Consider the following 56,582-nt stretch of genomic DNA (forward strand, 5'->3'; position numbering starts at 1 on the left):
AGGTATTGTGAGTAACTGGGCAAGCATACGTCAGATTCTTTCTACCCAGTGCAGAATGACAATTTCAATGAAGTGTAAGAACGGTAGTACAGTGCACGTGAGAAAAAGTAGCCGCCCGGATGCATCCCAACAGGAAATTTTGTCAGCTCTTGGAGTGCAAAATCTACCAGGTAAGCAGGTGAAGACAACAATATGAATAAAAAGTAACTGCTCACAGAATAAGAAAAAAAGTAGTGCCATAACGGCACATGCTGAACCGGTAAATATCTGTATTTACGATAAATTGTGATCCAGCGTCACGAACTTGGGCTAAGATCAACCCTCAACTTATACGTTTCAACACTCATTTTGGGAGGTAAACGACCAGAGCAAACACTAATTACACACGCAATACTAGACGGTTAGCAAAGTTGCACACCTTTATTTTTGCCCAAGCGGCTTCCCCATCCGAGTTTGGACCTGCAGATTTCGTAATAGGAATAATCCTCCAAATGCAATAGTCTAAATTTACGTGATATTTTTTTAATTTCCAATTCATCTCCCTGCAGCATTTCCAGGCAGGACTGGGAATCGTAGCTCACCTGAAGGACCATTTCGTTATCATTTCCTGCACGTATACAGATTCTGGAATCTCCATCAATTACCAGTGGACGGCTAGTCAGGGTATGTGGAAACATTGGCACCAAAACCATTGCATTCAGTCCGGGATGAATAAGAGGTCCGCCGGCAGAAAGTGCATAGGCGGTTGAGCCTGTAGGGGTAGAAACGATGAGGCCATCTGATCGTTGGTTATAAACAAACTCACCGTCTATACTCAGCTCAAACTCCATCATGTGTAAAGACAAACCTGAACGTAAGACAATATCGTTTATGGCAACGGCATGTTGCAACCACTTTCCTTTCCTTTTTATTCTTCCTTTCAAGAGGCAACGTTGTTCTTCAATGCATTTTCCAGCCAAGATATTCAACAATACTGATTTTGTTTTTTCCGGTGCCACGTCTGTCAGGAAACCAAGGCGACCGCTGTTGACACCCAAAAGGGGAATGTCAAATTGTAACATGTCTCTCGCGACGCCTAGGAGCGTTCCGTCTCCACCTATAACAATGACCAAATCTGCGAATTCACCTATTACCCTGCGTGGTGCAAATGTCGCACATTTATTGGTGCAATAATTGCGAAAAGTATCTTCAATCATAAAGGCAATATGGGCCTCTTCTAAACAAGTTGCTACCCTGTTAAGAATAGGGAACACGCCTTTTCGTTCTACACAACCAAGGATACCTATATGAGAAAAAGCCAGCATACATTCACCGTATAATATTTCCAGGGCACATTATTGATCTATCTGAAATTATTTAAAAAAGTAGGGTCGCGGAAAATAATAAATATCCGAAAATTGCGTAGGATATCGGTTTGGTAACGTCGTCGCGTCAATGGTTTCATACTGGCCGTATTAAACCATTGACGCGACGACGTTACCGAGTTGAGAGACAAGCAAGATTGGATAATGTATTTTTTCCGTGACCCTTAGTCACGCTCATCGGTTAATATGCGAAGGAATAGGATAGCAATGTCCTCCCATATCAACCGATAAATAAAAAAGCTGCTTTGGCAAGTCTTGAGTGTAAGGCGAAACGTCACAGGTAACTCATCACAGGATCTGTATCTTCTGGGTTTCATTCACCTCTGAACTGTAACTGATCACAGGCGCTTCATATTTGGACAAGTGATTTTTTGCAGGTAAGAGCAGACTCCTTAGCCTATCTATGCGTGAAATCGCGATCGTTCAAAGAGATAAGCGACCTACGGGGACGTCGTGGAGTGTCTGTGATCAGTTACAAGCACAGGAATCTCTGTTTCACCTACATGCCCATGGTTTCACCTATCAGGAATTTATGAATGGCATTGGCCGCAATCTTTGCCTGCCCCATAGCACTGATAACCGTAGCCGCTCCTGAAACAATATCTCCGGCGGCAAAGACCCCAGGTTTGGATGTCAGCATGGTGGTTTCATCCGTCAAGATAGTTCCCCATTTGCTCGTTTGAATATCAGGGGTTGTCTGTGGAATCAGTGGGTTTGGCTTGTTACCAATTGCTATAATTACCGTATCAGCAGGTATGGTGAACTCACTTCCCTGAACTGGAACCGGCCGTCTCCTTCCAGATGTATCCGGTTCCCCGAGCTCCATGCGAAGGCATTCAACCCCGGTAACCTGATGACGCTCATTGGTCACAATGCGGATGGGATTGGTAAGGAGATGAAAGACAATTCCTTCCTCGGAGGCGTGATGTATTTCTTCATCACGGGCAGGCATTTCCTCACGACTTCTACGATAAATAATGGTGGAGTCAGCTCCCAGGCGAAGCGCTGTTCTTGCTGCATCCATGGCAACATTACCTCCACCCACTGTCACTGCCCGGTGCGGTATTACGGGGGATGTTGCAAAGCGTGGAAATTCAACGGCACGCATAAGATTTGCCCGCGTAAGGAATTCATTGGCGGAAAAAACACCTATTGCGTTTTCTCCTTCAATGCCGAGAAAAGAGGGAAGCCCTGCCCCTGTTCCAATAAATACTGCATCGAATCCCTGTTTCATCAGTTGATCGACAGTTTCACTCTTACCTATTACATAATCGGTATGAATGCTCACCCCCTGATTCTTCAACATATTGATTTCATATTGAACTATTTCTTTCGGAAGACGAAATTGGGGTATACCGTACATCAGTACACCACCTGCCAAATGCAATGCCTCATACATTACTACTTCATGGCCACGGTTACTCAGTTCTCCGGCCACAGTGATTCCTGCCGGACCTGCACCAACAACTGCAATCCGTTTACCTGTATGGGAACACGAGGGCTGCTTCTGTATATTATTGTGTTTTCGCGCATAATCGGCAGCAAAACGTTCCAGCCTGCCAATGGCCACAGGTTCCCCTTTCTTCCCAAGAATACAACGCGATTCGCATTGAATTTCCTGTGGACATACTCGCCCGCAAACTGCAGGAAGTGCAGTGTATTTTTTCAGCGTATTCTGGGCATCAAGAAATTTTCCTGCTGCAATTTCTCTGATAAATTCCGGAATCTGTATGTTCACCGGACAGCCTTCAACACAACCTGGTTTTTTACATTGAATACAACGTGAAGCCTCGAGTATGGCAACCTCCTCGCTATATCCTTTGGGAACCTCTTCGAAATTGGCCCGCCGCCTTCGAGGATCCTGCTCCGGCATAGGTTGCCGTGGAATTTTAATTCTTTGTTTTCCTGTACGCTTTTTTTCAAGTATGGGTTTCGTTTTGCTTTGCATAGTTATTTCCTCTCAATCTCCCATTTTAAGGGTAGATGTGGGCAAGCATGAAGTGAGATGTATTCCCTGGGGCAATGCTTGAATTTCTTGGGGCGCATAAGCGTTCCTGCGTAAGGTTAGTTCCTCCCAGTCAACCTTGTGCCCGTCAAAAAAAGGACCATCAACACAGGCGAACTGTGTTTGGTTGGCTATGGAAACCCTACACGCCCCACACATACCTGTGCCATCAACCATAATGGGATTTAAAGCCACTAGAGTAGGAATATCAAAGGTCTTGGTCAAATCAGAAACCTGCTGCATCATAAATGTACAGCCGATGATAATACATTGATTAATGTGCTCTTTTTCCGTCACACTGGAAACACCTTCCTGGATGCCACCGTGCATCCCCCCACTGCCGTCTTTTGTGGCAATGAGTAATTCATCACAGACCTCGGCCAGTTCCTGTTGCCAATAGAGCAGGTGGGATGATGCTGCCTCAATCATACATATTACCCTGTTTCCCGCCTCATGAAGGATTCTGGCCAGGGGAAAGATGGCTCCAATGCCATAACATCCTCCGCCAAGAAAGATGGTTCCTTTTTCCTGAATGGATAATGGTAGCCCAAGAGGACCGCTGACATGTGCAAGTTGGTCTCCTGCAGTCAGCGAAGTTAACTCTCTGCTGGAACGCCCTACTTCTTCAATGATCAACGAAATGGTTCCGGCATTGGCATCCCAATCCGCTAAGGTAAAAGGAGAACGTTCTGATGTTTCTTTGGCCATGAGAATTACAAATTGACCTGGGAGAGCAAAACGTGCCACCTGAGGTGCTTCAATGATTAACAAGTGCATGTTGGGGGCGATTTCTTTTTTCTCCAGAAGCGCAAAGCCGTTGCAGATTTCATCTTCTGCTTCATCTACAAGTGTTGTTGGAAGTTCAAAGGCTTTAAGCCCTGGAACAAAATCTGCGACAAGGTGACCTCTGAAGCGTATAGGGATATCTCTGCAGTTATTACGTGGCTCTCTCTCGAATTTTTCCGGAGCAGGGTCATCTTGAATCAGAGAGGTAATGGTTTCCGCACGGTCAAAATCAAACCCGTTCAACCCCAGGACTTTAGCTATAAGACAAATAATCATCCATTCTGGCCGTGCTCCTCCCGGCAATATGCTTGACTTGGAAAGAGTGCGAATTTTTCCCGACGAAGTTTTGAATGTACCGTCAACTTCACTGAGTATAGCAGATGGAAGGACTATGGTCGCCAATTGAGAGGCCATCGATTCAAGACAGTCGATGACCAGTGAAAATTCGACATTTTTAAGGATTTGCGGGCTTACCAGTGGTCCATTGGTAATGAGAGCTTGAACCTTGCCCTGCTGCACTGAATCGGACAATTCTTTGATTTTAGGTGTCTCACAGTCAGCTTCAAAAGGTAAAACAATCAAATGCCCCTGCAGGGCTGTTGCAAGCCGGTCGTATATAAAACGCTCTTCCCTAGTGGTGGTAGCGCTGATAACAACAACCACCGTGCCCCGTCTCGCTATCAAGCCTTTGCCAACAGACTGCAGCGCATCATCCCAACTCATGGGGATTTGATCACCGTCCTCCCTTACTAAAGGTCTAGTCAGACGTTTCGTGGAGTTGACGATCTGTGCCGCACCAAAACGTCCCAGGGCGCACAGGCGATCCTCTGCTTCGAAGCCGGGCATGGTATAGGCTAGAAGTTTTCCTCCTTTATTTTCAGCCTTAACAGAACATCCATTCGGGCAGAGTATGCAGGCAGAAACACTTTCATGTTCTGGTTTTCCTTGCCATCGGGCATACCTGTCCATAAGTGTCCCTGTTGGGCAAATGTCGATACAAGCCCCACAGAAGTTACACCCCGATTCAAGGTGGCTTTTATCAAAAGCTGTACTTATTTTTGACCATTTCCCGCGATTGATGATGCTGATAGCGGGTTCTCCATGGATCTTTTCACATATACGCCAACACCGACCACAGAGGACACAGAGATTGTAATCTCGGTCCATAAAGGGATCATCTCTCTCCAGTTTATAGGCAGAATACATGACAGGGAGTTTCAATTCCTGCCTTTCGGAGGTCAGCACCATTTCCCGCAGGTCGCATTCTTCCCTGTTTGCACAGAAGCCACAGCGGGTTGATCTGCCAGCTTTTGTTGCTTGTGGTCGATGTGTTTCACAGGGCTCGCGATGGGGACAGGCAAAACAACTGTTCGGATGCCCTGAAAACAGCAATTCCAAAGTGCAGTTTCGCAGGTCCGTTAAACGTTTGGTGCGAGTGGACACCTGCATCCCCTGAGTGGCCGGGGTCGTACAGGATGTGGGAAAACCTCGAACCCCTTCTATTTCGACAACGCACATTCTGCATGCCCCGTAGGGAGAAAGATCTTTGTGGTCGCAGATAGTCGGGATGGAAATACCTGCTTCACGGGCAGCCTGAAAAACTGTTGCCCCTTGTTCAACCTCAACTTCCTGCCCGTCTATGCTCAATTTGATAGTACTCATGTAATCTCCTTGATAAATTGCTGGTAACGTCACTTATATGACCAGTACCGCCTCAAATTTGCATGCCTGCCGACAGGAACCACATCGGATACACATCTGTTTATCAATATAGTGCGACTCTTTTCTGGCTCCGTGTATAGCATTCACCGGACATGCGAGCACGCAGGCTCCACAACCCGTGCATTGATCCACATCAATGGTGAAGTCGATCAAGTCCCTGCAAACTCCCGCAGGACATTTTTTATCCGTAATGTGCGCCAGATATTCCTCTTCATAGTATTTGAGCGTCGTTAATACCGGATTGGCTGCTGTCTGCCCTAAGCCACAAAGCGATCCATTACGCATGGTAGCTCCAATTTGGCGTAATTTCTCGAGATCGCTAGGCTCGCCACGCCCTTCTGTAATATCGGTAAGAATTTTCAGCAGATGTTGCGTTCCCATACGACAGGGGGCACATTTTCCGCATGACTCGTTTTCTGTGAATGTAAGAAAGTAGCGTGCCATATCGACCATGCATGACTCTTCATCAATAACAATCATGCCTCCGGACCCCATAATCGAACCCACTTCAGCCAGGTGTTCATAATCCACGGGGGATTCGATAAACGAATCTGGGATACAACCTCCTGAAGGCCCTCCAGTCTGTACGGCCTTGAGTTTCTTTCCTTCAGGAACACCACCGCCAATTTCTTCAATGATAGTGCGCAACGACGTACCGAGAGGAACTTCTATCAATCCGGTTCGGTTGATTTTCCCGGCAAGGGCAAATGTCTTTGTTCCACGGCTTTTTTCCGTACCGTATCCCGCATACCATGCTGCTCCTCTTTCCATAATCGCAGATACTGCCGCTAACGTTTCCACGTTATTTATGTTTGTGGGCTTTCCAAAAAGTCCTGAGACGGCTGGAAATGGAGGTTTAGGTTTTGGCATTGCCCGTTTGCCTTCGATGGATTGCATGAGGGATGTTTCTTCACCACAGACAAAGGCACCCGCGCCCTTCTTGATATGTATTTCAAAAGAGAAACCGGAACCCATGATGTTTTGCCCCAATAGACCGTGTTCGTGCATCTGGGCGATGGCACCTGTTAATCGATTGACGGCTAGAGGATATTCAGCCCTGCAATATACATAGCCGGTGTTTGCACCAATGGCATACCCTGCAATCACCAACCCTTCAAGCACGGCATGGGGATCGCCTTCCAGTACGGAACGGTCCATAAAAGCGCCGGGATCCCCCTCATCAGCATTGCATATGACATATTTTTTTTCGTCTGCTACATTGCGAGCAAAAGCCCATTTAATTCCTGTCGGAAATCCTGCTCCTCCTCTGCCACGAAGCCCGGATTCTTTGATTTCTTCAATGACCTGATCTTGTGTAAGGGTTACCGCTCGGGCCAAACCGTTATACCCTCCGCGGGCTATATAATGATTGACGTTGGTCGGGTCTATTATTCCGCAGTTACGCAAAACAATACGCACCTGCGGCTTGCTGAAGGGCAATTCTGAAAACTCAGGTAATTCCCCGTTAAATTCAGACGTTACAACTGCCAGGGCCAATGGTTTATGTATTTGGTTATTTATCAGATGGGATTCAACCAGATGGGAAACGTCTTTTGGGGTTACGCCCTGATACAATACTCTTTGTCCGTCTGTACCTCTCAGTTCGACAAGTACCTCGGCGTAACATAGGCCCATACAGCCGACTTCGTATAAATCTGTTTGATTTAGTAGATTATTCGTTATCAATTCTTTTTTAAACGCCCGCAATACCTCCTGGGATCCTGCAGCCCTGCCGCAGGTAGCGGAGCCTACCAAAACACGGCGCCGATCATATTGTTCAAATTGTCGCCATTCCTCTTTTGCCGTTTGTTGAATCGATGCAAAACTCATTCTTTTCCCTCGATGAGTTTACGAGTTGCAGTGCCGGTCATTCGACCAAACACTTTATCGTCAACAACCATTACCGGTGCCAGAGCACACGATCCGAAACATGCTACCCGTTCCACGCTGAACGACCCGTCTTCACTTGTCTGGCCGGGTTGTACACCTGTACTTTTTTCCACCGCTTCCAGAATACGGTCACTCCCGCGGACATGACAGGCTGTACCGTCACATACCCGGATATGATGTCTACCCGGCGGAATGAAACGAATTTGCGAATAGAAGGTCGCGACTCCATACACATCATTTTCCGAAAGATGCAGATGGTCGGCCACTGCTTTAACTGTTTCTGGAGAAAGACAATGAAAACTTTCTTGCATTTTCTGTAACAGGGGAATGAGATTTTCCCTTTCCCTGTCATAAGCAGCAAGCAGGGATGGGAGTAGAGACATTGGGAGGATCTCAGACATATGGTACTCCTTTGGATTGTATGAGTAATATATATGTATTCATGCTTAAGTCGTGTAATGGAACCCTCGTAGAACCTATAAAGCTCTTTTGCCTGGGATGACGCAGACTCTAGGAGTCTGCGTCAGAAGCAGAGAGGACATCAAGCAAGAGGGGTCTGGGAGAGTGTCCGATGCAATACTAATGTGCAACGAACAAACAGGTTGTCAGTACAGACCGAATTTATCTTCACTCAAGCTCATGAAGATATTTTTCATCTGGGTATAATGGTCTAGTATGACTTTGTGGGTTTCACGACCGATGCCGGATTTTTTGTATCCGCCGAAAGGTGCATGCGCAGGAAGAAGATTATAACTGTTTATCCACATCCTTCCAGTTTCAACGCCATTGGCGACTCGAAATGCGCGGTTGATGTCCTTCGTCCAAACAGCACCGCCAAGACCAAATTCGCTGTCATTTGCCATGTCGATGACTTCCTGTTCGTCTTTGAATTTTATAGCTACTGCAACAGGGCCAAAAATCTCTTCCTGGGCCACGCGCATCTTGTTATTGACATCAACTAAAAGGGTGGGTTGCATAAAATACCCTTTTTCAAGTCCGTTCGAGGAGATACGTTCACCACCGCAGGCCACCTTGGCGCCCTCTCCCTCACCGATCTTCACATAAGAAAGAACTTGTTCTATTTGTGTCTTGTCGACCAGTGCACCCATTACCGTGTCTTCCTGCCAAGGCATTCCAACTTTGACTTCATTAAAGGCTTTGCATGTTGCAGTGATAAATTTATCGTAGATATCCTCGTGAACAAACACGCGTGACCCCGCACAGCAGACCTGTCCCTGATTGAACAAAATGCCCATTTGTACGCCCTCGATGGCTTTTTCCCATGGAGCATCTGGGAAAAAGATATTTGCTGATTTACCACCGAGTTCCAGAGTGGCTGGTATAAGTTTTCCTGCGGCAGCATCTGCAATTTGATACCCAATATCGGTGGAACCTGTGAAAGCGAGTTTGCTGAAACCGTTATGTTCAAGCATGAATTGACCTGACTGTGAACCACGGCCGGTAACTACATTAACCACACCTGGAGGCAGAACCTGATTGAGTAGTTTCGCAAGCTCAAGCAGGCTTAAAGATGTCGTACTGGAAGGCTTGATGACCGTGCAGCAACCTGCCGCGAGAACAGGCGCTATTTTCCATGCCGCCATGGTAAAAGGAAAGTTCCAGGGAATGATTTGACCTACTACTCCGATAGGTTCGCGGAGAATTATGCTTAATGTCTGGTCATCTAGCATTACAGCTTTCCCTTCTTCGGTTCGTATTGCCGAGGCAAAGTAACGAAAATGATCTGAACTCAAAGGGATATCGACATTTTTCGTTTCCCGGATAGGTTTACCGTTATCCAGGGATTCGATCATAGCTAATCTGTCAAGATTGGCATCGATAAGATCGGCAATTTTCAACAGCATGGCTGAACGTTCTTGAGGGCTGACTTTTTTCCAGGAGTCAAACGCTTTCCAGGCAGCTTTAACTGCAAAATCAACGTCTTGTTCGGTAGCATCCGGGAATTCGGCTAAAACTTCACCGTTTCCGGGACAATAGGCCTTGCAGGTATTTCCATTTCCAGCGTCTATCCATTCACCACCTATCAGCATTTTATAACTGGAATCCATAGGTCTTGGCATGTTCATTGTCTTTTCCTCAATTTGGTTTACGTGAAACTACTTGGGTCTATTAAAAAAACAAACGGATTAGCCTCCGATTACCGTCTATTAACAAAGTACATGCCATTGCCTTCAAATAACTCAACGCATGAAAATACAAACAATATTTCAAGCAGTTATAGAGTGTTGTTTTTTCTTCTTGCCTTGGACGACGTTATATTTATATAAATATAACGATTGGACTGTTTCAGGAGTGTCCGGAACTGTCCCAACTCTTAGAGCATACCTGTAACATGTGTAGGACATTACCGGCCATAAGGTTGCGGGATGAAATTTTTTACTGTTGAGCGGAGACGTCTATATGACAGAACAAACAGAAAGGCATTCCCAATGTACTTATTCTGCGTGGGAAACATTTTTGATGAACGGAGAGATCGAAGGCCTCAATGTCAGAAAAGAAATACTTGAATCCTGGAAGCGATGTAGAGAACTTAAGGTCGATCCCTATTGTGGCAGGAGTACCAAAATGCTTGCTACCAGTAAATTTGAAGCACTGCGGGAGAAAAGGAAAATACTGATTGATGTGGCACGACCATTTATGGATAAATTGTACCAGTTTGTCTCCTGTTCGGGCTTTGTCGTTCTCTTAAGTAATGAAGAAGGATATCTTTTGGCCACCATTGGCGCTAATCAGATCCTTCGCAAGGACTATGACCTGAACCTCAGGCCGGGAGCTTTGTGGATGGAAAGAGAAGTGGGGACGAACAGTATCGGTACTGTATTAATATTGAAAAGACCGTTCCAGATTTCAGGTACTGAGCACTATTGTTGTAAACATCACTCTCTTACCTGTTCCGGTGCCCCGATCCGAGATGATCGCGGAAAAATAATTGGTATTCTCGAAATGTCAGGCCCTGTGCAAAGAACACATTTACATACGTTGGGTATGGTGGTGGCAGCGGTTGAAGCCATTGAACAGCAACTGCGGGTGGGGCAAAAAAACAGGAAACTCAGTCTGCTTAACAACAGTCTTAATAATATCTTCATGACGGTTTCAGACGGTGTTATTGTGGTTGATATTAAAGGACAAATACAACAGATTAATCCGGTTGCAGAAAAAATGTTTACCGCCAAAGTTCAGTCCCTTAAAAATAACAATATAGCTCTCTATCTTGATTGTTGGGAAAAGATCTACCAAAAAATGGTAAACGAAAAGGAGTGTAGCAATATCGATGCACTTGTATCTACAAACAATGGGGTAATGGCGTGTGTCGTCACCGCAAAACCGATTTATGATAACAACGATGATCTGACCGGAGGAGTTCTTTTTCTTAATCCTCTTCATACCATTAAAAAACTGGTTAACCAATATAGTGGTTCACATGCGACTTTTACCTTTGAAAATATTATTGGAAAGGGAGACGTTATTCAAAAGGCCGTTAAAATGAGCCGCCTGGTAGCCAGAAATGAAAGTAATGTTTTATTGTGTGGAGAAAGTGGGACAGGAAAAGAGATGTTTGCCCAAGCTATTCACAATAAAAGTCTTCGCCGTAATGGTCCGTTTATAGCAATTAATTGTGGAGCTATACCAAGAGAACTTATAGGGAGTGAATTGTTTGGCTATGTTGAAGGAGCTTTTACCGGAGCACGGAAGAAAGGGCGTCCTGGAAAATTTGAACTGGCCTCGGGCGGGACTATTTTTCTTGATGAAATCGGTGACATGCCGCTTGAACAGCAAGTAGCATTACTCAGAGTACTGCAGGAAAAAAGTATCACCCGCATAGGGAGCGACAAGGTCGTAGTTGTGGATGCCAGAATAATCTGTGCGACTAATAAAGATCTCAAATTAGAGGTCAGCAAAGGAAATTTTCGTCAAGATTTATACTATAGGCTTAACGTGATCTCCATCGTTTTACCTCCGTTGAGGATGCATAGGGAGGATATACCGTTAATGTTGGATGTGTTTTTGGCTAAGACATGTAGGGAAATCGGTAGTAAAACGACTGGGGTATCCCCATTGGTTGTAGAGCACCTCCTACAGTACGATTGGCCTGGAAATGTCAGGGAGTTTCAAAATGTTGTGGAACGAATGGTTAATATATCTGCGGGAGAGAAGATCGGGCTGGACCATTTACCAGAAGAAATATTCGACCAACGATTCCCTTCTATTGAACAGGACCATGGGCAGCAGGTTCCTGATATTTTGAGTGAAAGAAAAAAAATCAAAGAGTTGCTGGCAGTGAAAGAACGGGATGAAATTCTTCGAAGAATACATGAAAATCAAGGCAATATCAGCAAAGTGGCAAGAGACATGGGGATTTCAAGAAGTTCTGTCTATCGTAAAATTAAGAAGGTTATCGAGTAAGGATACTGTGTGAGTGAGGAACGAACCACGATCTTATCCGTGGTTGGACAAACTCCTCTCCTTAAGGCCATATATATTATTCAGGTATGTTTAGATTGCGCTGCCAGGGCAAAATGAGGTGGGCAGGTGATAGTGGACACTTTCTTTAGACAGCCTCTTTGCGTTGTATATATTTTTCAGAAGCAGCAAGGTAACTGATCACAGGCACTCCACGAAGTTTCCCTCTAGGCGCCACCTCTTTGAACGATCGCAATTTCAAACATATATAGACTAACTTATTCTGCGCTTACCTGCATAAAGTCTCGTTTGTCCAAAGATGCCCCCTGTGGTCAGTTGCAAATACATTGGAATTTCCCCCCTAGATTAAGAGCTGCTTCACAGTAGAGTAGCCAAGATCGGTGACGAGCTTTACGGCCTCTCCATTACATTCTTTGTGGAGTTACGTCTTCTGCGTTTGCTCACAGGTTACCTCCTCAAGAATTCATATTTCACTCTTAAGAAAGTGTACATCATTGTCCAACCACATGGGGGTCACGGAAATAATAAATTATCCAATCTTGCTTGTCTCTCAACCAGGTAACGTCGTCGCTTCAATGGCTCAATACGGCCGGTATGGAACCATTGACGTGACGACGTTACCAAACCGATATCCTACGCAATTTTTGGATATTTATTCTTTTCTGCGCCCCTTAAACCGAGTAATTCTTACAGATCGCATACTTCTTTGACCCAATCTTCAAATAGAGAACGTTCTTTGGTTTTCATCTGTTCCCGTGAGAAAGGTGAAAAAATCACAACAATTTCTGGAGCTTTTTCTTTCTCTTGCCAACGAATGACTTCCAGTTCATGCTTCCACCGACCTTCTGGCCAGTTATGTTCGGAAGAATAGGTATAATCCAGCAGCAGATCTTCTACTTCAGCGCCGGATATCCGAAAACAAAAGAAATCAGCAGGCTTTCCGTTTATTACTAATTGCTTCTTCTGGTCAAGTGGGATCATCTCCAGACTATAGCTTTGAGTAGACTCTGTACGTTGGGACTGGCTGAGTGAGGTCGCATTGAGGCTTCTCATTTCCCGGCCATCGGCGCTAATCGCACCGGTTATTTCGGCCTTGGTCCAATAACTGGCATTGCTCAGTTCTCCAGGGTCATTAACAATACGCTTATTACCATCAAAGGTGCCATTCATATGGAGCATAAGAAATTTTGTTCCATTCCATTTCAGCGGCACATCTTCAAGCAGAATACGAGGGGCGATTTCTTTTTTTATCGTTTTCTCATTGGAAAAACCAAGCGGACCTTTTTCCAGTTTAACGATTGGCAGGCGCAGGAAAACCCAAGCCCTGGTGGTTGCGGCCAGTGCCTGGTTTTCAAGAGGGGTTACAGTTGCAGCAATTTCTTCTATTGCCTTATTGGTTCCCTTGCTCATCAAATGCTTGGAGACCGAGTTCAGGTCGGTTGCCACCTTTGAGGCATCGTATCCACTCAAGGCCTTGATTGCCCGTCCGGCATAGGCTGGGTTGGTGGCATAGGATTGAAATGCCTGGTTCAGGGCACTGAAATAGCCCGATACAGATTTTGTATTGTTTACCGCAGGAATAAGCTGCGTCTTCAACACTGTAGCGGCCTGGCTCATGGACAAAAGAGAACGTGATTTGTAAGAATTTACCTGAGGTTGAGGAGCTGAAGATGTCGCTGGATCAGCGGAGAGCCCTACTTTTTTCAGCAGCCAACCATAGCCGAACCGATGTTGATAGCCAGAGGATTCCTTTTTACCCATAGTGCCTGTTCCAGCCGTTGTCTTGAATATGCTTTGGTTGCTGCGTGGTACCGCACCGACATTAACGGCCTGGTTAACCTGGTTCATGAAACGGGGATCCTGGGCGGAAAGTGATTGCATTACCGCTTCGTTGGTTATCTTTGTTGTGACAAGTTCCTGGCGCAGCGCGTTTGCTTCGGAATGATTGCCGGAAGCCTCTGCCATCCTGATTTTCTGCATTCGCTCGGCATTAAGCATGCCCGATGCTTTTGAACCTTCCTGCATGGCACCAGCCATATAGTGACGGGACTGGCGCAGAAAAGAATTGCCTTCTTTTTGTTTCGTTGCTTCCGGGTTGCCAAAGGTAAATATACCAGCTTCCTCAGGTGTTTTGTGCCGCCGCACTGCCCTTGCTTTTTCCTGAAAAACTGGATCATTAAAAAGAGGGCTATTTTTTGAAGCACCGTTGTCACTGGCAATGGAGAATGATTTATCAACACTTTTTCCGATAATGTGATAATCGGGCTTGCTAGTATTGCCGCCAATACCTGCTTCTGTTGCTTTTTTCAAATTATCAATAACAGCGCCAGCCGGATCTTTGATCCCGTATTTCCCCTCTGTGGTGTAATGTAGCCCACCTTTTGTAGAAAATTTGTCGCTACCCCGTTCAGCTCCATAGCTGGCGGCCGCTGACTGTGAAGAACTGCCGATAATATCCGCTTTCGATGCGGGTTTCCAGATAACGGTATCTGCTTTGGGTATAACCCAGCGGTCAGGATATTCATGTACCTTATAGCCACGATTTTTCAAGGCATTGATGAATTGTTTTCCCGAGCCCAGATCACTGAAGGTACGGTCAATATCACTCATGATGCTTTCAGGTTTGCCGCCTGATTTGATGACAGCCTTTTTGATGCCCAGTTCGTTAATAATATCGTCTTGTTCCTGCCAGCGCTGCTCATATCCCTTATTGTGTTTGCTGCGGATGTCAGCCATTTCGCCTTCCCACTGCTCTTTTACACGCTGATATTCAGGATGTTTGGTATTAACGGTACCATCCGCATTTCTCGCTGTATCAGGGATACGGGCTTCATGTTGTCTGGTGCAATTTTCAAGTGCATTTTTGAGGTCTTCACGCTTGGCAATGACGCCGTATTCTCCTGCCAGCTCGCCCTGCTTTTTATTGTATTTTTTTCGAAGAGATGGGTAATCACGATGGTTCGTGTTGATGGAACCGTCTGGATTGCGCGGCACTTCCGCCAGATAGGCTTCGTTAAGCTTGTTTTTCTTATAACGAAAGGCATCAGTGTTATCGGTAAAAGCATCAAAATGTGGCTCTCCTTTGGGCTTGCCGACTTTTGTCCCGGGAATATCAGCGCCCTTGGTTCTTCCCTGCATGCGCTGACCAACTTTTTCAAAGAGCTTATTCATTACATAGGTGTAAGCAGCATTTTCCAGTCCACCCTGCCAGCCGCGATAGCGTATTTTACCGGTTTGCTGGTCTTTTTCCAGGGAGTAATAGCCATCATAAAAGGCCCAGACCACGTCTACCGGATTAAGTGCAGCCCTGATGCCGTTCTCAAAGGCTTTTACCGTGCCGCCTTCAATGTAGCCAGTACCAACACCGTGGGTCATGGCCACATAGGCCCCTCCAGGCACAAACAGCGCTCCAAACATAAGCGAGACGTTGCAGGCAGTCTGAACTTTCTCGGCATACCACAGGCGCTCTTCTGCAGTGACCAGCTTTTGCCGAGCCGCCTGTTGCTCTTTTACTGTTTCCAGGTAGGCGGCATCGCGCAGGTCTGCAAGCCGTTTGACACGCTCTTCAAGGGGAAGATCAGATTGGTAGACCGCGTCAATATCATTGAACATTTTTTGGGTTGCCCCATACGAGCCCTTCTCACGGTTAGCAGCCAGACGTGGAAGGCGTTTAAGCATCCTGGATTCCTTTGAAAAGAGATCCACTTCCTCCTCAATCTTTGCAATGAAGCGCTGTTGCTCCCTTTCTTCCCAGATAGTTCTATGTCGAACGATTTTGCCGGTTCGCAGAGAGGCAATGAGATCCTGCTCAATTTGTAGGTTGGTCATCTGCATCACCAGTTCATCGTCAAGACTCGCACGGATAGCTGGATCAGTTGCCAGGGTAAGCTCCTTTTTAATCCGCTCCATGTTGTGCTTGATGATATCGATAACCGACTGATGCTGCAAAACTGCAGATTTAATTTCCTCAGGCGTCATGACTGGCGGATCGTCACCTTCCTCTCCTTCTTCGTTCTCTGGCTCCTTTGACTGACGGCCAACGCTCTGTAACTCCTGCCTGTCCAAATCAGCATCAGACGGATCAATGGGCCTGGCTTCGCAACCGGAACTCCAGGTATAGATGTAATCCCTTTTGCCTAACCAGGCGGCATGTGCCGGAAGAAACGGAAGCTGGTTAGAGGTATTAACGCCAGCAAAAAGCTTGAGTGCAACCCGCATCTGTCTCTCCTCGGTATTTGGTTCAGCCAGGACTTCACCTTCAACCGCAAAACTGTAATTATCCTCGTTGGGATAGGCGATATTATGAAGCCTGGAAAAGCCTGGCTTGATGGAACCAGCCGGCTTGAGTTGACGGGGAACAGTCAAAGAGCAGGTGAACGGGAACTCGTCAATCGAAGTGCGGATTGACTTACCCTGTATGACGATAGTATCGCCAGGATGCATTACTGCCTTGGGATGCTCCCAATGCATTTTATAGTTGTATTCTCCGTATGTTAGGGCAATCCTGTCCGGTGGCCGCTCATAGATCAGAGAGGTGGCAGCCGGAATAAACACTCCATGTTCGACGATACCATCGACTTTATTAAGGCTGTTTTCGTTTGCTACAATGAACCCTTCTTCAGCTGTACGTTTTTTGAAGTTGTCAGCAAATTCAACATGAGATAAAACCCAGCAGCCTTCGTTTCGAGTGGCATTCAGGGCATCCATTGCCTTCTGGTGACGTTTACGGGCATTGCACTGAGCTTTCAGGGGATTCGGTGGATCACCCAGTTCCCTTATGCCGGTAATACAGTGCAGGGCATCTGTTTTCAAATTCTGAAGCCGCTTTGTGATGATATAGCCGCTGTCAAGCAGGGAGCGGGTACTGAGTTCATCCTGATAGATGGCCGATGCTGCAGCCATCTGCAAGGTCTCCCGTACCCCTTCAAGATCAGACTCGATCTGTCCGAGCATGGTAAAATAACGGTCTAAAAGCAGATTAAGCCGGGTGAAATACATATGGGCTTCTGTTGAGGGTTGCTCCTGAAATGGCGCCCATAACCGTTGAAAGCTCTGTGTTTTTTCTCCTTTGTCAGGAATGCCGCAGATAAGGCGCATGGCTTCAATCGTGTGCAGCAGTGTTTCCTGGTAGTCCTTGATAGACTCTGCTGTCGGCTCAGTAGGAATCTGTTTTATCGGATCACTCTCTGGTAACTGCTCCCCAATCACCCCCGTATAATGAGACGTTGTCCATAGGACAACCGGTAGAGTCCATTGCTGAGGATTGCAAGGGTCGTTGGCCGGAAAACCTGGGAAGGCCTTAACCATTGGAGCAGCATTGAGCTTTGGCAGGGTTCCGCCAAGTGCGGCGATCTCATCCAACATACCACTTTGGATCGCATACTCGGATATGATGTCAAATTTACCGGCCACAGCACTGTCTGGCTGCCAGATTGAAGCTGTTTTAGTTTGTGTAGTTTGGGAAACATCTTCAAGTGAGCTCTGTGTTGATGATCTAGCGGGTTCATGATCCTGAGCCATCATTGGATTCCCTGAAAATGTAATGTCCTGCCGCGGTTCAAGCACCAATTGTGGCATTGCTTTTGCCTGGGGTAGAGCCATTTCCAGTTGTCTTGCTCTGCTGGCATAATAGATTTGCAAGTCACGTTGATGCAAATTTTCTGTCACCAGGAGCATGTTATAGATGGCACGAGTGCATTGCGCATCGTGTTCAAGCACCTCTTTCAAATCTGCAACAGCAGGACTCCACTTCTTTAATTGTATCCTGGTGGCAGCTCTATTCAGCAGGGCACTCAAATCATTCTGGCCGGTCTTGACAGCGTGATCAAAAGCCAGTTCTGCCTGTTGAAATTCTTTTTGCTGGTACCAGATAATCCCCATGTTGAACCAGGCATTATGGAGCGAGGCATCTTTGGTGGTTGCCCTTTGGTAATAGGCAAGAGCGTCTGCCGGATTTGTCTTCTGCACTTTCAGAGCATGACTGAAGGCACGGGCAGCATCCACGGGTATTGAATCCGCATCCCCTGGAGTGCTAAAGCAAAAAAGTGTTGATATCAGTACCACCAGGATCAAAGGAATACCCTTTAGCAAACCAGCCATGGCAAAATCTCTCTGTATACAACTACTTTTTATAAACGAAATGCTTCAAAATTATATAGTCTGTCACTGCTATGCATGACTCTCCACGCTGGCGGCAATAACGATCGCGTAAAGATACTGTACCTTCGCAACAGTACACTATCATTTACAACTACCCAACCTTGACAATACTTCAATCTGGTTGAAACACAGTTACAATACATTAATGCCTGTCGCTATACATAGACCGAAGTTCATTGAACGTATCCCTGCGCAGGATAAGATTTGGTATACTGACGCCGACGGATAAGGCCATGAGTATAAAGACTGCGTTTAAGCCGCTGCTTATTGTTTGCATGGCGGTTGCACTGAAATCAGCTGCACCCGTTCCATGCAATTCGAGAATTCCCAGCATCATGCTGTAGATATACTTTCCTGGCACCATAGGGATAACCGATGGAATAGACAGTATCGGCGCAGGAACATGTTTGTCATATGATGCCAAAAGACTGACAATACCAATGACAGTGGAGCCGGCCAAGGTACCGACGATTATTCCTCCACCCATTGTTATCCAGCATAGTTTGGCGCCAATACCAAGGGCTCCAAATACAAAAATATAAGCCAGAGCTCGTTGGGGAACGTTAAAAAGTACACCGAATCCCATTGCCGCAACACCACCGTAAAGACACCTGATCACAATATGAGAAGTATCCATATCTACTAAAACTTGAAAATGAATAATGAAAGCAGAAATCCCAGTGCGATCATAAAGGATATAAGTAACCCGTTGACCGCACGCAGGCAACCATTGAGAATATTCCCCTCCAACAGATCCGTAAAGGCGTTAAACAGTGGGACACCCGGAATCAAAAACAGCACAGAGGTAATAAAAGCCACCTCAAATCCCATATCTGGAAAGAGTTTGTTTGGCAGGCCAGAGATCAATGTTGCTCCGAGCGCGGCAAAGAAGGTGCAAAAATAGGGATTGATCTTTCTTTGGGTAAATTGATGACGAATACACTGCCCCGCAACTGTTGACATACAAGCTACAAGCATTGCTGATGGTCTTCCACCTGACAGGCCGCAAAATCCTGCTCCGGAAAGCCCGACCATACACGTCACTGTCCAAGCGGCAAAACGTGGCAATGTTTCCAGGCGATCCAACTCGCCTTGTATTTCTTGCAGAGACCACTTTGTTGTATTGATTTTCCAACTCATACGACTGATGCCGGAGACAACCCTGAAATTGACCCCGGGATGCTTGTTGCGCTTCACGGCACTGAACACATGTGCCTCATTTGCATCGGTAAGGGTAATAAAAATGGCTTGATGTGTAATAAAAAGTTCGGCACTCACACGAAATTGATGGGCAATTCGATCGATCGAATTGCGGATACGGCTCGTATTTGAGCCACCTGCCTGCATCATGGATGCACATCGCAAAAGCAACATGCCGAGCTTTTTGATTTCTTGATTTGTTGAAGGAAGGAGTTCCATCTTATAGGATACACTTTGAAATTATTCAAATAAACATTTTCCAGCCTGGTATCCAATGAATCTCGGACACGCAAGGCCCAATGCATCTACACCGGGATTAACAGCAACGGTTGTCCTTTCTGATAACCGGAGAGAAAGGCACAAGATTGACGAGATGAAAAGGGTCACGGAAAAAATACATTATCCAATCTTGCTTGTCTCTCAACTCGGTAACGTTGTCGCGTCAATGGCTCAATACCGCCAGTATGGAACCATTGACGCGACAACGTTACCAAACCGATATCCTACGCAATTTTTGGATATTTATTATTTTCCACGACCCTAAAATGAAGTGCACGGGTATAAACGCAAAGAGCACAAGTCCTCTATGACGAGCGTCTTTTCATGCACAACAGAAACATATTTTGGTGGCAGCGCTAAACTGCATCGGGAGTAAGGCAAGAGCCACGTAATAGTAGTGATTCAATCTTGTCAGAGAGTATTGAATCACACATTCACATTTTCAATCTTAACCTTTTAGACGAGGAGGTGTTAGAAAAATGATTTCTTTTTCTTCGTAAGCGAGGGGCATGGGAGGGACGATTACCTATAATCGCCTCTCTCCCCTCACCAACGTTTTTCCGCTTTCAGCCTTTCAGATTATCCCAGTTGTGGATTTTCAGTTGATCGGCCAACAGCACGAACCGGTGCGATACAGTCCTGTTGACCTTGCTCTAAAGGATCAGGAATCTGTTTCCACTCGTGCCCAATAATCCCATAATCTTCTTTACAAAATTCAAAAGCCGCTTCAAGACTTCCAAATGTATATTTATTTATATATGAACCATCATCTATGATATCGTATTCGAAAAGAAATACTCCATTTTTACAATCATTTATCATTAACTTTTTTATGTTCGAATCAATTATCTTTACTTTAGCAATAAATCTCATATTAATAGCATACTAACGTACTGTACCGGTGAGGTACGAAATTGGTTGATTGGGTGGCTACCTCTAAAACCATTTCCCATGCAAATCTAAAACCCATTAACACAAGAAATTTGTTTCGCTTTTGGCGAGAATGGTTTCACGGATTCTATTCAATGTTTCACGATGTGGTTCCATGAGTACGAATTCATTATTCCGTAGTATTTTTCCGTTTTACAGTACACATCGCAGATTACCATTCCATTGAAAATTGGTATTTTTTCTGTTATTTTTTGCTCAGACATCGATGCCTTCACAGTTATGGCAAAGACCTACATAGTGGTTCCCCCCATTGAACGTATCTTTACTTGCAGTTTGAATAAGAGGAGCATTTTCCAAGGTTTTTCCTTGAAAACGCTATGCGCTTTCCACGGGAATCGAGTACATTGATTATTCTTACACCTATTTTAGGGTCGTGGAAAAGAATGGAGATAACAATTATTATCCGCGTCCTTATTGATTAAATTCACTGTATGGAGGAATCATGGGGCCCGATGAAATGCGCGAAAAAGCAATTGATCTGTTTTTAAAACGTTTGCATTGCAGCCAGGTGTTGGCCATGGTCGGCCAGGAGAAACTGGGAGTACACGAACCTTCCGTCATTAAAGCTCTTGGTTCCTTTGGGGGTGGCATTGGTGGAACCGGCCATATATGCGGAGCTCTTGTTGGCGCGTCCTGCGTTATCGGCACATTGTACAGCCGCTCAAGCCTGGAGGAAAAGGAAAATCCCCGAATGTGGGCCGCAACCAAAAAAGTGATGAAATCATTCGAGGAACTCACCGAGGAGTATGGTGGTATAAACTGTGGCCAGATTGCCCGTGTCGACTGGATGAATCGGGATGAAGTCAAAAACTTTTACGGCAACCCGGAAAGTCGGAGACAACACTGTTTAAAGGTGGTCGGGGAAACGGCCCGGCTGCTTGGTGAGTTGCTGGAAAAGGAAGCAGAAGTCATGGCCGCCAAGGAAGCAGAAAAAAAAGCAAAATAAATTGCATCCCGTGGCGCAAGAAGTACCCGGATATCATACAAGGGTAGCTTTTGCTGCCCTTTCGCCAGAGTGAAGCCAAGCTAATGCTCCACGGGAAAATCGTGTCAACCTTTCCATCCTGTGCCGATTAATAATCATACTGCGCCCAACTGATCTCCACCTACGACATGGAGCCCTATACTTCAAGAGAGTGAATGGGAGAATAGAACGAGGTGGGTTCTTACTGCCTATTACGTTTATAGAAATAAATGACAACCAGTAATTTAGCCTTGGTATCTCCCAGGCTGAAACCTGAGTGTGGGATTCTGGAGTCGAAATAAACATGGTCTCCAGCTTCCATTGTATATTTGGTCTCGCCATAGTGAAACTCCAACCGTCCCTCCAGGACATAAAAAAACTCTTCCCCTTCATGCTCATACATTTTCTGTAAAGAAAACGGGGCATAGATGAGAAATGGCTCCATATTCCTGCCTGGTTTTCCGGCACCCAAAACAGTATAGTCATAACCGGCCAGATCACTGGACTCTCGAACAAGCTTATCGTCCTTTTTACGCCCAAATACAATGGTACCATCATGCACTGGGCCCGCTGTAGAATTAAACAGCGTGGTGACCTCAACGCTGAGCGCACCTGCAATTTTGTTGAGAGTCGAATATGGTGGTGCTTTATCCGAACGTTCCACCTTGGAAAGATACCCTTTGGTCAGGCCTGTGCGATCAGCCAGGTCCTGCAGGGTCATCTTTTTAGAAGTACGTATCTTTTTAATATTACCTGATATCAATCGTTCATCGATACTGTCATCGGAAAATCGCTTACCTGACACCACTACTCCCCCTCATCTCCTTTTGCGGCTGTCCCTTTTGCCAGGTAATAAAGCATCTCCACCGGGTGTGCAACTTGAAGCATATCTTCACGCCCCAATTGTCCATGGAGATTAATATGACAAACCGGACAATCGGTCAGCCAGAAGCTGGCGCCTGTTTTCCTGGCATTTTCGGTCTTCACCTTGGACATCCTCGCCGAAATTTCAGGGTATTCATAAAAAAAGGTTCCTCCCCCACCGCAACAATTCAGGGCATCGCCACTCGGTCGATAGTCAAGCTGAGCAATATGCCGAATCAACTGCTCGGATGGTTGAAAGACGTTCTTTAGATGGCAGGGTGCGTGATAGGTAACTGGAATAGGCTTGCTGACTGGTTGCAGCTCAAGGATATCCAGATGTTCCTGAACAAAAGACATGATATCAACGACCTTTTCAGCCAGCTGATTCACGGCCTGTGGATCAAGCCCATATCTTTCAGCCAGCATCGGGTACTCCTTTTTCAATGCCGCCCCGCAAGTCGGGCAGTCAACAATAACACTGGTAGCTTCTTCTACCAGTAAACAATTCATATTTTGCCTGATGTTATCTCCGGCCTGATCAACTGCTCCATGGTACAACATAGGGATAGAGCAGCAAGTCTGTTCTTTTGGGATGATGACTCTGTAACCCATTTGGCTTAACAAACCTACAGTAGCCTTCCCCACCGACTCAAAAATATAGTTGGTCGCACAGCCGGTAAAATACACCACTGTACCCCGACACTCCCCTTTCGGTTCAATTGTCTCACCCATTGAAGAACGAAATGGTTTTATATTCAAATTCGGTAACCGATCTGCAGAAATAGAACCGAACGAGCATTTCTTCAAAAGGCTTTCCGGAATCATACCCTGCCCTTTTTGCGCCAGATTTGCAGCAAATTTTATGCGCTGTTCCCGAGCCAGCAAATACACCAGTGAACGGATTTCAATACGATCTCCATGCGCCTTCGCCATTTCAGCCCGCATATGCATGAACTTGGAATAGTGATCCACACCGGAAGGACAGTTTGCGGCACAGCTACCGCACATAAGGCATTTGTTTATCAGCTCTTTAAGCAGTTTGGATGAAGGTAATCGCCCGGACTCATACGCCTTGATCAGTTGAATTCTGGCGCGCGGAGAGGCCTGCTCTTCCATGAGTACCTTGTAAACAGGACACACTGCCAGACACACACCGCACTTCCCACATCGGGCTGAGTTACCGCAGCTCATACAAATTTCCCCGGATTAAACATATTGCCAGGATCAACAGCCTTCTTGATTACCTGCATGAACTCCCTGGAGTCCTCATCCATAACTAAGGGGAGAAATTCTGATTTGGCCAGCCCTATCCCATGCTCACCGGAAAGGGTGCCACCCATTTCAGCAGCTGCCGCAAACATGTCATGCACAGCCTGCCACACCCTGGTCCACTCATCCTTATCTTGCCTGTTGCCGGCAATCAGAGGATGCATGTTCCCATCACCGGCATGGGCAAGGATGCCTGCAGTAAGGTTATAGTGTGCACATATTTCCTGTATCTTGCGAATCATTGCCGGAACCTTACTGACCGGCACGGTTACATCTTCTGAGACAATGTCCGGCGCGAGTTTGGCAAATACCCCATAGGAAGATCTTCTGGCTGCCCAGATACGTTCTTTCTCTTCCTCTGTAGCTGCTTCCTCTATGGTAACAGCCCCATGCTGCTTCACTTTTTCTATTATCTGCCTGATCTCGCGCTCACATGTCTCCTCAGAACCGTCGACTTCAATCAAAAGTGAGCCGTCGGCTTCCCGCGGCAACCCGAGATGAACGGCATCCTCTATGGCATTGACTGTCATTTTATCCATGAGTTCCATGGCAGCAGGCAAGATACCGGAACCAATAATGTCTGCTACAGACTCGGCAGTATCATCCAGATCCTTGAAAGTAACCATCAACGTTTTGGTCGTAACCGGGGCAGGAACAACTTTTACAATGATTTCCGTAATCAGCCCCAACGTGCCTTCTGAACCGCAGAACAAGGCGGAAAGCCGATATCCGGTGACATCCTTGATATTTCTACTGCCAAGACGTACAACCTTGCCAGAGGCAAGAACGACTTCCAACCCAAGGACATAATCCACAGTTACCCCATATTTCAGGCAGCGGGGGCCACCTGCATTTTGGGCAACGTTCCCTCCCATGGTGGACATATTCATTGAACCAGGGTCTGGCGGAAAGAAAAAACCATAAGGCGCAAGGGCTTTCTGCAGATCACCGTTAATTACCCCTGGCTGAACAATGGCATAGCGGTCACGGGTATTGACCTCCAAAATCCTGTTCATATGGGTAAAGCAGAGCACGATACCATGCTGTACAGGAACAGGAGCCCCGCAGACACTGGTCCCGGCTCCACGGGCTGTCACAGGAATGCCATGTCTGGATGCAATCTGCACAATATGACTGACTTCATCGGTGCTGACCGGAAAAAGTACTGCATCGGGTATGGCCTCTTCCAGAAAAGAATCATAACTATAACAGGTCAACTCCTCAAGTTGATCCAGGAAACGATCACGACCTACAATATCCACCAGCTCTTTGCTGACAGCAGGATTGAGCATAACAGCCTCTCAATGGAGAAAAAATTGGGGTAAAACCAGGGAAATCCAGGGAATGTATGTAACCAGAAACAAACAAAACAACATAATGCCAAGAAACGGGAGAACTCCCCTGCCGATCATGACCAACGGCTGTTTGGTAATCCCTGCAGCCACAAACAGATTAATACCGAACGGCGGTGTTAACATGCCTATCTGAATATTAAGCACCATCACAATACCAAAATGGACCAGATCAATATTATAACGCCCCAGTGTTTCCAGAAAAAGTGGTGACAGAATCAACATGGCGCTGACATCATCCATAAAACAGCCAAGGATAAGAAAGAGAATGTTGACGCTGAACAAAAACAGCCAGGGACTGTCGATATGGGAGATAATGATATCAGCAAGCTGTTGAGGAATCTGCTCAGCTGTAAGCAGCCAGATAAAAGTCATGGCGCAGGAGAGAATAAACAACAGAGAAGCTGATAACACAGCCGCCTCCTGGCATACCGAAGTGATATCTGTAACCCTGAACTCCCGATAAATACACAACTCAACAAGCAGAGCATATACCACACTGACGGCGGCAGCTTCTGTGGGGGTGAACAAGCCGCTATAGATACCACCCAAAACAATCAATGGCAACATCAGCGCCCAGACTCCTCTTCGTGTAGCGGTAACCAATTGCGACAGGGAGGCCCTGGCTTCCACTCGCCAGCCATGTTTCATAGCCACCATCCAGGTGTAGACCATGAGGCTTACACCTATAAGTAATCCGGGAAACACTCCTGCCATAAACATATCAGACACAGATACATTCATGACCAGGCAATAGAGAATCATGGGGATGGATGGCGGGATCATAATTCCCAGGGAACCGGATACCGTTATCAGCCCGTATGAAAAGCTTTCACCATACCCTGCCTTGAGCAAGGCGGGAATCATGATAGAACCAATTGCTACAACAGTTGCAGGAGAAGACCCTGAGATGGCAGCAAAAAAGATACATGCAAGCACTCCTGCCATGGCCAGACCACCAGGGAACCAACCTACCAGGGCATTAACAAAATCAATCAACCTGCGGGCAATGCCGCCCCTGGTCATAATGGCGCCAGCCAAAATAAAAAAAGGAACGGCAAGGAGGACAAATTTATCCAGGGCATTGAACAACTGCTGAGCAATGATTTGTAACGGCGTATTGGTAAACAGGACCAGGGAAACGGTGGTTGTCACGCCCAGAATTATCGCGATGGGTACGCCGGCAAAAAGCAGTATAAAGAAACAGAGGCATATTACCGCAATCATGAATGGACCTCATTTCCGGCAGATGACTTTGGGGCCAATATATCGGCCAGTTCCTTCATGCCGAGACAGAAAAAGCGAAACGCCATAACCAGACTGAAAAACGGAATAGGAAGATAAACCAAATACATGGGAATACCCATTGTCGGCGAGGTAGTTTCATATCCATATAAACGCCGTACCACTTGAATGGAAAACCAGACAACCAGTCCGAAAAAAACACTGCTCAAGGTATTGGTGGCAAAACGGAGCACCTGTCGCCAAGGTCTGGCCAGTGATGTGACGATCAAATCCATGGTAAAATGACTGCCGGTTTTCACCCCTATACTTGCGCCAAGAAAGGCTATGAACACACCTATATATCTCCCGAACTCTTCAAACCAGGTAAAACTGTAATTAAAGAGATAGCGTGTAAAAACCTGGACAAAACCAATGCCCGCAAGCCCCAGAATAGTCCAGACGAGCACTGTTTTTTCGGTACGATCAATAATACGGACAACTGTTTGTATACTCACCTTATTACTCACTGCGTTAACCGCCAAACTGCCCCAGGGTTAGCCGGAATCATCATCTGCTCTCAATGTCTGTTTTCTGCTCGCTACTCCCGGGGAGATAAACAAGAGAATCATTTCAAGGATCTCCTGAATACATTCAACGCTTCAAAGCGCCCGAAATATATTCCTCAAACAACCTCCAGGGAGTACAGCAGAAACAAGTACTATTTATATTCGTCAATCTTGGACAACACATAATCAAACAGTTCATCTCCTATTTTTGTGCGATACTTATTCCATACAGGCGTCATAGCCTCACGGAATTGCGCACGCTCCTCTGAAGTGAGTTCAACAATCTCAACAGCATTCTTTTCAGCAAACTGCTCAATGGAGATACCACTTTTGGGAAGTTTATGATGCAATTCCACATTGACGTTCCGATTCACCTCGGTTGCGACTTTCGCAGCTTCCCTGAAAATCATCTGATCGTCGGCAGACAGACTTTCCCAGTAATCCCTTGCCACGATGATAATGCACTCTGTCACACAATGCTGTGTCTTGGTGATATACTTGTTCACCTCGGTAAAATTCATCAATACTGTGGTCAGGATAGGATTTTCCTGAGCATCTATGACACCTGTCTGCAGTGCATTGTAAATCTCTGGAAAAGGAATACCCACAGGGGATGCTCCCAACTGCTTGAAGGTATCAATATACACCGGGGAGTTCATCACCCTGATTTTCAACCCCTTCACATCATCAGGCGTATGTACAGGTCGCTTGTTGTTAGACAGGTCACGGATTTCATTTTCCGTCCAGCCAATGGCCATAAAACCTTTTTTGGGGAAATAGGAGAAGATCTTATTCTGTACATCCTTATCATCGAGTACCTTGTACAGAGTTTTCCGATCAGGAAACATGAATGGCATATCCATAATAGCAGCCTGAGGAACGAAATTCTGTAAAACAGCGGTGCTTATAGTGGCCATCTGCAGAGTACCGGACTGTACCTGCTCTGCCAGGGAACGTTCTCCACCCAATTGCCCACCGGGAAAGGTTGCAATATCAATTCGACCTTCCGTCTTCTCTTTCACGTAGGCGGCAAAAGCATCAACCCCTTTGGTCTGTCCATGGAAGGTAGGTCCAACATGACCAAACTTTACAGTTGCTTCAGCTGCCAGGCTTCCAGCCGATCCTAGTCCAATCAAAGCCAAAGCCAGACAACAGAGCTGCAAACATTTTTTCACACTTCTCCTCTTTTCCATCAGTACCTCTCTCCACAGGTTTCAAAATAACATGATTGCGGATTCTGCTGTCAGGCCAGAGATTCCTATCTGTTCAGTCAACGCGCCAAATGCTCTCTACCATATGTAGGATGAATAACATCACTCTGCCAGGATGTTATTTTTCAAACCAATATATTGTGTAACTACGTATAGGGTAAGCGCCATGGCTTGACAACTCCGCTGTATTTATAACTGGTTACAGGGTGCCTGAGTTTTTCGCAAGTAGGCTGACACAGTATATTGGGTCATACTCAAACCAAGCTGATTGCGGAAAGATCTGGTGCGCTGTGGGCAGTTACTCTATTGTTTTGGTTCTTTCAGGCAGCTCCTACAGCTTGGCATCGGTTACGGCATGAATACATTCAAGCAAAAAACAGAGCCGATCATAGAATGAAAGTTTCTTGTTTGTCAACTTTTATTCATTAGTATTCAAGCGCGTTTGCCATCATATAAGATAAAGGTATTGATGAAGCACGGACACCTGTAGCGGCAGGCCAATACGAGTATGCGTACAGATGAAACGGCAATGAAAGTGCAGATATCAGAGGTAAAGACACAGCGAGGCTCGGCTCCATGACAACCATGAACAGACGTAGAGGGCATGGAATCAATGGCTCAGACAAGGAGCTGGTTATCCTTTCTGATCAGCCTGATACGTTTTCCAGGCAATGCATATTTTCAGGCAGTGGTATCGTCGGTGCTGGAAAAACTGCTGGAAAAATTACTTGGGGACGGATATCTGCAGGAGACAAATAGCGTTATCTTCCATGGAAACCAAGCCGGATACAAACTTTCTTCGATTGTTTCCTACAATGAACAGGAGCTTTACCGGAGTGTTCTGGAAGGAGGCCAGACGCCCCGGATATCTCGTGGGTATATCACATATCAGATCTCAAGTACGCGGTATGGGCGATATACCGGACTGATGCAAACAACATAAATGATAGATATTACACAGTCTTGAATCAGCAAGACCTACCTGTCGGTGCACGCGCTGACAGGCCATGAGATATCCGGAATTATTAGTATTTTGATAAAAACCTGGACTGATTTACTGGCAGAGCTCCATACCTTTATAAGTGATAAGGGAATATTCACAGTCCATACTGCTTTCTACTGTACCCATGGCGTGCATGGAACGAAGCAACTGCTTGGTTTCCTGGACCGACATATTTAATTCACCTGCAATAAACATTGAATCCACGAAATCCGGTCTGGTATTAGACCGCACATTATGAGCAAGAAGTTCTAAAATTTTATGCATCTGCACTGTCTGACACATGGGTGGTATCCTCCAAGCAAGAGTGGCAAGAGAATTGGTATAATTAACGCTAAAAATACAGATCCTTTATCATGTACAAGCAGCTGCCCTGACTTTTTCCAGGTACACCTGACAACAGCATTACAAATCGGGTACAAGGGAAACTGCAACTCCCCGAAAAAGCTGACGCCAGCATGCGGCCTCCCCCAAAGGGATGGCTCTTTGGAATGCGTGTAAACACCCTTTCAATGTCACTTGAGGCAGAGGGAGACATGGAGGCAATCAGGTGTTTTTTTCCAAAAAGTCCCGAAAAATTCAGGCCAGGTACAAGCTCTTCAGGGGCACCTGAGCTCTCTTGCAAGAGTCAGGTGCCATTATATAGGTTTTATAAGGATGCCAGACCGGCTTCCAATATTTCCAAACCTTTGGAGAGGATTTCCTCTTCTATCATCAATGGCATGAGAAAACGGATGACATTACCATTGGTTCCGCAGGCAAGAATGATGAGGTTACGTTCAAAACAGTAGCGTACCAGCTCCTTAGTTTTAGCAGCTGCAGGCTTTTTCGTTTCGCGATCTTCCACCAATTCAATGGCTATCATTGGACCGAGTCCGCGAACATCTCCGATAATGGGATATTTTTTCTGCATCTCTGTCAACCGCTGCTGCAGTGTTTCCCCCAACTGCTTGCCCTGTTCAAGCAAGCCATCATTTTCGAAAATATCAAAAACAGCGAGAGCTGCCTCACAGGCCAGAGGATTACCGCTATAGGTTCCTCCTATTCCAGAGGCATGCACGGAATCCATAATCTCTTTTTTACCAACGACAGCACTCAAAGGCATTCCAGCCGCAAGACTTTTCGCGGTAGTTGTCAGATCAGCCTCAACACCGTAATGCTCCATGGCAAACATGTAGCCGGTTCTGCCCATCCCACTTTGCACTTCATCAGCAATCAGAAGCACATTGTTTTTCTCACAAATAGCTTTGAGCTTTTGAAAATATTCTTTTGGAGGAGCAATAAAACCGCCTTCGCCCTGGACAGGCTCAACAATAATAGCAGCAGTCTCCTCGGCTGCTACGTGTCCTGTAAAAAATTCTTCAAGATAATCTGCACAGTAAACGCCGCAATCTGGATACTGTTTGCCAAAAGGACAGCGATAACAATTTGCGTAGGGCATACGGTAAATTTCAGGAGCATAGGGCCCCATACCCAGCTTATACGGTTTAACCTTGGAGGTTAGAGACATCCCCATCAAGGTTCGGCCATGAAATCCACTGTCAAAAGCAATAATCCCCTGTTTTTTTGTATAATAACGGGCTATTTTTACCGCATTTTCGACAGCTTCCACACCGGAGTTAACGAACATAACAGCCTTGTCACTCTCACCGGGAACTGCATTGCACAACTTTTCAGCAAGAAGAACCGGAGATTCATAAGGTGACACCATGAAACAGGTATGGGTGAACTTATCCGCCTGGGCTTTAATTGCCTCCACAACTTTGGGGTGTGAGTGGCCAACATTCATAACCGCAATGCCGCCAGCGAAATCGATATACTCATTGCCTTCTACATCGGTCAGAACCGCCCCCTGGGCCTTGGCTATATACTTATCTGTGCCACTGACATTTCCTTTTGCGATGTATTTATTGCGCAGCTCATTCAGCTCTGCGTTGGTCCGTTGTGTATTCATTGCATTTTCCTTTGTTAGAGAAACTTCATTAATTGCATCCTCCAAGTTTTAAGCAAATGCAATGCCAAACCGAAGCAGCTTAGCACTATAACGTTAATTCAAATAGTTAACAAAACAGAAACAATACTGTCGACACAGCTTGATTCAACAATGAATCAAACAATAGAAAGGAATGTATCATGGATCACCACCTTTGATTCACATTTGAATCAGGGGTGGTTGGGATATGGCTAGCTCAATGCCTGTTTATCCATGAACAGCCTGCTCGCGAACAGGTGCACAATTGATATCATCTTGATAATAGGGGAAAATACGTATGACAGATGCAGGTTTGTGAAAACTCGATAATACTATCCATTCCAGACAGGCATCAGGTGACGCAGAAGGAATAGGCATAATGGCCACTCATCATGGTATCTGTATCTCACTGATTTTACTCACCATCTGTAACTGACAACAGGTGCTTCATATCTGGACAAACACCAGCCTGTATATGCACAAAATAAAGATAGTTCAACGAGATAACTGAAAAACTGGAGATCTCGTAAAATGTTTTTGGTCAGTTACGCATGATGGGGTCCAGCGCAGGCTGATTCATTTACAAATCAGCCTGCCAAGTCATGGATAGATGGAAGTGTAACTCATCGCTGACTGTTCGCGTCCAGACTACGTGCACGCCTTGGACAAAACAATGATGAAAGAACGGCATCAGAGATTGTGTTTCTTCAATTTTCGAACCACTGAAGGTTGACTTATGCCAAGCATTACAGCCATTTCTCTTGTTGTTCGACACATGGTTCTGGACCTGATAAGTACCTGGCGCTCAGTATACTCCACAGCCTCCTGCATGTTCAGAGATACAACATCACTATGGGGTTCCTGAGTTTGGTAGATTTTTTGCGAAGGCTGCATCAAACTGAGAAGACACTGATCAATGGTGGGCTCATCACTAAATACTACCCCGTTTTTCACAATGTTCTTCAATTCCCTGACATTTCCAGGGAAATTATACTGCTGTAGTATTCTCATGGTTTCCCAACTGATCTGGGCGTCCCTTCCATATCGCAGGTTATATATTTTGAGATAATGACTGAGCAAGGCAGGAATATCTTCCCTGCGCTTTCTCAATGGAGGGATTTCCAAAGTAAAACTGTTAAGACGGTAAAAAAGATCTTCCCGGAATTTACCCTGGGCAGCCAATTGTGAAAGTTGCTGATTGGTCGCGGAAATAACAGAACATTGAACTTGTATGGCCCGAGTTCCGCCCAACCTTCTAAACTCACCATTATCGAGATACTTAAGCAGTTTTGCCTGTAACCCCAGAGGCATATCGCCTATTTCATCAAGAAAGAGTGTTCCCCCTTCTGCCAACTCCACCAAGCCTGCTTTTCCTTTTCTCGATGCTCCTGTAAAGGCACCACGTTCGTAACCAAAAAGTTCTGCTTCAAGCAAGCTTTCCGGCAGGGCGGCACAGTTAATTTCAATGAACGGTTTTTCCCTGTGTGCACTGTGTTCATGAATGGTTGAGGCAAGCAAACCTTTTCCAGTACCTGAGTCGCCAAGAATCAATATGTTGGTTGCACCAAGCGTTGCCAGTTTCCCTGCCCTTGTCAGGGTATTTTGCATGGCAGGACTTTCTGCAATGATGCGCTTTTTTTCAGATTTCTGCTGTTGTATCTCCCGTATCTCTTCCTTATAACGCTCTGTAAGCTGTTTGCTATGTTCGCATTGGAGTTTCAATGATTCAAGTTCAGTCAGGTCACGTTCATTTACAACAATCAGAAAAATCTCTCCCTGAGAATCCCGAACCGGAGTGGCTGTACACAACAACTTACGACCTGTCTTCTTCACATGCTGCAGAATCGACTCCTGTTTACCGCTTTGTAAGACTTTGGTCGTCACAGACTGATCAAACACTCTTTCAGCCACCAGGGTATCAACTCGCCGACCAAGTATTTTCTCAGCTTTCACACCATTTAAAATTTGAGACGCCTTATTCACTATGACAACCACACCTTGCCCATTACAGACCCATATGCCATCAGATGAACTGTCTATAATACTTTTCATCTGCAGGGCAATATCCTGCTCAGGTGAGCCTGACTGAGAACTTGTGCTTTCAGTTTCATGCTCTTTGAAACAAAGAAGCCAGCTTGTCTTTCTATCCTGCATTGTAATGGGTTGAAGAGTGCAACTCATCTTTTGATTGTTGAGATTGCAAGGTGCAAGGGTGACAGTTTCTGAAGCAATTGCCTGCTCAAGCGGCAGCCTGATACCCGGGAAAAACAGACGTATATTCTTTTGTTGCAGTTCATTTTCCTGGCAGTTGAAACTGTGCATGGCATATCTGTTTGCCCAGATTATTTGACCATGTTCAGAACAAACAAGCATGCCGTGATCCAGAAAAGTAAATAACTTCAGGGAATCAAATATCAAATTTTGCATAGCATTCCTGCGATTAATTGTGAACGAACCCGAAATTGTTCGCCCACCAGGCTGACCTTTTGGCAAAAAAACACTTTTTGGCAGGCACGGGCCGACTGTTTCCATGTTTAATATACACAGCCGATGCCAGTTCCTAAAAAGAGCACATTTTTTTATGAAAGCAAACTATCATTTTTCTCACACGTAATACAGCGCTGTAAAGATAAAATGGTACAGGAGTTGCTCTTTGTATTGCCCATAATATTGTAATACAAGACGCTGATTCCGATCAGAGATGACAATATAAACAGGGCATGGCAGGGAGGAAGACTATATGTTTACCCAACAAAACAAGCCACATACACATGATACAACCGACCCGGAGAATGAAAACAACAAATCTCTTATGAAGTTTCAGACCACGACCATCACCACCGTTTTACTCGTTATATTTCTCATTATCCTGGTTGCCGCCGGGATCAACTATCATGTGGCCGAACATGTTGTCGAAAAAACAGTCATTTCGCATCAGGAAGACCTGACAGGGAAAGCTGTCAGTACTGTCGAACTGTGGCTGAATCAACAGATGAAAATTCTTTCCGCCACTGCTGATTCGATCCCTCCCGATGATTTCAATGAAGAAAAGGCAACCATGCAACTCCTGCACATGGCTATGAAAGCCGGACATTTCAGCGATGTCTATATCGGTACGGAACAGGGAAAGCTCATAGATGGAGCCATGTGGATTCCCCCGGCAGGATATGATCCGAGAGACCGTCCCTGGTACCGAAGAGCAGAGGATGCGCAGACTATCAGCTTTACTACGCCATACATTGATCTGGTTACCAATGACCTGGTGATTGCCCTGGTAAAACCTTTGATATACCAAAACAAATTTCTGGGTGTCATGGGAGCGGATACCGTTCTGGACAGTTTGGTTGAGAACGTCCTGAACTTTAAACAGAGTGAAAGCGGATACGCCTTTGTCATTGAGCGAAATGGAACCATCATCATTCATCCCAACCGTGAATATGTCATGCGGGAACACTTGCCTGACATTGAACCTGACCTGGAATACACAATACAACGACTTGAGCAGGTTCCCTCTGGTACAGTCTCATATTTGAGTGCTTCAGGAGTTGACAGTCTCCTTTCCTTCAAACCCATTGCCAACTCTGACTGGATACTCTGCCTGACCATACCCCGCTCTGAAGCATATTCCATTACCAGGGAAACCACCATGATCTTTGCAATGAAGATCGTCCTGCGAATCCTTGGAATCATAGCCTTTATCGCCCTGCTCGGCTTGGGGGGCGGCAGTCTTTTTCTCTATATTTATGACCGCCGATATTCCACGGCGGTTCAGGAACATGAAGAACAGCTGAGCCACATCAACAAGGATCTTGAATGGAATATCAGCAAACGCATGGAGGTGGAAACCTATTACAAAAAGGTGTTTGATGTGGCCAATGACGCAATCCTTATCAGCCACGACCTGCATTATGTTGAATGCAATCATAAAGCAGAAGAGATTTTTGCCACCACAAAAGAAAACCTCCTCTCCAAAACCATCCTTGATTTTTGCCCACGATTACAGCCAGATGGATCAAGAAGCACTGAACGACTGCGTCAGATTCTTCTGCAGGCCAAAGAAAGCCGGCAAAACGTATTCCGCTGGTCATTCATACGAGGAGACGGCAAGGAATTCCCGGCATCTGTCAGCCTCACCACCTTTGAACTCAACGGTCGAGAACTTGTTCTGTCCAGCATTAGAGATATCTCCAAGCGTGTACGGGCAGAGGGGCAACTGATGCAGGCTCAGAAAATGGCTGCCGCAGGGGAAATGCTGGGTGCCATTGCCCATCAGTGGCGTCAACCGCTCAATACCCTGTCGACATATATTTCCAGCCTGCAATCAGCGTATTACAATGCCATGCTGTCCGCAGACTTTGTTGAAAAAGTCATTGCCGGTGCCAATGACCAGATTACCTTCATGTCCAAAACCATTGATGATTTTCGTAATTTCTTTAAGCCTTCCAAAACCAAAGGCCCGGTGGATATTCTCAAGGCAGTGATTAACGCTGTAAAACTGCTCGAAGCACAGATGCGGCAAAGCGAAATTCTCCTGACCATTCACAATAAAACAGGAGCAAACAGCCTACTTGTGTTTGGTTACCAAGGAGAATTTGTACATGTACTTGTAAATATTCTCGGAAATGCCAAAGATGCCATCATGGACAGGGTGGAAAAGGAAGATCCGAAAGCTGCAAAAAACATTGAGATTCTTGTCTCCTCTGATGAGGATTGGGCTATAATAGAAATTATTGATAGTGGCAGCGGTATACCAGACGAACTTATGGAACGTATTTTTACACCCTATTTCACGACCAAAGGCACATCTTCCGGCATGGGTATGGGCCTTTATATGTCTAAAATGATTGTCGAAAAAGAAATGGGTGGCATGCTCACCGCAAAAAATACTACCAAAGGAACCAGCTTTACCCTGAAGTTGAAAAAAATGAGTTTGAACGAACACCAATGATTACCCAGGAATTACGTAACTGCCAGATACTGCTAATAGATGATGAACAGTCGGAGTTGGATGCATACAGCATGTTACTCCAATCCATGGGTATAAAAAAAGTCATCACGCTCCAGGACAGCAGGAAAACCCTGCAAACCTTGGATTCCCTGTATTCACCTATTATTTTTCTAGACCTCAATATGCCCTACCTCTCTGGTCAGGAGGTTCTGCAACAGCTCAAACAGGCCCACCCCCAGGTACCTGTAATTATTATCACTGCCAACTCTGAGATAGAAACTGCGGTCGAGTGCCTTCGTATGGGCGCGCACGATTATCTTGTGAAGCCCATTGACCTGAAAATGTTTAGCTCAGCACTCAGGAATGCTCTGGAAATCAACATCCTCAGACACGAAGTCATGTCGTTGAAAGGGATCTCATTTGGCCGTGACGACCAAAGGCATCCGGCTTTCCAGGGAATTATTACGCAAAATCCGGCCATGCTCTCCATCTTTCATTATATCGAATCTGTTGCTGAAAGCGGCATGCCAGTCCTGATATTGGGTGAAACCGGGTCAGGTAAGGAGCTTCTGGCAAAAGCCATTCACGACATCAGTAATGTTTCTGGGAAATATGTAACTGTCGATGTTTCGGGGCTGGATGACACCCTGTTTTCCGATACCCTGTTCGGGCATACCAAAGGTGCTTATACAGGAGCTGGCACCGTACGTTCCGGCCTCCTTGAGCAGGCCCACAATGGCACCATTTTTCTTGACGAAATCGGTGATTTAAGCGAAGTGTCGCAAGTAAAGCTCCTTCGCCTGTTGCAGGAAAAAACCTATTATCCCCTTGGTTCCGACCACCCCAAGACTTCAACCGCCCGTATCATAACGGCTGCCAACAAGGACCTGACAGTCCTGGCCGGCCAACAGGGTGAATTTCGCATGGACCTGTACTACCGCCTGAGTACCCACCTGATTCGCATCCCTCCACTCAGAGATCGACGGGAAGATATTCCTCTTATTGTGGCATATCTTGCCCAAAAGGCAGGTCAAAAAATGGGTAAAGAAGCTGGAGATATCAGTGACGAAGCTCTGCAGATGCTTATGCGCCACCCATTCTGGGGAAATGTCAGAGAGCTTAAAACCTATGTGGACGACGCCGTTGCGAGAAGCCAGAGCGGGAGAATAGAAAAAGACCTGATTGCCGAACGGTTGCAGCGTGAAATGGAACCACAAAAACGAAACCGTGAAGTTGCAAGCCTGACCGACCTTTTCGGCACATTTCCGACCCTGGAAGAATTGACCGAAAAGGCTGTACAGGAAGCCATGGAGGTCGCAGAACATAACCAGAGTCAGGCAGCCCGTTTACTGGGAATATCCCGTCAGGCTGTCAACAAGCGTATTAGCAAACTGAAATCATGACACATGCTCCTTTGTCAACCATGGGTGACAATGTCAACGTAGATTGACGCCCTGGTTGACACACCTTGTTTCAACCATGCCTCCCTTGTCCTTGCTACCACTCCCTTTCTTCTTTCCTTGGGATAAATCCTGCCTCAACGCCTCGGTTCAAGAGGAATTACAGATTTAGGCAGTGTGAATCCACTCTGTGGCATACTACTTGATACTGTCATCTGTGAATTAGCAGAAGTACACCTCTTTGGTGTGCTGCATCCGCCATCAGGCTAAAATCCACGTAGTAGAGGATAGTATGAAAGTACTCACCAGATGTGCAGTTCCCGTCTTTGCTCTCTCCCTTGCCCTGACATCGCTGGGCAGTGCCAGGGCGCAAACAGTCAAAATCGGTAATATCATCCCCCTTTCAGGTCCCTCAGCAACCGTCGGCCAGCAGGGTAAGGCTGCCAGAGAAATGGCCATTGAAGAAATCAATGCTGCTGGTGGAATCAAATCCCTAGGCGGCGCCAAACTTGAGCTGCTTTATGCGGATTCAGAGTCCAAACCGGAAAAAGGCGTGGCCGAGGCTGAACGACTTATCAACACTGAAAAAGTGAATATTTTGACCGGGTGCTGGAACAGTGCTGTTACCTATCCTACCACTGCGGTTGCCGAACGTTACGGCATCCCCTTTATCGTTCCGGTTTCTGTTTCAGATAAAATTACGGATCAGGGTTTTAAGAATATTTTCCGCATAGCTGCCAAAGATTCCTGGTGGGCTCGTGATCAGTTCAGTTTTCTTAAGGATATCCAGGATGAATTTGATGTAAAGGTTAAAAAAATCGCCTTTGTTTACGAGAACGGCGACTGGGGTAAAGGATTTGCCAATCAGTGGAAGAAGCTGGCTGAGGAAGCCGGTTATGAAATAGTGCTTGATGAACCTTACCCTTCAACAGCCACTGATTTAAGCCCTGTGGTACAAAAAATTCGCCGCAGCCGCCCGGATGTGCTGATGCTGACCTCCAATGCTGCAGATGCCATTCTGCTTACCAACACAATTGCCGAGTATAAAGTAAAGCTAAAGGCGATCATCACCAGTGGCGGTGGTCATGCCGACCCATCTTTCCTCTCCACAGTTGGAGAGAATGCCAAATATCTGTTCGACATTGTTGAATGGGAAACAGACATCAACAAACCACGCGCAGCTGAAGTCAATGCAAAATACAAAGAAAAATTCGGCATGAACCTTACCGGGGAAGCCGTGGATGCCTATGTGGCCATGTATGTTCTGAAAGATGCTCTGGAACGTGCAGGCTCTCTTGATCCTGAAAAAATCAGAGAGGCCCTTGCCGCTACCAGCCTCAGCGATGGCCCTGGTATGATCGTGGGATACGATGCAGTGAAGTTCGATGCCACCGGCCAGAACACTGAAGCTTCCATGGTAATGGTGCAGATCAATGACATCGGAAATGGGCTGGAGCGCATCTCTATCTGGCCAAAAGCAGCCCGCCGCGCCGGATATACCCCTGTATTTCCGATGCCTAATAAATAATTGATTCCACATATTCATGATGGATACGATTTCCGTATTCATCATGAATGTATTTTAAGCTGATGCTGCCGCTGCATGAGCCAGAAACTGGCTTTATCGCCCCAGCTCGTAACTACTGATAAGGGAAGTGACCACGTTTGGCAACTTCCCTGCATTTGTAACTACTTACAGGGTGCCTGAAGTTTTCGCAAGCAGGCTGGCGCAGCGTGGCTGGTCATACGTAAGCCAGGATGATCGTGGAAAGATCAGGCGAGCTGTAAACAGTTACCCCAGCTCTTTTGTCCAGCTCTTCAAGGGAGGTTAGAATGTTGTACGTACTTGAGGATACCATTAATGGTATCCTTATGGGATCCATTTATGGTTTGACCGCCATGGGATTGACCATCATTTTTGGTGTGCTCAAGGTCATCAATTTCGCTCACGGCTCTTTATTGATGGTTGGCATGTATGTCAGCTACTGGGCCATACGGCTCACCGGAGTACATCCTTACGTTGCCCTGATACTTGTAATTCCGATCATGTTTATCTTCGGGTATTCCCTGCAAAAGATAATAATCAGGCCTATCTTCATTGCAGAGAAAAACGTCAGGGAGCCTGTTACTGTTATTATTGTTACGACTGGTATCTGGTACATCCTTGACAATCTGACTCTGCTGTTATTCGGCCCCCAATATCGTTCCCTGGGCAATAATCCCCTGCAGGGGAAGATGTTGGAACTGGGCGAAATGTTTATCTCCATGCCTAAACTTTACGGCTTTGTTACTGCACTGGTTACGGCGGCGGCAGTCCACTGGTTCATGCATAAGACAGTCATGGGCAGGGCGATACGCGCAACCAGTATGGATCGTGAAGCAGCCAGCCTCATGGGAATAGACCAGTACAAAATATATAACGTCGCTTTTGGTATTGGCGCTGCCACTACAGGTATTGCGGCTGTCACACTGATACCATTTTACAACGTCTTTCCCACAGTGGGCGTTCTTTTTGACATCAAAGGTTTCATTATTGTTGTTCTGGGTGGTCTCGGTTCCATCACCGGGGCTCTGGTCGGTGGCGTGATCATTGGCCTGATAGAGTCTGTTGGTCCTCAATTCATGACAGCAACATGGACCGAAGCTATAGTCTACGGCTTGTTTCTTGTAGTACTTTTTGTCAAACCCTCCGGACTCTTTGGCCAGAAGCATGACTGGTAACCAGATACACCCCATTGCTCAAGGAATACGTAATGAACAGCCAACATATAAATAAAATCGCACTGCTGGGGGTACTTGCCCTGGCTTTTGCCCTGCCCCTGGTGGTCCGCAGCGCAACATATCTTCATATTTTAGTCCTTCTCTTTTTTTACGCCTACCTGACCACGAGCTGGAATATTGTGGGTGGCTTTGCTGGTGTGCTTCCTTTAGGACACGCTGCATTTGTAGGCATTGGCGCTTATACCTCAACAGTACTTTCTCTCCAATATGGAATAAGCCCATGGATCGGTATGGTTGTGGGAGGCGTACTGGCCATGATCGCCGGTATTATCATCGGTCTGCCAACCCTGAAAATGCGAGGCGCATATTTTGCTCTGGCAACCATAGCCTTTGCCGAAGGTTTAAGGGTCATGGTGGAAAATATCGATTATCTTGGGCCACTGAAAATCAATGGCCCCAGGGGCCTGCAGATTCCACCGCTTGAGACTGGATTCAGCCATTTTATGTTCGCCACCAAAGAGCCTTATTATTACATCATTCTTATTATGCTGCTTCTAGTCATGTTGCTTACGTATATGGTCAGCCGCAGCAAACTTGGCTACTACCTGGTTGCCGGTGGTGAAGAACCTGAAGCAGCCATGGCCCTTGGGGTGAACGTTGCCCGAGCCCGCCTGATCGCCATGGCTGTAAGTTCTTTTCTAACAGCACTGGCTGGAACGTTTTACGCCCAATTTTCCCTCTATATCCACCCCAAATCGATCATTTCACTGGACATGTCCTTTGAAATAGCATTTATCGCCCTCATCGGTGGTCGTGGTTCCATTGTCGGTCCAATCCTGGGGGCACTGCTGCTCAGACCTGTGAGCGATTTCTGTCGTATCTACTTTGGCGATAGCCTTCCAGGATTACATCTGATCATCTTCGGCCTGGTCTTGATTCTGGTGATGCTCTACCAACCCAGAGGACTACAGGAGCCTATCAGTCGTCTGTATCAGCGCATTATAAACCGCCCACAGCCAGCCACATCAGGGAGTTAAGTTATGGCACTGCTACAAGTAGAAAAAATGACAAAGGAGTTTGGCGGTCTGCGTGCAGTTGACTCACTTGACTTGACCATTGAACCTGGCCAGATTTTCGGGCTTATCGGCCCGAACGGAGCAGGAAAATCAACAGCCTTTAACTGCATTGCAGGTGCGTTTGCTCCAACATCGGGAAAGATCACCTTTGATGGAGAAGTCATCAATGGAGAAAAGCCCTGGAACCTTTGTAAATCAGGGCTCGCACGTACCTTTCAGATAGTGAAACCATTTGCCAGCAAAGATGTGCTGTACAATGTAACTGTAGCCAGCTTCAGTACCACCAACAGCCGCAAACATGCTGAAGAAAAGGCCATGGCAGTGTTGGAGTCCCTGAACTTTGCCGATAAAAAAAACGTACTCGCAGGCAACCTGACCATTGCCGACAGAAAACGCCTGGAAATAGCTAAAGCATTGGCCACGGAACCAAAACTGCTGTTGCTGGATGAAGTCATGGCAGGCCTGCGTCCCAATGAAGTTGATGAGATGGTCTCAATTTTCCAGGATCTGCGAAAACAGGGTATAACCATCTTTATCATCGAACATATCATGCGGGCTATTATGGCGCTCTCTGATCATATTGTAGTTATCCAGTTCGGAAAAAAGATTGCAGAAGGCAGCCCGGCAGAAATTGCCAATGATGAACGTGTAATCAAAGCATATCTGGGAGATGATTATGTCGTTGCTTGATATTCACAATCTAAACGCATCCTATGGGGATGTGCAGGTAATATTTGATCTCTCCCTCAAAGTCAATCAGGGTGAAGTGGTAAGCATCATTGGCGGAAATGGCGCTGGGAAATCTACTCTGTTGCGCGTGATTTCCGGTTTGCTGCCTGCCAGCGGCGGTCAAATTATCTTTGAGGAGAAGGAAATTCAAAAAGACCTGCCTGAAAATATCGTTGCCCAGGGAATAGTTCACGTTCCCGAAGGCCGTCGCCTTTTTCCGCTCATGTCTGTGAAAGATAATCTCATGGTGGGGGCGTATAATAAACGTGCCAGGGAGGAAAGTGAACAGACCCTACAGGAGGTGTACAGCTTACTGCCAAGGCTGGAAGAACGCGAAGATCAGCTGGCCATGACATTATCCGGCGGTGAGCAGCAGATGGTTGCCATTGGCCGAGGCCTCATGGCAAAGCCCCACATCCTTATGCTGGATGAACCGTCGCTTGGACTGGCGCCCCTGCTCATTAAAGACATTTTTGAAACTGTACGCAAAATTGCCGACCAGGGAATGACCGTACTCATGGTTGAACAGGATGTGCGGCATTCACTAAGCTTAAGTGACCGCGGCTATGTTCTGGAACATGGAAGGGTTGTTATGGAAGGACAGGCAGACCAGATGATCGACGACCCTCACATACGTGAAGCGTATCTGGGTATGTAGTGGCTAGAGACAATAAATAATTTGAAAAAATAGCTGTAACAGGATCAGCGGAATCCCTATGTTTTTTATAGAAAACAAGGTAGTGTTGACTTGTCAGTTTACCTCTTCAAATATTGAAGACTGGCTGTTTCCTCGGAAACAACTGCATTGTCGGCAAAACTTTTTTTATAGCAGCAGGTATATTCCCCGTTTTTGACAACAACTCTTTCTGTTTTGTCCAATGGCCTGACTGCTGTTCATCACATGTAACATCAGGGGAAAAGAGAGGAAAAAAGTGATAAAAGCATATCAAACCTATGTTGATGGCCAGTGGCTCGACACAGATAAGACCATGGAGGTTGTCAATAAGTTTACAGGAGAAGCTTTTGCGTCAGTACCTCTGGCAGATTCAGTGCTCACTGAAAAAGCCATTGCCAGTGCAAAAGAGGCATTCCAGAGTTTTCGAAAAGCACCTGCCCATGCCCGGGCTGCGATTCTGGATAAAACCGCAGAATTACTGCTGGCAAGGCAAGACGAAATAGTAGATATTCTCTGCAAAGAAGCCGGAAAAGCCTATAAATTTTCTGTTAACGAGGTACAGCGCAGTGCTGAAACCTTTAAATTTGCGGCAGAGGAAGCTAAACGCCTGCATGGAGAAACCATTCCTGTTGATGCAAGCCGATTTGGTGAAAACAGGTTTGGTTACTTCATTCGTGAACCTATTGGGGTTATCGGAGCAATTACCCCCTTCAATTTCCCCCTGAACCTGGTCGCTCATAAACTGGCCCCTGCCATTGCAGCTGGTAATACAGTTGTACTCAAACCAGCTTCTGTCACACCGGTGTCTTCCATCATACTGGCAGAAATACTCGAACAGGCAGGCCTGCCCAAAGGGGTTGTAAACGTGGTTATCGGCCCAGGCAGGGAAGTTGGGGATGCCATTGTAGTCCATCCTGACTGTAAAAAAGTCACCTTTACCGGCTCACCTGCTGTTGGCGATCAGATAATTAAAAAAGCAGGGATTAAAAAAGTTACCCTGGAATTGGGCAACAACTCCGCCACCATCATCGAAGCTGATGCAGACCTGGAAAAAGCTGCTGAACGTTGTGTGGTCAGCGCTTTTGCCAACTCCGGACAGGTATGCATTTCCCTACAGCGTATTTATGTGAACGCAGCCTGCGTCGAAACCTTCAGCAAGCTCTTTGTGGAAAAGGTGAAAGCTCTGCAGGTGGGAGATCCCCTGGAGACATCATGCGATATCGGCCCGCTGATTGACGACAAAGAGGTTGAACGTATTGATTCCTGGGTCAAGGAGGCGGTACAGCAGGGAGCCGTGATCGCCACAGGCGGCAAAGCAGAAGGTCGTGTCTATCTTCCAACAGTGCTTACCAATGTGACGGAAGATATGAAAATTATGTGTATGGAAACCTTTGCACCTGTTGTTTCCATTGTTGCATACAATGACTTTGACGAAGTAATCAACCTGGTTAACAATTCTGAATTTGGGCTCCAGGCAGGCATCTACACCAATGATATCAACAAGGCACTCCAGGCTGTGGATGACCTGGAGGTTGGCGGTGTAATGATCAATGATACGGCCACATACAGAGTAGACCATCTTCCCTATGGAGGCAATAAGCTCTCCGGTCTTGGCCGTGAAGGTGTTCGCTTTGCCATGGAAGACATGACCAACATCAAGATGGTTATGATTAATCGCAATTAGGTAACAATCATTCTTTAATCTTATTATCCATGTTCCAGTGGATACTATCGACCGTAGATGCTCGAGCATTCACATTGAGCATCTACGGCTCCTCTGACATGCGGTCATGCACCCTATATATAATCGCTACAGACACTGCTCCCCTTTCTACCCATAAAAAAAAATTGGCTTGATGAAACAGACCCCATGGCATATACCTAACTGGCTCAACTCTATCATCTCATGGGTGACAATACCAAGGCCGTCAAGGCTCGTCATAAGGCCGAGCAATGGATATCGCATGAACAGGAGAAAATCACCCGCAAGCCATAGACCTTGTTTCCCATGACTTCCGCTTAACCCCACCTGATCAGTAATGGAGCAACGACCCTTGCCGCCTGGCTATCTGTAATCCATAGTGAAAAGAGACTAAGCCACCTGTAAGGCACAACACAGCAAATCCGCAAAGAATCAACAACTCCCATCGGATTGCATCAACTCCAGCACCATTCAGCATAAGCTGGCGCAATCCCCTAAGGCTGTGGGTAATGGGGAGAATCTGTGAAATCCATTGCAGCCATCCGGGCAAAACCTCCGTAGGATACATGACCCCCCCAAACAGACTGGCTAAGGAACCAATCGCCCAACTGACCGGACTATTCTGCTTTAACAAAAGTACAAAGGTGGCTGAAAAAAGGCCAATACCCAAAAAACTTAACAGGGTCAACAATACCAGAGCAACAATAAGGAAAGGATGAGTCCAGTGAAATACTGCTCCGAACAACGTGCCCAGTCCCAGATAAAAAAGAGCGCGAAAACAGGAAAAAGCAAAAGGATACAGAGAAGAATACAGCAAAATAGCAGAAGGAGAAACCGGTGTGATCAGAAGAGCCTCTATGGTTCCCAGTGTCTGGCCCTTACGAATTTCTTCCCCCATGCTGGAAACGATAACTAGAAGAATATCCGTTAAAGCCAATCCAAGCAGGACAAAAGCAAAATAATCTCCGCCATATGGCTGCAGCAGTTGTTCCTGAGGATGTATAATCTTACCCATAAAGAAGAAAAGCACTGTGGTAATGCACAGTGTTGCGATTTGCGCAGGAAGCCGCAGGGGGTAACTGAGGTCGACCCGGATATCCCTGAGTAAAAAATTCAGTGCCTGGTGCAGCATGATTCCCCTTCCTTCTCTGTGATTCTCTCAAAAAAGTCCTCAAGATGTAAAACTTTACTGGTGCACCCATACACCTGGACCCGGTTTTCCACAAGCTGTTGCAGAAACCTTGGAATATCCTTTTCTGCACACTGGAGCCGGATTATTTGTCTGTTATTTTCTTCAATACAAACAGGTTGTTCTTCCCCCTTTGGCATCGTCAAGATTCCGGGGCGATACCCAATAACTTCAAGCTGAAAGATAGAAATGGTATCGCCCATCCCTATCAAGTCTTGTTTGGACAGATCAGCAAGAATTCTCCCCTGATGAAGAATGACTACACGATCGCACACTTCCTGGGCTTCATGCAGGTTGTGGGTGCACCAGAGTGCTGCCATTCTCTCACTGTTGACAAGCCTGGTTCGGATCAGGTTGCGAAGCTTTCTGGCAGCCACGATATCGATGTTGGAGGTGGGTTCATCCAGCAGCAGAATCTTTGGTGAGGCAAGAAGGGCCCTGGCAAGGGATACTTTTTGTTTCTGACCACTTGAACAGCGATCAAACCGTTGTTTCCCCAGGTCCGCAAGGCCGACCAATGAAAGCACGTTGTCCACCCGAACAGATGCGTTTTTTCCCTGTAACCCATACAAAGAAGCGAAAAAAAGAAGGTTTTTGCGCACAGACAGGCGCCAGTAGAAACTGCGTTCATTGGTATTCACCAGGCCAACCGATTGTCTAATCAGCCTGTCGTGTGTACGTATATCACGACCAAGAATACGGGCATCTCCGCTGTCCGGCTCCAGCAGCCCGGCCAGTATCTTTATGAGGGTTGTTTTTCCGGCTCCATTCAACCCAAGCAGACAACAGATTTCCCCTTGGTTGAAACCAAATGAGACGTCCTGCAAAGCAGGTTTCCGTGAAATTGCAGCAGGCCTCCAGAGCTCCCGTAAGGAGAGCGGGTAATATTTGCAGAGATTCGTGACTTGGACAGCCCCGTTTGCATTCTTCATCGCTCAAAGGACATATTGGCAATTATTTTCATGGGATTAGTGAACACGAGTTTGCGCGCCTGTTCCTCACCAATAATAGTGGAAGCACCTTTAATCCCTTGTGACAAAAGAGGCTTGCGGTACTTTGTGGAATGCCCGTCAGAGGCTAACACGTCAACGACACCTTTTTTCAGGAGGTAGTGCGCACATTTCTTTGCACCTCTCCCAAATTCACCTACAACACTGCCGGCTGTAACCTGGACGAAAATGCCGTCATCCAGTAATTCCAGTAACAGGTCAGGGTTGGACTTGATAGATGGATTACGCTCAGGATGGGTAATAATCGGCTTCATTCCGTGTATTCGAAATTGAAACAGTATATTTTTCGCTGTTGCAGGAAGATGCGTATGGGGAAACTCTACCAGGATATAATCTGTCTCATTGATAGTGAATTGATTCACCTGCTGAGGTGCAAAAACTGTATTCACATCCGCACCTGTCAGCAGGGTGAGAGGAATGTTCTCCTTACGTATCAGGTGCCGCAACCAGGATGCCCTGCGGCTTATTTCAGCAGGGTCATAGAGCTTTTCGTTTACATGCGGAGTTGCGACAATTACATCCACCCCATCCTCTGCAGCCATCCTGGCCATGGCCACAGATTCTTCAAAAGTGCGGGGTCCATCATCTATATCAGGCAATATATGGCAGTGAATATCAATCATTGTTCCGGGTGAAAAATCTCCGGCTGATACCAGATTCAAATAAAAGACAGCAGGTTACCCCTAAACCTAAACATACTTTGACGATATACACCGCTTGTTTTTATAAAAAATTAATATATTTGTCTACCTGAGCAAGGCAAAATAAGAAGAGCCTATGCCTATGACCGATTACTTGCTCCTTCAGATTCGTTCAGACAGATCCTCTTATAGGATGGCCCAGAGGGGACCAAATGTAGACTGGTGGGTTGTTTACATTGATACAAACTGCTACTGTTGCTCATAGAAGATATATTCCTCTCGAGGAGTCTGTCGGAGCATTGCTATTTTTTCTCAGTTTAAGGCGTTTTCAGGCAATCAAGCACAACCATCTAGATACCCAGGACCAATATAAAAATTGGGTTCTGGTTTGATACGGAGGATGAAAATTGCCGTTGGGAACCCGAGTGGCGCATTCCATGTCTTTCTGCTTCATTGTTGTCGTTGTTCTCAGAAAAACGTTATTAGTCTTTCGTGATATCTGGTTCTACACGACCTTACTCGGCCTATTTGCAAGAAGAAAAATTTGGGAAATACTATTGTGCTAATATTTTTCTAACCAACCGGTAATATCATGTAGCATTAATTTGTACTTGAAACGGGCACAGTGAGGCATACACGCTGAAACAACATGACGCAGCGTTGTTCTCCAAACGGTACCCAGCTCAATAAAGCAATATCACTGGCATATGATAAACCTTAAAGTAGTATTAACCGGTCAGCGACTACCCGCTTTGGTTGCTGCAGCATCTTTTTTTGTACTTGTCTCGACAGTTTTTCTGTTTTGGGTACGGGGGCAGATCAACCAGTATATCTACAATACCATCGACAGACAGCTCCTTATTGCCGCCGAAAGTATCAGCCTCATACTGCCCCATGACTATCACATGCGGGCAAAAACACCTGATGCCATCTCTCTTACCGAATACCGGTCGATAGAGACAAAACTGACGCAATTGGCACAGGTATCTGGGGCCAAATATATCTGGACAGACATTCTTATTAACGACACGGTGTACCTCACAGCATGCAACAAAACCTCTGGCCCAAATCATCCAGATGCAAAAATTCATTATTTCATGCCCTATAAAAACGGCGTTTCAGAGGCTCAGATGGAAGCCTTTACAGGCGATGTCCCCGTCTATGCCACTTTTAAAGACATCTGGGGGATGTTTCGGGCTATTTTCATTCCCATCAGCAATCCAGACGGCTCCAAGTACCTGGCTTGTGCTGAATTCACTGTTGATTATGTTGAAATGGTGATTGAGAGAAGCAACCTGTTTTTCCTGATCGGCTTTCTGGCCTTTCTGACTGGAATTTTTCCGTTCTGTTTTCTCTATATTACGGAATCAAGAAATAACAGTAGGTTACTCGAACTCAAGAATTCCCAATTACGGCACAGCAAAGAAAATCTGAAGGCAACTCTTCAATCCATAGGAGATGGTGTTATCGTTACCGATGAACGCGGGATAGTCCGCGACATGAATCCTATGGCAGAAAAACTCTCCGGGTGGCAGCTTGCAGATGCCGTTGGCCAAATGCATGACACTGTTTTTCAGTTTGTATCAACCGAAAAGCAGATTGAAATACCGAACCAGATCGATACAGTACTCTTCTCAGGAAAAATAGTTGCAGAAGACAGGGATATCAGCCTGGTCACCAAGGATAAGCAACAGATCGAGGTTATTACCAATGCCGCCCCAATCAGGGGTGAAGAAGCAGAAAGTGTTATCGGTGTTATTCTGGTTATACGAGATGTAACAGAACGTAACCAGATGGAAGAGAAGATGAATGCGAGTCGTAAAATGGAAGCCATCGGCCTGCTCGCAGGCGGCATTGCCCACGACTTTAATAATATGCTGGGAGGGATTATAGGAGCCACGGAATTGCTGGAGCAGCACCTGCCAGATAACACCAATGCAAAAAAAATGCATCGGGTCATCCTCGACTCAGCCATTCGGGCAGCAGACCTCACCAGGAAACTACTCGCCTTTTCACGTCAATCGGCGAAAGTCTCAACAACCATCAGCCTGCATGACATTATACAAGAGACTGTAATTCTGTTAAAGAGCAGTATTGACAGACGGATAACAATTGAAACCCACCTTGACGCAGCACACAATAACCTTGTCGGCGACCCCTCACTTTTACAGAACTCCTTTTTGAATCTCTGCATTAACGCATCACATGCAATGCCAAAAGGAGGCTTGCTCAATATCAGCACCAAGGAAATTCTGCTCGACACATTTTACTGCGAATCGACAACCTTTGATCTTGCACCAGGAAGATTTATCGAGTTGGAGGTCAGTGACAACGGTTGCGGTATTTCCCGTGAAAACCTGAACCGGATATTTGATCCTTTTTTTACAACAAAAAAACAAGGTGAAGGAACCGGCCTTGGCCTTGCTTCTGTATACGGAACCGTAAAACAACACGGGGGCGCTATTTCAGTGCATAGTACAGTGGGGCAAGGAACCTCTTTCAGGCTTCTTTTTCCGCTAACGGAAGATGAGACTGTCAGACCGGTTACGATAAACATTCAATTCGGTAGCGGCTGTGTCCTGGTTGTTGATGATGAGGTTATCATGCGCGACACCGCCAGGTCTATTCTGGAAAAACTCGGCTACAAGGTGCTAATGGCTGAAAATGGACAAAAAGCTATGGAAATATTTGCCGTTGAACATGCAAATATCGATGCGGTACTGCTTGATATGGTTATGCCGGTTATGAATGGCCGCGATTGCTTTAAACATTTGAGACGCATTGATCCGGATGTAAAGGTGATATTGTCCTCAGGTTTTTCAAGGGAAGAGGACTTTCTGGAGATGAAGCTCACCGGGCTTGCAGGATTTATTAAAAAGCCCTATTTAATGGTGGAACTCAGCCAGGTTGTTCATCAAGCTTTGCATCAAATAACCTGATTCAGAGCTGACATGTTGCAAACAAACCAAAATACTCGAGGTACGGCTAAGCACCAAAAAATTGTCCGCTTTCGCCAGGAATAGAGAAAAATATGTAACATTGCATTTTCTTTTGTAGAAACAATAACTTTTATCAGGTAAGATTTACCGTGCTGATACGCTACCGCGACATCAACTATTACAATGCTGTCAGGGAGCTATCCGGGAATGTCCTTTCTCCGCAGCTCGGTGTTATGTTAGAATAACAATGCTCGCAGTATTTCGAATATGATTGTGCGTCTTTGTCTCAGGGTCACGGAAAAAATAATTATCCAATCTTGCTTGTCTCTCAACTCGGCAACGTCGTCGCGCCAATGGCTCAATACGGCCAGTATGGAAAGATTGAGGCGACGACGTTACCAAACCGATATCCTACGCAATTTTTGGATAGTTAGTATTTTCCGCGACCCTTCAATTCCTTGACCGGAGAAAAATCTTATTCTCGGCTAACCTATCAGTTCAACATATCCAGCAGACAGCGATTTCATGCTGTTAATTTCCGTTAACACTTCAAAGAGAGGTCCAGCCATGCAAGATCGACGAAATTTTCTAAAAACAGCTGCAGCAGTCTCCTTGGTAACTATTGCGGGATCTTCCGCTTCTTTTGCCAGTGAAAATGGGAAGTACACCAACATTATCTTCACCGAAAAGAATACAGGGAAATGGGCTGGCAAAGAAAAGTCTCATGTCCCTCAGGTTACAGTGACTGGCAATAAGGTTACAGTGGTAACCCCGCATCCGATGTCCAAGGCGCATTTCATTGTAAGACATACACTTGTACTCGAAGATGGAACTTTCGTGGGTGCAAAGACCTTTAGCGCCGATGATAAGCCTGAATCAAACTATGAACTGCCTATGGATTACAAGGGTAAAATCATTGTCACCAGCTTTTGCAATCTCCACGATTTGTGGATTGCCGAGACTATGATCTAAGCAAATTACCGGGAGGCTGTCCAGAAATGGATTTTTTATCCCGTAACTGTTTTATCTTCAAAATGTAACACTCGGAGACGAGGGTCTCGGAAAACAATAACTATCCAAAGATTACGTAGGATACCGGCTCATTTTCCAGACTGCTTCAATGATTCCCTGCCCGTATTGGTCCCATTGAAACAGTTATGAGAACGAGTTGAGAAACCAGCGAGATTGGATAATGTCTTTTTTCCGCGGCCCTCAACATAGACTCCGATATCATCTCTGTGCCTGTGGCAAATGTATGGCATCTGCCTCGGAGTCTTCTCCTCCCTGCTCTTAAACCACAATCTTCGTTTACGGATAGAGAATATACAGTGAAAAGCAAATAGATAAGGTCTCATTCTAAAACGGTAGCGAGCCATACTCTGAACCGTTTGCTGTGTCTCGGTACCAATGGTTCAGGATAATACTGAAAAGCAGTAGATACAACAGTTGGTGACATCGCGTTTGTGGTAGCGGTACGCGATATATACAACCGGCCAAGGCCAAACGATCATCCCGAGGTAAAACTTGCCTTAAGGAGGTGTCCCAATGAACAGGTTTCATGTGCTTACCCCAAAAGAAGACAGCCTGCTGTGGGTCTGGCGCGATGCGCAGCCGAATAACAGCTCACAACTTTCCTATGCGGCCCGGGACAAAGGACGCGACGCAGACGAATGCCGACTATTTGAGGCGCAGCTTGATCACCAGATCCAGGAGCCAGGCCACATTCAGCTCCACACCCGGGAATGGACCTGGAAGGACTGCGCTAAATCTCTCCCGCGTACGGATCAGCACCGTTTTCCAGATGACCTTTGGATGTCGGAGGGAGCGACACGGGTTGTGACGAAAAATCCGTTTGCAACAGCAAAAGAGAGCGTTCGCATCCATCTTATAACAGCGAAGAAGTACCGGGAAGGCAGAATTTTTATCTGGAGTCCTGGTAGCGCAGGGCGGTTGCTCTCCTCTGAGGCAAGCGACGAATATGGCCCGATTTTCGACATTTCGTTAACTGAAACGGAAAGGCACTGGTTCCTCTTTAAATTTGTAAGCAGGGCTGGCGTCTATGAACCAGACTATGCCAACCGTCTATGGGTTGCTCAGGATGGAGAAGAGATTTGGGTGCACAGCCAGGCTCCGGCAATCAGCACTGAACAGCCTGTAAGGAAGCCACTTACCATACATGCCTTTCAGCCCGGCCCCCCTGCAACCCCTCTCCTGCACCTCTGGCAGGAAGATTCGGATTTCGTTTTGGATGTCTCTGGCACTCCGGATTCTGATGGATGGATGCAGTTTGAATATCCGGTTTATACCGGACGCACATACCGGTTTATGCTACACGATCCCAACCAAGAGAAAGCTTGGGAGAGTGGTGAGGCGAAACGTAATGTTCATTTGTCCGATGATGGTGTGGCATGGACATATGATGGTGATGGCACCAGGCGCAAGCTCGGCAAAAAAGGAGTCTGGACCTTGGAGGGTGACCACGAACTGTTCGGCCATCAGCCACATGCGGAGAAAGAGGTTTGTCTTGAGATCGCGGCATGTCCCCCCAATTGCGATCTGCAAGCACCTCTGCTTCTTGATGTGTGGGTTAACCGATCCAGAGCACTACTCTATACGGGTCTGGCTGCCGATGAAGACGGGTGCTACCGATTCAAAACCTACCCCGAGGTCGTGACCTCGTTTCATTTCCGTTCGAGTGACTCAGCCGAATTCCTGGAACGCCACTTTCTCAAGGTTTCGAACGGTGAAGACTTAACACATCGTTACATTGTGCTGAATCGTGCAGACACCCTTCCTGCAAAGCCTCTGGATGACCTTTTTAGTAATCCTCCCTTTCCCATTGAGCGACCAGGTGCATGGATCGCGGACGGTCAGGTTCGGTTTGCAGTGCACTGCCCCACAGCCGCAGCGGTAGAGGTGGTAGGTGACTGGACAGACTGGGAAGCCTCCCCCCTGCCCATGCGCTCGACGGAGGATGGAACCTATTGGTGGGCCCACATTTCGGTCGCAAAACTTACTGCCGCACGCGGAGGCTCGCTCCATGGTGCATTGTATAAATTCCGACTTAATCAGGTACGCCTGGTGCAAGATCCGGCGGCGGACTGGGTGGAAAATTCGGCTCCGGAACGTGCCTCAAAACTTGTTGATCATCAGAATTTCCCCTGGTCTTCCAATGGTTGGCAGCGACCTGGATGGCAATACCTCAACATCTACCAGCTTCACCCATCGATGTTCAGCAAACGTGCCGGTCACAGCGGACTCAATGCCGTGACACACGAGATGACTGCCCCTGAGGGTTACCTTCGCAAGGTAAACGCCACAGCGATATTGTTAATGCCCACCTGTGAGTTTTCAGGGGATCACGGCTGGGGCTATAATCCTTCGTTCTTCTACTCGGTCGAGTCTGCCTACGGAGGCCCTGATGCTCTCAAACGCCTGGTCGATGCCTGTCACCAGAATGGAAAGGCCGTACTGCTGGATGTCGTCTTTAATCACGCCAGTACTTCAGACAATGTTCTGTGGAGCGTTGCCCGCGATAGCTTTTTTGATGGCGACACGGAATGGGGAGCAATGATCAACTTCGACCATCCCCAGGTAATGCATTTCTTCGAACGTAACCTTGTCCATTTCATGCAAAATTACAAGATCGACGGTTTCCGATTCGACTTCACACGGGTCATTCGTTTCGGCGATCAGTGGACCGCCCATGTAAGGCAGCCGGGTTCCGGTGGCGGTTGGAAATTCATGCAACGACTCCGTAAAGCGGTTCATAAGATAGACGGACGTTGTTTGCTGATGGCAGAAAACTTGCCTAACGATTGGGATCTCACCCATTCCTGGGGTCCCATGGACACACAATGGTGTGACGAATTCCATGATCGTCTGGTCGATGCTGTCCGGGGCTGGGACGTGATGGGTAATTTAGCCGATGCTCTTAAGATAACGCAGGCATCCGACACCCGCTGGCATGAGTCGACAAACTATGCCGAAAGTCACGATGAGGTGGGCAACGAACCAAATCGAATTAGTGCTGTGGCCGGACCAGGTCAAGGCCTGCGCCGGAGCAAGGTGGCCAGTGCAGCAACGCTCCTTGCCCGTGGTATCCCCCTGTCCTTTATGGGTGCCGAGACGGGCGAATGGCGACAGTTCCCCAAAGGGGGCGACCAAGCTCTTGATCTGGACTATTACGAACATGACACCGCAGCCTGCTGTTTACGAAACTGGTGGAATCGTCTCTCTGAGATTCGCCGCGGCAATCCGCGGCTTGAAGGCCCCTCGCCGCTTCGGGTAACCTTCGCACAGGATCGGATGCTGGCCTTCACCCGTGGGGAAGCCAATGATCTCTTCGTGCTCCTGAACTTCGGTAATTGGTCCGGGTGGCGCTCGCTTGCGGAGCTTAATCTGCCTGAAGGCGAATACAAGGAACTTGTGAACTCGACCTGGGGAGCCTATCGAATCAGTTGCGAAGGGGAAGACGAGGACTCCAATGGCGGCTGGGATGCCCGCCTTCACCGAGGCAATTCGTTGCATATCCCTGATTACGGAGCTGTAATACTGGAGAAACGTTGAACGGATAGCCTTACTGCTAGCGGAAAGGATGAGTTCCGAAAAAGGAAACTTGGTGTCAGCCTTTAAGCCTGACCTATGTCTGCCTTGCCACTGCCCGGCAAAGGCGGACATAGGTATATTTATTTGAGTCAGGGTATTGGCCATTTCAGCTTCGATCTTCCAGACTTGACCAATACCCAGTATCAGCGGCACAACCGGTGCCTGTCCATAAACGAGGATTTTCATTCGAGAGTTGGGGTGCGAAGAGTCTGATAAACCATATATCGACCGGTACCAGCCCCTCTGCATACAACAACTTAAACCAACAATCTCATATGATCTATGACATAATCGGTGATGTTCACGGCCAGGCAGATAAACTGGAAAATCTCTTTGACCTTCTCGGCTATACAATGCAAAATGGTCTATATTACCAGGCAGACCACACACCGATTTTCGTCGGTGACCTCATAGACCGCGGCCCGCAACAAAAACGGGTACTGGATATTGTCAGGCCTATGGTGACTGAAGGCATTGCACAGACTGTCATGGGTAACCATGAATATAATGCTATCTGTTATCACATCAGAAAATCGAACTCCAGCAATGGCGAATGGCTTCGACCGCACACTGAGGCAAATACCACTCAACACCAGGTATTTCTGAAAGATTTCCCTCTTGATACAGAGCATACTGTTAATACCATTGAATGGTTTACAACACTTCCGCTCTACCTTGATTTAGGTAATTTCCGCGTAATTCATGCGTGTTGGGATCAGCAAACCATCATAAAAGCGCGGCAGATAGGATGTATCAATGAAAATAACCGGCTCAACCATGAGCAACTAGAGCTCAGTGCTACCAAAGGAACTGAACAATTTTTCATCATAGAACGACTCCTTAAGGGACCGGAACTTTCAGGCGTTGAGCCATTCCTGGATAAGGATGGTATTGTACGTCATGAGGTGAGAACCCGCTGGTGGGGAGACATCAGCGTCGATTCAACATATCGAGACCTCGCCTTCTGGTATGATTCTGATAAAGTGAGTATCCCGGATATATTAGTAGATAACCACAGGCGACTTCCCAGATACACTGATAATCTTCCGGCTGTGTTCTTCGGGCATTACTGGCTGAATACAGGAGTTATACAAGTGCAGCAATCCAATGTGGCATGTCTTGACTATTCAGCAGGTAAAGCAGGGCCCTCGTGGCGTACCGATTTGATACAACTCAAGCGATGAGCACGTTACTTAGTACCAATTTTTACAGTTCATACTGACAGACTGATCGTTTGAAATACTTTCAAAATAGATTTCTTCTTATATGATAAAAAATATCCATTCTCAAAATATACCAAAAAGAAATTAACCTTTTCCGGTGGATATTCCGCATCTGGAGGCCAGATGCATGACAGCCTATTCAATCTTTTCGCTTTAGTTGGCTCTCTATATCGTGTGGTGTATCTGCTAATGTCATTTTCCACACCTCCTTATAAAAGGAGACAATATTACACAATTTATATGAAACTACCTTCTGCCCCGGACTCGAGGTAGGTTAACATCGTCTTGATTACAGGTCACAATTCTGGTTTCCTTGGTCCTTATTACTCTGATTGTCGTGGCTGGACGCTGGGGGTACTTTCAGTTTTATATCCGTAGTCTCTTTCGAGCTGACAATTCGTTGTGCCGGTGTCCAGCCGGTCATGTTAGATCCCGCGCTCTATCGCTTCAGTTCAGTTTTCGACCTCATCGTGACAATCAGAAAAGATAATGACTCTAT

General features: G+C 46.4%; 39 protein-coding genes and 1 pseudogene. 17 read left to right on the forward strand and 23 right to left on the reverse strand.

What is annotated here, in order from left to right; all coding sequences use genetic code 11:
- Window positions 1–196: pseudogene (locus tag G493_RS34035) on the forward strand (IS1634 family transposase); the annotation flags it as partial.
- A 205-nt stretch (window positions 197–401) separates the two neighbouring features.
- Here the strand turns inward: G493_RS34035 and G493_RS0116955 are convergent.
- The 6 genes from G493_RS0116955 to G493_RS0116980 form a co-directional block, all read right to left on the reverse strand.
- Window positions 402–1,304, reverse strand: coding sequence for an NAD(+) kinase (locus tag G493_RS0116955; RefSeq protein ID WP_028581365.1), 903 nt, complete (start codon window positions 1,302–1,304; stop codon window positions 402–404).
- 559 nt (window positions 1,305–1,863) lie between these two features.
- On the reverse strand, window positions 1,864–3,312 hold the full coding sequence (gltA, locus tag G493_RS0116960; RefSeq protein WP_051309418.1) for an NADPH-dependent glutamate synthase: 1,449 nt from the start codon (window positions 3,310–3,312) through the stop codon (window positions 1,864–1,866).
- A gap of 12 nt (window positions 3,313–3,324) precedes the next feature.
- Window positions 3,325–5,817 (reverse strand): sulfide/dihydroorotate dehydrogenase-like FAD/NAD-binding protein, encoded by a 2,493-nt coding sequence (locus G493_RS32410; protein WP_051309419.1) that lies wholly within the window; start codon window positions 5,815–5,817, stop codon window positions 3,325–3,327.
- A 33-nt stretch (window positions 5,818–5,850) separates the two neighbouring features.
- On the reverse strand, window positions 5,851–7,707 hold the full coding sequence (gene nuoF, locus G493_RS0116970; protein ID WP_084813625.1) for an NADH-quinone oxidoreductase subunit NuoF: 1,857 nt from the start codon (window positions 7,705–7,707) through the stop codon (window positions 5,851–5,853).
- Window positions 7,704–8,168 carry an NADH-quinone oxidoreductase subunit NuoE gene (gene nuoE, locus G493_RS0116975; RefSeq protein ID WP_051309421.1) on the reverse strand — a complete coding sequence of 155 codons (465 nt, stop codon included), beginning with the start codon at window positions 8,166–8,168 and terminating at the stop codon, window positions 7,704–7,706. The genes nuoF and nuoE overlap by 4 nt, the downstream gene beginning before the upstream one ends.
- Before the next feature lie 204 nt (window positions 8,169–8,372).
- The gene (locus tag G493_RS0116980; RefSeq protein WP_028581369.1) at window positions 8,373–9,848 is read right to left on the reverse strand and encodes an aldehyde dehydrogenase family protein; all 1,476 of its coding nucleotides are present in this window, start codon (window positions 9,846–9,848) and stop codon (window positions 8,373–8,375) included.
- Window positions 9,849–10,188: 340 nt separating this feature from the next.
- On the opposite strand from G493_RS0116980, the gene G493_RS0116985 reads away from it, so the two are divergent.
- On the forward strand, window positions 10,189–12,192 hold the full coding sequence (locus G493_RS0116985) for a sigma-54-dependent Fis family transcriptional regulator (RefSeq protein ID WP_028581370.1): 2,004 nt from the start codon (window positions 10,189–10,191) through the stop codon (window positions 12,190–12,192).
- Between the two features lie 705 nt (window positions 12,193–12,897).
- On the opposite strand, the gene G493_RS0116990 is transcribed toward G493_RS0116985, so the two are convergent.
- The 3 genes from G493_RS0116990 to G493_RS0117000 all read right to left on the reverse strand — a co-directional run bounded on the left by G493_RS0116990 (window position 12,898) and on the right by G493_RS0117000 (window position 19,788).
- Window positions 12,898–18,309, reverse strand: a complete 5,412-nt coding sequence (locus tag G493_RS0116990; protein ID WP_028581371.1) for a tetratricopeptide repeat protein — start codon at window positions 18,307–18,309, stop codon at window positions 12,898–12,900.
- A 202-nt stretch (window positions 18,310–18,511) separates the two neighbouring features.
- Window positions 18,512–19,006 (reverse strand): threonine/serine exporter family protein, encoded by a 495-nt coding sequence (locus G493_RS0116995; RefSeq protein WP_028581372.1) that lies wholly within the window; start codon window positions 19,004–19,006, stop codon window positions 18,512–18,514.
- Window positions 19,007–19,011: 5 nt separating this feature from the next.
- The gene (locus G493_RS0117000) at window positions 19,012–19,788 is read right to left on the reverse strand and encodes a threonine/serine exporter family protein (RefSeq protein WP_051309423.1); all 777 of its coding nucleotides are present in this window, start codon (window positions 19,786–19,788) and stop codon (window positions 19,012–19,014) included.
- Window positions 19,789–19,843: 55 nt separating this feature from the next.
- On the opposite strand from G493_RS0117000, the gene G493_RS33475 reads away from it, so the two are divergent.
- Window positions 19,844–20,113, forward strand: coding sequence for a hypothetical protein (locus tag G493_RS33475; protein WP_153306562.1), 270 nt, complete (start codon window positions 19,844–19,846; stop codon window positions 20,111–20,113).
- 314 nt (window positions 20,114–20,427) lie between these two features.
- Here the strand turns inward: G493_RS33475 and G493_RS0117005 are convergent, their stop codons facing one another.
- The gene (locus tag G493_RS0117005) at window positions 20,428–20,721 is read right to left on the reverse strand and encodes a hypothetical protein (RefSeq protein ID WP_153306563.1); all 294 of its coding nucleotides are present in this window, start codon (window positions 20,719–20,721) and stop codon (window positions 20,428–20,430) included.
- 520 nt (window positions 20,722–21,241) lie between these two features.
- On the opposite strand from G493_RS0117005, the gene G493_RS0117010 reads away from it, so the two are divergent.
- Complete coding sequence (locus tag G493_RS0117010) at window positions 21,242–21,745, forward strand: C-GCAxxG-C-C family protein (RefSeq protein WP_028581375.1); 504 nt, start codon at window positions 21,242–21,244, stop codon at window positions 21,743–21,745.
- Between the two features lie 220 nt (window positions 21,746–21,965).
- On the opposite strand, the gene G493_RS0117015 is transcribed toward G493_RS0117010, so the two are convergent.
- From G493_RS0117015 to G493_RS0117040, 6 genes are all read right to left on the reverse strand, one after another.
- Window positions 21,966–22,568: a helix-turn-helix domain-containing protein gene (locus G493_RS0117015; protein ID WP_035274945.1), complete on the reverse strand. Its 603-nt coding sequence runs from the start codon at window positions 22,566–22,568 to the stop codon at window positions 21,966–21,968.
- A 2-nt stretch (window positions 22,569–22,570) separates the two neighbouring features.
- Window positions 22,571–23,818 carry a (Fe-S)-binding protein gene (locus G493_RS29780; protein ID WP_051309425.1) on the reverse strand — a complete coding sequence of 416 codons (1,248 nt, stop codon included), beginning with the start codon at window positions 23,816–23,818 and terminating at the stop codon, window positions 22,571–22,573.
- Window positions 23,815–25,188, reverse strand: coding sequence for an FAD-binding oxidoreductase (locus G493_RS0117025; protein WP_028581377.1), 1,374 nt, complete (start codon window positions 25,186–25,188; stop codon window positions 23,815–23,817). Before G493_RS0117025 ends, G493_RS29780 begins: the two co-directional genes overlap by 4 nt.
- Before the next feature lie 9 nt (window positions 25,189–25,197).
- The gene (locus G493_RS0117030) at window positions 25,198–26,475 is read right to left on the reverse strand and encodes a TRAP transporter large permease (protein WP_028581378.1); all 1,278 of its coding nucleotides are present in this window, start codon (window positions 26,473–26,475) and stop codon (window positions 25,198–25,200) included.
- Window positions 26,472–26,987, reverse strand: coding sequence for a TRAP transporter small permease (locus G493_RS0117035; RefSeq protein WP_232363786.1), 516 nt, complete (start codon window positions 26,985–26,987; stop codon window positions 26,472–26,474). Before G493_RS0117035 ends, G493_RS0117030 begins: the two co-directional genes overlap by 4 nt.
- 203 nt (window positions 26,988–27,190) lie before the next feature.
- Window positions 27,191–28,213 (reverse strand): TRAP transporter substrate-binding protein, encoded by a 1,023-nt coding sequence (locus G493_RS0117040; protein WP_232363787.1) that lies wholly within the window; start codon window positions 28,211–28,213, stop codon window positions 27,191–27,193.
- Window positions 28,214–28,834: 621 nt separating this feature from the next.
- Here G493_RS0117040 and G493_RS33480 point away from each other — a divergent pair.
- Window positions 28,835–29,008, forward strand: a complete 174-nt coding sequence (locus tag G493_RS33480; RefSeq protein ID WP_153306564.1) for a hypothetical protein — start codon at window positions 28,835–28,837, stop codon at window positions 29,006–29,008.
- A gap of 295 nt (window positions 29,009–29,303) precedes the next feature.
- Here the strand turns inward: G493_RS33480 and G493_RS33730 are convergent, their stop codons facing one another.
- The 4 genes from G493_RS33730 to G493_RS0117070 form a co-directional block, all read right to left on the reverse strand.
- Window positions 29,304–29,516, reverse strand: coding sequence for a hypothetical protein (locus tag G493_RS33730; protein ID WP_161629845.1), 213 nt, complete (start codon window positions 29,514–29,516; stop codon window positions 29,304–29,306).
- Window positions 29,517–29,898: 382 nt separating this feature from the next.
- Entirely contained in the window at window positions 29,899–31,203 is a 1,305-nt protein-coding gene (gene gabT, locus G493_RS0117060) for a 4-aminobutyrate--2-oxoglutarate transaminase (protein WP_028581384.1), read from the reverse strand.
- Window positions 31,204–31,449: 246 nt separating this feature from the next.
- Entirely contained in the window at window positions 31,450–31,599 is a 150-nt protein-coding gene (locus tag G493_RS33485; protein ID WP_153306565.1) for a hypothetical protein, read from the reverse strand.
- A 312-nt stretch (window positions 31,600–31,911) separates the two neighbouring features.
- Window positions 31,912–33,648 (reverse strand): sigma 54-interacting transcriptional regulator, encoded by a 1,737-nt coding sequence (locus G493_RS0117070; RefSeq protein WP_161629846.1) that lies wholly within the window; start codon window positions 33,646–33,648, stop codon window positions 31,912–31,914.
- A 313-nt stretch (window positions 33,649–33,961) separates the two neighbouring features.
- Between G493_RS0117070 and G493_RS0117075 the strand changes: the two genes are divergently transcribed.
- The 8 genes from G493_RS0117075 (at window position 33,962) to G493_RS0117115 (ending at window position 44,455) form a co-directional block, all read left to right on the forward strand.
- Window positions 33,962–36,169: a cache domain-containing protein gene (locus G493_RS0117075; protein ID WP_028581386.1), complete on the forward strand. Its 2,208-nt coding sequence runs from the start codon at window positions 33,962–33,964 to the stop codon at window positions 36,167–36,169.
- The gene (locus G493_RS0117080; protein ID WP_028581387.1) at window positions 36,166–37,572 is read left to right on the forward strand and encodes a sigma-54-dependent transcriptional regulator; all 1,407 of its coding nucleotides are present in this window, start codon (window positions 36,166–36,168) and stop codon (window positions 37,570–37,572) included. Before G493_RS0117075 ends, G493_RS0117080 begins: the two co-directional genes overlap by 4 nt.
- A gap of 289 nt (window positions 37,573–37,861) precedes the next feature.
- Window positions 37,862–39,097 carry an ABC transporter substrate-binding protein gene (locus G493_RS0117085; protein ID WP_028581388.1) on the forward strand — a complete coding sequence of 412 codons (1,236 nt, stop codon included), beginning with the start codon at window positions 37,862–37,864 and terminating at the stop codon, window positions 39,095–39,097.
- Window positions 39,098–39,402: 305 nt separating this feature from the next.
- Window positions 39,403–40,290, forward strand: a complete 888-nt coding sequence (locus G493_RS0117090) for a branched-chain amino acid ABC transporter permease (RefSeq protein WP_028581389.1) — start codon at window positions 39,403–39,405, stop codon at window positions 40,288–40,290.
- A gap of 32 nt (window positions 40,291–40,322) precedes the next feature.
- The gene (locus G493_RS29785) at window positions 40,323–41,327 is read left to right on the forward strand and encodes a branched-chain amino acid ABC transporter permease (RefSeq protein WP_035274947.1); all 1,005 of its coding nucleotides are present in this window, start codon (window positions 40,323–40,325) and stop codon (window positions 41,325–41,327) included.
- A gap of 3 nt (window positions 41,328–41,330) precedes the next feature.
- Window positions 41,331–42,056 (forward strand): ABC transporter ATP-binding protein, encoded by a 726-nt coding sequence (locus G493_RS0117100; protein ID WP_028581390.1) that lies wholly within the window; start codon window positions 41,331–41,333, stop codon window positions 42,054–42,056.
- Window positions 42,043–42,753: an ABC transporter ATP-binding protein gene (locus tag G493_RS0117105; protein ID WP_028581391.1), complete on the forward strand. Its 711-nt coding sequence runs from the start codon at window positions 42,043–42,045 to the stop codon at window positions 42,751–42,753. The genes G493_RS0117100 and G493_RS0117105 overlap by 14 nt, the downstream gene beginning before the upstream one ends.
- Before the next feature lie 274 nt (window positions 42,754–43,027).
- The gene (locus tag G493_RS0117115; protein ID WP_028581392.1) at window positions 43,028–44,455 is read left to right on the forward strand and encodes an aldehyde dehydrogenase family protein; all 1,428 of its coding nucleotides are present in this window, start codon (window positions 43,028–43,030) and stop codon (window positions 44,453–44,455) included.
- A 349-nt stretch (window positions 44,456–44,804) separates the two neighbouring features.
- Here G493_RS0117115 and G493_RS0117120 read toward each other — a convergent pair whose 3' ends face one another.
- From G493_RS0117120 to G493_RS29795, 3 genes are all read right to left on the reverse strand, one after another.
- The gene (locus G493_RS0117120; RefSeq protein WP_028581393.1) at window positions 44,805–45,605 is read right to left on the reverse strand and encodes an ABC transporter permease; all 801 of its coding nucleotides are present in this window, start codon (window positions 45,603–45,605) and stop codon (window positions 44,805–44,807) included.
- The gene (locus G493_RS29790; RefSeq protein ID WP_161629847.1) at window positions 45,587–46,489 is read right to left on the reverse strand and encodes an ABC transporter ATP-binding protein; all 903 of its coding nucleotides are present in this window, start codon (window positions 46,487–46,489) and stop codon (window positions 45,587–45,589) included. Before G493_RS29790 ends, G493_RS0117120 begins: the two co-directional genes overlap by 19 nt.
- Before the next feature lie 101 nt (window positions 46,490–46,590).
- Complete coding sequence (locus G493_RS29795) at window positions 46,591–47,334, reverse strand: tyrosine-protein phosphatase (protein WP_153306566.1); 744 nt, start codon at window positions 47,332–47,334, stop codon at window positions 46,591–46,593.
- Window positions 47,335–48,020: 686 nt separating this feature from the next.
- Between G493_RS29795 and G493_RS29800 the strand changes: the two genes are divergently transcribed.
- The 4 genes from G493_RS29800 (at window position 48,021) to G493_RS29805 (ending at window position 56,044) form a co-directional block, all read left to right on the forward strand.
- A complete protein-coding gene (locus G493_RS29800; RefSeq protein ID WP_051309429.1) occupies window positions 48,021–50,252 on the forward strand; it encodes a hybrid sensor histidine kinase/response regulator in 2,232 nt (743 codons plus the stop codon).
- 567 nt (window positions 50,253–50,819) lie between these two features.
- Complete coding sequence (locus G493_RS0117140) at window positions 50,820–51,224, forward strand: desulfoferrodoxin family protein (protein ID WP_028581395.1); 405 nt, start codon at window positions 50,820–50,822, stop codon at window positions 51,222–51,224.
- A gap of 840 nt (window positions 51,225–52,064) precedes the next feature.
- A complete protein-coding gene (locus tag G493_RS0117145; protein ID WP_161629848.1) occupies window positions 52,065–54,821 on the forward strand; it encodes an alpha-amylase family glycosyl hydrolase in 2,757 nt (918 codons plus the stop codon).
- A gap of 314 nt (window positions 54,822–55,135) precedes the next feature.
- Window positions 55,136–56,044, forward strand: coding sequence for a metallophosphoesterase (locus G493_RS29805; protein ID WP_051309433.1), 909 nt, complete (start codon window positions 55,136–55,138; stop codon window positions 56,042–56,044).
- Window positions 56,045–56,582 lie beyond the last annotated feature (538 nt).

Origin of the sequence: Desulfogranum japonicum DSM 18378, assembly GCF_000429945.1 — a bacterium.
In the GTDB taxonomy this organism is placed as follows: Bacteria; Desulfobacterota; Desulfobulbia; order Desulfobulbales; family Desulfobulbaceae; genus Desulfogranum; species Desulfogranum japonicum.

Coding starts and splice junctions, on each gene's coding strand:
- G493_RS0116985 (WP_028581370.1), top strand. CDS start 10,189: ATGACAGAACAAACAGAAAGGCATTCCCAATGTACTTATTCTGCGTGG.
- G493_RS0117145 (WP_161629848.1), top strand. CDS start 52,065: ATGTCGGAGGGAGCGACACGGGTTGTGACGAAAAATCCGTTTGCAACA.
- G493_RS0117120 (WP_028581393.1), bottom strand. CDS start 45,605: ATGCTGCACCAGGCACTGAATTTTTTACTCAGGGATATCCGGGTCGAC.
- nuoF (WP_084813625.1), bottom strand. CDS start 7,707: ATGAGTTTTGCATCGATTCAACAAACGGCAAAAGAGGAATGGCGACAA.
- G493_RS29800 (WP_051309429.1), top strand. CDS start 48,021: ATGATAAACCTTAAAGTAGTATTAACCGGTCAGCGACTACCCGCTTTG.
- G493_RS0117000 (WP_051309423.1), bottom strand. CDS start 19,788: ATGGAACTCCTTCCTTCAACAAATCAAGAAATCAAAAAGCTCGGCATG.
- G493_RS0117105 (WP_028581391.1), top strand. CDS start 42,043: ATGTCGTTGCTTGATATTCACAATCTAAACGCATCCTATGGGGATGTG.
- G493_RS0116995 (WP_028581372.1), bottom strand. CDS start 19,006: ATGGATACTTCTCATATTGTGATCAGGTGTCTTTACGGTGGTGTTGCG.
- G493_RS0117080 (WP_028581387.1), top strand. CDS start 36,166: ATGATTACCCAGGAATTACGTAACTGCCAGATACTGCTAATAGATGAT.
- G493_RS29780 (WP_051309425.1), bottom strand. CDS start 23,818: ATGAGCTGCGGTAACTCAGCCCGATGTGGGAAGTGCGGTGTGTGTCTG.
- G493_RS0117100 (WP_028581390.1), top strand. CDS start 41,331: ATGGCACTGCTACAAGTAGAAAAAATGACAAAGGAGTTTGGCGGTCTG.
- G493_RS0116990 (WP_028581371.1), bottom strand. CDS start 18,309: ATGGCTGGTTTGCTAAAGGGTATTCCTTTGATCCTGGTGGTACTGATA.
- gabT (WP_028581384.1), bottom strand. CDS start 31,203: ATGAATACACAACGGACCAACGCAGAGCTGAATGAGCTGCGCAATAAA.
- G493_RS33480 (WP_153306564.1), top strand. CDS start 28,835: ATGAACAGACGTAGAGGGCATGGAATCAATGGCTCAGACAAGGAGCTG.
- G493_RS0116980 (WP_028581369.1), bottom strand. CDS start 9,848: ATGCCAAGACCTATGGATTCCAGTTATAAAATGCTGATAGGTGGTGAA.
- G493_RS0117140 (WP_028581395.1), top strand. CDS start 50,820: ATGCAAGATCGACGAAATTTTCTAAAAACAGCTGCAGCAGTCTCCTTG.
- G493_RS0117030 (WP_028581378.1), bottom strand. CDS start 26,475: ATGATTGCGGTAATATGCCTCTGTTTCTTTATACTGCTTTTTGCCGGC.
- G493_RS0117090 (WP_028581389.1), top strand. CDS start 39,403: ATGTTGTACGTACTTGAGGATACCATTAATGGTATCCTTATGGGATCC.
- G493_RS0117070 (WP_161629846.1), bottom strand. CDS start 33,648: ATGCAAAATTTGATATTTGATTCCCTGAAGTTATTTACTTTTCTGGAT.
- gltA (WP_051309418.1), bottom strand. CDS start 3,312: ATGCAAAGCAAAACGAAACCCATACTTGAAAAAAAGCGTACAGGAAAA.
- G493_RS33485 (WP_153306565.1), bottom strand. CDS start 31,599: ATGCCTATTCCTTCTGCGTCACCTGATGCCTGTCTGGAATGGATAGTA.
- G493_RS32410 (WP_051309419.1), bottom strand. CDS start 5,817: ATGAGTACTATCAAATTGAGCATAGACGGGCAGGAAGTTGAGGTTGAA.
- G493_RS33475 (WP_153306562.1), top strand. CDS start 19,844: ATGAATCTCGGACACGCAAGGCCCAATGCATCTACACCGGGATTAACA.
- G493_RS29805 (WP_051309433.1), top strand. CDS start 55,136: ATGATCTATGACATAATCGGTGATGTTCACGGCCAGGCAGATAAACTG.
- G493_RS29785 (WP_035274947.1), top strand. CDS start 40,323: ATGAACAGCCAACATATAAATAAAATCGCACTGCTGGGGGTACTTGCC.
- G493_RS0117010 (WP_028581375.1), top strand. CDS start 21,242: ATGGGGCCCGATGAAATGCGCGAAAAAGCAATTGATCTGTTTTTAAAA.
- nuoE (WP_051309421.1), bottom strand. CDS start 8,168: ATGTCTGAGATCCTCCCAATGTCTCTACTCCCATCCCTGCTTGCTGCT.
- G493_RS0117075 (WP_028581386.1), top strand. CDS start 33,962: ATGTTTACCCAACAAAACAAGCCACATACACATGATACAACCGACCCG.
- G493_RS0117085 (WP_028581388.1), top strand. CDS start 37,862: ATGAAAGTACTCACCAGATGTGCAGTTCCCGTCTTTGCTCTCTCCCTT.
- G493_RS0116955 (WP_028581365.1), bottom strand. CDS start 1,304: ATGCTGGCTTTTTCTCATATAGGTATCCTTGGTTGTGTAGAACGAAAA.
- G493_RS33730 (WP_161629845.1), bottom strand. CDS start 29,516: ATGCATAAAATTTTAGAACTTCTTGCTCATAATGTGCGGTCTAATACC.
- G493_RS0117025 (WP_028581377.1), bottom strand. CDS start 25,188: ATGCTCAATCCTGCTGTCAGCAAAGAGCTGGTGGATATTGTAGGTCGT.
- G493_RS0117005 (WP_153306563.1), bottom strand. CDS start 20,721: ATGAGATTTATTGCTAAAGTAAAGATAATTGATTCGAACATAAAAAAG.